The following is a 57,409-nucleotide window of genomic DNA, read 5'->3' on the forward strand; positions in this document are numbered from 1 at the left end:
TGGCTCCGGGGCATCCGTCACCCCGCACACTCCGCCTCAGTGACAAGGGGCTCATCCTTCCCGCCACGCGCTACGCGCGGGCGGAAGGGTCTGCAAGGGAAACCTGGTGGACTGCCAGACGATGAGCCCTTTTCTCTCCAGGCAGTAGCGCCGTCCAGTCCAACCATGGCAAGCAGGGAACAGGCATGGTTCGACTCCGTTCTTCGTCACAGGCAAGCGCCGAGTCTCTCTCTATTGCTCCCGCTGCTTCACGTACATCGAATGGCGCGGATGGGCGAACACGCGCCTGACCATGGGTTCGAAGAATGACAGTGGCAATGCGTCGTAGTCCTCTATGAACGCCGGTGCGTCGTATTTTTCGCAGAATTCAGCGGTGCGCTGGAAGAGTTCCGGCTGATCGCCGAACCGGTCGCGAAGATTGCGATCCAGGCCAAGATGATGGAAAAAGTAGTAGCCCTGGAATACGCCGTGATTCTGTACCATCCACAGGTTTTCCGGACTGACGAAGGGCTTGAGTATGGCCGCGGCAACATCCGAGTGATTGTAGCTCCCAAGCGTGTCGCCAATGTCGTGCAGCGGCGTGTCGGCAAGATCGCGAAGATCGAAACGCCATGCCGACGAACAGGGAGTTCCTTCAGAAAACGTGGCGAATGCCCAGATTCGCACCGACTGTCGTGCCGGTGACGCCGTTCAGCGCGCCATTGATCGAGAGTCCGGTGTCCATGGCACCGTGGTTGTTCACGACACCCACCTGTCCATACAAGGTGGTCCTGCGCGAGAGGAAATACTGGGCGCCCACCGCACCCATGACCGAATGATTGGTGGTCCGGTTGCGATCGCTCGTGAACCAGACGCCGCCGTTCAGATCGAGATCCGGCAGCACCAGATAATCGACGCCGCCGCCATAAACGTTGTTATTGAACGAGCCGGCCACCTTGTAGCTGGTGAACGAAGCCTTGACCGTAACCGTGCCGAACTTGTATGAGGCGCCGAGCATGCGGCCAAGAAATGCCTGTGTGGTCGGAACAGGCGTCTGAGCCGTGCCGCCGGCATTGCCGTTATAGACCGACGCATCGACCATCAAGCTGCCGTTGTCGTATTTGAGGCTGGCGGAATACTGCCGCCCGGCCGGGAAATTGCCCGCCTCGCCGCCAAGCGCGAACATCACGCTGCCCTGCAACCCTGCGATCACGGGGCTCGTCCAGGACAGCGCATTCGCGTTGAAAATCCCGGTGCCCACCACGTTATCGACATAGTTGACGACGCTGCTGCCGAACAGCGGCAAGCCGCGCGGATCCAGTTCATACAGCGAGAGAAAGAAGGGGGAGAACTGCAGACCGGCTTTGAACTCGCCCAAGCCACTCGTCAGTCCGACCCACGCCTGGCGGCCGAACATGTTGCCGTTCGAATCGTTGAATGCGCCATTGGCCATGCTGATGCCGCTTTCGAGCTTGAATTCGGCTTTCATCCCCGCGCCGAGATCTTCCACGCCAGAGAGCCCGAACTCCGAAGGCGAATCCCCGCTATCGATCAGCGAAAATTGCTTGCCGGCGTTCTGCCCTGTCGACGCATTCGGCGACTTGTTGGTGAACAGCAAGCCGGCGTCGACGAGGCCATAGAGCGTAACACTGCCCTGTGCCTGCGCCGCACCCGCGAGCGTCAACCCGAACACCGCAGTGACTACGCGTTTTGTTGCGAACCACCGTTGTTGCCCCATCGTTTGTCTCCTCTTTAGATGCAATTTCGCGCTGATCGTGGTCTTTCCGGCCCGTGAGCGGCCTCAACCATGATTCGGATACCTTAGTAATAAATATGTAAATATATTTACGCTAAATCCCAAGTCTGGAATATTGCGGCAAGCTGGTGACATGGCAGAATTTATGCGCTATTCGACGCGAATTCTCCAAGGCTCGCCGCACAGCCACCTTCCGCGGCTGGGCGCAAATATATGTAAATATATTGACGTATGCTAAGGATGCAATTGAAGTCGTTCAACACCGGCATCACCAGGACATTCCCTGTGTGAACGGTTGCTTAAAACGCGTTTCGCGGGCATTGGCACGCGAGCTTTCGGTGGCTTTCAGATCGAGGTGCGGCGTCAATGGCGGGGATGTGGATCCGACGTCCATAAAGCGGACGTCGGCATAGCGGGCGCGTCACCGTTGCGTGTACGGTTGAGGCCGGTCGAAACGCGTGGACGCCGAGTTCGAACGTGACCTGCTGATCGATCTCGCGCATGCTGGCGTCGCCAGCGCGCAAGGCGAGTATCGGCTTACCCGGCGACACCATCCAGCGCGGCGGCACGAATGAGCCGTGTCTCCTGTGCCGTGATCAGATGGCCCGATGCCTTCAGATAGGCCGGGAAACCCGGATGCGTATCGCGTGCAAGGCACCGTCGCTCGTAGTCTGCCAGATCGTCATACCCCCACAGGTGGGTGAACTGGTTCTGCGGCCCGACCAGACTTGTCCAGAAGCCGAGCGGATGTCCAAGCGTCTCGAGCAGGATCGGCATGGCGAGCCTGTCAAACACCTCGAGAAACTCGGGCATCTTGCGCAGCGCGATCGTGTAGACCCGGAAATCCACGAGGGGCTTTGCCAGATACATTGGGTGGTTGCTCATGCGCACACCTTCTCTTTGCGGGTCATGGCTTTGGTGGCGATGGTGTTACCGGTGACATAGCCGAACGTCATATTGGGCCCGTGGGTGATACCGGCGCCAGGATAGTTGCCGCCCATCACGCTGCGCCGGTCGTTGCCGACCGCGTACAGGCCCTCGATCTGGCTGCCGTCGGCCCGCAGCACCTCGCCAGTGACGCTAGTCCTGAGGCCGTCGAACGTGCCCAGATCGCCCATCACCACCTTCACCGCATAGAAGGGGCCGGTCGCGATCGGCGCAACGCAAGGATTGGGCTTGTTGTCCGGATCGGCGAGATAACGGTTGAACGATGTGCGACCGCGATGGAACGCCGGGTCTTCTCCGCGCCCGGCATCGAGATTGTAGGCGTGGACCGTCTTTTCGAGCGCAGCAGGAACAATCCCGCAATTGCGCGCCAACTCGCCAATCGTCTCGCCCTTGATGAGGTAGCCTTGGCGCACCAAGGGCCCCACCGGCATCGGCGCGGGCTTGGCATAGCCCAGTCCATACTTGCCCAGCGCCACCTTATCGCAGATCAGCCACATCGCCGTCTCCCGCTCGCCCTCGCAGGCGCGGATCAGCGCCGCGCCAACATCGTGGTAAGAGTTCGATTCATTGGTGAAGCGCTGGCCGCTGCGCAGCACGCCGATCACGCCGGGCTTGTAACGGTCGAGCAGATGCGGGAATACGCCTGTGCGGCCGCGGCCGATGGGCACCCTGGAGACAGGCATCCAGGCCGACGCGTCGGCGAAGCCGAGCGCCACGGCGCCACCCACTTTCTCCGCCATGCTCAGCCCGTCGCCCGTATTGCCAACGGGCGTGGGCGAGAGATGCTCGCCCCCACGCTTCACATGCGCATAGACCTGCGCGATGCGCTTGAGATCGTGCGGGAAGCCGCCGCAAGCCAGCACGACACCGTGCCGGGCGGTGATGCGCAGGTCACCGTCCGCTGCGCTCGCGCGCACGCCGGCCACCTTGCCGTCCTCGCTCAGCAGTTCCTTCACGGGCGTCGAAGTGAGGATCGGAATGTCGATCGCCAGCGCCGACTTCGCGAGCCTCGCGGCAAGCGCGTTGCCGCTCGTTACGTTGATCCCCCGCCGGTAGAGCACCAGCTCCTTGATGTGCGTAGCCAGACGCCGGGCCACGTAGCAGAACGAAACAATGGACCTGGTCGCACGGAAGAAGTGCTTGAGGTCCGCGTTCGAGGAATTGAACATCATGCCCATGAAGGTGATCGTCTCGAGCGGCGGTTTGAGGCGGCGCATGTCCTTGCCCAGAGCGCGAATGTCATAGGGCGCGGCGAGGATCGAGCGGCCGATGTCGACGCCGCCGGGCGCATCCGGGTGATAGTCCGGATAGAGCGTGGGCACGAACTTCATCTCGGTCTCGCGCTCGAAGAACTCGACCATTCGCGGACCGTTCTGGATAAAACACTGGACCGCGTCGGCATCGTAGTTGCTGCCCGTCTCGCTCATCATGTATTCGCGTACGCGCTCGACGGTGTCAGCCGGGTTCTGCTGTCGACCATATTGGCTCAGCGGAATCCACAAGACCCCGCCCGAGAGCGCGGTGGTACCACCGAACACAGGCTCCTTTTCGAGCACGATGACATCGAGGCCGCGCTTGCGTGCGGTGATCGCGGTAGCGAGGCCCGCGGCACCCGATCCGACCACGACCAGATCGCAAGTGATCTCCTTGGCCATATCTACTCTCCTTGTCGTTATGGTGTGGTGCCGCTCAGGCGGCCGGGGTGGCGTTGAAGCCGGGGCGCGGGACCATGTCCATCAGCATGCAATCGAGCCCGCCGTCGACGAGCACTTGCGCGCCATTGACGTAGGCAGCCAGGTCAGAGGCGAGGAACAGGGCCGGGCCGGCGAGGTCCTCCGGCTCGCCGATGCGGCGGCTCGCGGTGGCGGCAGCGCGGCGAGCCTCGAAGCCGGGCTCCTCGTAGAACTTCGCAGACAGCGCCGTGCGGATCATGCCGGGCAGCACGCAGTTGCTGCGCACGCCACGTGGCCCCCACTCCGCCGCCAACTGCCGCGAGAGCAGCAGCACGCCTGCCTTGCTCGGGCTATAGGAGCCGCTATTGGTCTGCGGATTGAGCGCCGCAATCGAGGCAACGTGCACGATGCTGCCCTTGCCCGCCGCCAGCATGTCGCGCCCGAACGCTCGAGCACACAGCAGATAGCCGGTGAGGTTCACGGCGATGGCCCGGTTCCAGTCCTCGATCGAGACCGTCTCGAGCGGTCCGGCGCGCAGAAGCCCCGCATTGTTGACGAGCACGCTGGCCGGCCCGAGCGCAGCTCGAACCTCGCCAGCCGCTGCGGCAACCGAAGCTTCGTCCGACACGTCGCAGCCGATCGCCCGCGCCACCGCACCGGCCTTCCGAAGTTCGGCGGCGACCGCTTCAGCGCCATCGAGATTCCGATCCACAAGCGCCACCTGTGCTCCGACACCGGCGAAGGCGCGCGCGATGCCGGCACCAATGCCACTGCCCGCACCCGTGACCACGCAGACCTTACCGCCCAGATTCAGCCCGTATGGCGTCGATGCAGCTGCGCGATTTTCAAGTTCCTGTCCCATGTAGTTGTCCTTCCTGAAATTGGTATCGCCATTGAACGCCTCAAGCGCCTGTGGAACAATGGACAGAGACCACATAGAGCAGGACATAACGTGCATCATGGCCCATGACCAACAGCGCCGCCGGACCGTTCTGCATTTCGCGCTCTATGGCGCGCAAGCCGACCAACCCTGGGTCGACATGGTCCATTACGAACGCATTCCGCTGCGTGCCGGCCGTTTCGACTTCGACATCAAGCCGCACGTCCACGATGCGCTGATCCAGGTGCTCTACGTCACCGGCGGGGGCGGCGAGACCTTCATCGACGGCAAGACCTGGGCGGTCGTTGCGCCATGCCTGATCGTGGTGCCGGCGCGCTCGGTCCACGGCTTTCACTTCCGCAACGACATCGACGGTCACGTCATCACCGCCGCGCAGTCCGCGCTGGAATCGCTGGCGATGACGGCCGCGCCCGAGCTGCTGGAATTCATCCGCACGCCGACGGTGCTGTCGATCGACCCGGACGTCGAGCGCGGCACATCTTTGGACACCTTATTTCAGTCGATCGGGCACGAGGCGGAGAGCCACGAGCGCTGGCAGTTCACCGCAGGCGCGGCACTGACGATCGCCCTGTTCGTCAAGATCGGGCGACTCAGCGAGAGCGCCCGGCTTTCAGCCAGTTCCGAGCGGCGGACAATGGCCGCGCGCATCGAGCGGTTCCGCGCCCTGCTCGACCGCTATTGCCGTGAGCGGCGGCCAGTCGCCAGCTATGCCGACGAGATGGGCGTGAGCACCGGCCAGCTCTCCCGCATCTGCCGGGCCACCTTCGGGGTCTCGGCCATCGAGGCGATCGATGCACGCTCGATTCATGAGGCCAAGCGTCTGCTCGGCTATTCGACGCTCAGCGTGAAGCAGATCGCCAGCGAACTGGGCTTTCAGGACGAGGCCTATTTCGGCCGTTTCTTCCGCAAGCAGACGGGACTGCGGCCAACCGAATACCGCTCGGCGGCCCACGATCGATCCTTGCCGCCTGAGAAGGGGGAAGCGGGCTGACTCGACCTCGCTCCCCATCCGGTTCAGTCCGATAAGCCGCCGAGCTTCACGAACAGGTGCTCCGGCCCGGAGTTGGTCAGGTTGTTGCCCCGCACATACTGGATCGGCCTTGCCGGATCGAGCGCAATATTGCCAACCTTGCGGGCCAGAGCCTTCGTCGCGATCAGCGTCTCCAGCTTGGCGAGCGGCGCGCCAAGGCATTTGTGCATGCCGTTGCCAAAACCCAGGTGGCCGCTGGAATCGCGGTCGATGTCGAACGTCTCGCCATCGGCAAACTTGCGGCTGTCGCGGTTCGCAGCCGACAGCAGCAATCGCACCACCGCACCCTTGGGCAGGTCGACGCCCGCGACCGTGGTCGCCTCGGTGGTGATGCGGCTCACGCGCTGGACGGTGCCACGATAGCGCGCCACCTCCTCGACGAAGCGCTCAGCATCGGCGGGGTTTGCGCGGATGCGTCCCAGCAGATCCGGCTGTTCGGCGAACATGCGAAAAGCGTTGGCGACAAGGATAGTCGTCGTGTCGTGCCCGGCGATGAAGACGAAGGCGCACAGCTCCTTCGCTTCCTTTTCCGAAAGCAGCCCGTCCTTCCACATGCGCGCGATATGCCCGCCGATCGACTGGCTGTCGGTCAAAGCAAGCCGCTCCATCGCTTCCTTCAGGTATGCGAAGAAAGCCTGCGCGCTCTGCTCGTCGGTGCCGGTCCCCGGCGCATTGCGGGCAAGCCGCCCGAAGTAGCTGAAGGTCTCGTCCGACCAGAACTTCATCTTCTCCTCATCCTCGTTCGGCACGTCGATCATCGTGGAGATGGTCGAGATGCTGAGCGGGATGGCGAAATCGTTGACGACATCGCCGCCGCCTCTGGCAATCATCGCGTCGAGCAGGTCCTCCGCCCTCTGCGCGATCTGCTCGATAAAAGGATCGAGCGCCAGCGGCAGGAACGACGGCTGGACGACCTTGCGCAAGCGTGAATGATCGGGTGCATCGAACAGCGTCAGGAACGTCAGCGGGGGCGGGCTGACGACCTCGGAGGAAAACAGCTTCGGGTTGCGGATCGCCTGGTAGACATCGTCATAGCGCGAGAGGAACCACACGTCCGATGTCGCCGACTGGCAACGCAGCACCGGCGCGTGCTCCCGCATCCAGCGGTAGTGCTCGTAGGGGTCGCCTTGCGAGCCGTCATCGACCACCTTGAAGGGCTCCAACCCCTCGGGCCAGTCCAGTTCGTGTGAATAGGCCGGAAGGGCCCTGGCCGTGAATGGGCAGACCTGCGGCGCGCTCTGCGGCACAACAGACGGCGGAACGACGGGCGCTGCGGCCGTGGGTACCGTCTTGCGAGCGACGGGCGCTGCGGCCGCGGGTGCCGTCTTGCCCATCGCCATGCGCTCCAGCGCCCGGCTCATCGTGGCCTTGGAGTGAAGCGCATGCAGCGCAATCACGTCCCGCGCCGCGTTCAGGTCGCCCAGTTCGAAGGCGGCGACAATGTCCCGGTGCTGCTGGACGATGTCGCCAACGATCTCGATCTGATCGGTCAGCGCGCGAGCGATATAGTCCTGCACGGCCAGTTGCCGGTACAGCGCGATCAACTGGGCGTTCCCGGACGCTTCGATCGTGAACATGTGAAAGGCGTGGTTTGCCTCGATGTAGCGCGCAACGTCGGCAAAGCGCCGCCCGGACACGAACGGCGCCGTCGCCTCGGCAAGCTGGCGGAAGGTAATTAATTGCTCGCTCGACAGCCGGCCCATGGTCAGCTGAGCCGCCCCCAGTTCGAGCGCCATGCGCAAGTCGAACGCTTCATCGACATCAACAGGCGCAATGCGCTCCTCGCCGGTCTGGACCACCAGGCCGGTGCCGGAGAACTTCTCATAGTAGAAGTTGCGCGGCGCCAGCCCTTCGGACGCGAGAAAGCTGCGCACCGCATCGACCATCGGCGGCGGGCCGCAGAGGTAGACATCCGCATCGCCATCGTTGAGCTGGGAGGCGACGATGTGGTGGGTGACATAGCCCTTGTTGGGATGGGCACTGTCGGGGCTGGCGACGGTGCAGGCATAGGTGAAGTTCGGCAAGCGCTGCGCATAGGCTTCGAGCCGGTCGATGCTGACCAGATCCTCATCGCTGTTCACACCCAGGATCATATGGATCGGATACGGGCTGCCGCCGTCTTCGACGATCTTGTCCAGCATCGAGAGGAACGGCGCGAGGCCCGTGCCACCCGCGAGGAACAGCACCGGCCGCTCGATGGCGCGCAGGTAGAAGCTGCCCATCGGGCCGCGAAATTCGATCAGGTCTCCTGCTTTTGCGGTCTCGCACAGCCAGGTCGACATCGCCCCTTGACGCACATTGCGCACAAGGAAGGACACGTGTGGCTCGGACGGCCCGGAGCTGAAGGAGTAGGACCGCGTCTGATCGGTGCCGGGCACACGGACGTTGACATACTGCCCAGGAAGGAAGCTGAGATCCGCGCGGTTCTCGAGTTCGACCGAGAAGGCGATCGTGGTATCCGACGCTCGTTGGCAGGCGGCGATCCGCCCCTTGTGGGAGGACGGGCCGGTGCCCGAGACATCGGAGTTCGTGGCGATCTGGATCACGCAGTCCGAACGTGGGCTCATCTGGCAGGTGAGAACCTTGCGGGCGCTCGCCTCCTGCGGGCTGAGCGCATCTTCCACGCAGTCGCCCAGAACGTACTCGCCGGACTCGCATGCCGCCTTGCAGGTGCCGCACACACCATCACGGCAATCGAGTGGGATATGGATCCTGGCGCGAATGGCGGCGTCGGTGACGCGCTCGCCCTCCTCGCACTCGATGAAGCGGGTCACTCCGTCCTCAAAACGCAGGGTAATCTGATGGGTCATGGTGGCGTCTCCTCTAGAGCCGCCCGAACATGCCGCTGCGCTGGCGGTATGTTCGGGCGCAATGGCGCGCGAGGTCACTTCGTTTCTCGCAAGCGCCCGGTGGGTTTAATGACGCCAATTTAGAGCCTGAGCCGTGTTCCCCTCAACGGACAAAGACGCTGTTCACCCGGACAAAACGTGCATGGCGATGGGCCGGTTCACAGCGTGAGGTATTTCGAAGGCGCACCCCGAGATCCATCTTCATGGACGACGAGCACGAATCAAGCGAATATCACTGTCGCTATCACTCGACAGGTTCGTACGGCAAACCAACATAGTTTTCCGCGATCGTCTTGAGCCCGGCTTCGGAAGTCGTGTAGTAGTCGTAGTCGGTACGCTGCATGCGCTTGTCGAAGGCGTCGCGTTCCGAGAACTCGTGCAGGAGGTTCGTCATGAACCACGAGAAACGCTCTGCCTTCCACACGCGACGCAGTGCGATCTGCGAATACTTTTCCAGTAGATCGGTGCGGCCATCGCGGTAGACGCGATTCAGAATCCGGTACAGCGTGCTCACGTCGCTCGCGGCCAGATTCAGGCCCTTCGCGCCGGTCGGCGGCACGATATGCGCCGCGTCGCCAACGAGAAACAGCTTGCCGTACTGCATCGGCTCGACAACATAGCTGCGCAGCGGCGCGATGCTCTTCTCGAGCGAGCGACCTGTGACCACCTTCCCGGCCACGTCATCGGGCAAGCGCGCCTTCAACTCGTCCCAGAAGCGCTCGTCGGACCAGTCCTCGGCCTTTTCGGTCAACGGCACTTGCAGGTAGTAACGGCTGCGCGTCGCCGAACGTTGGCTGCAGAGCACAAAGCCCCGTTCGTGGTGCGCATAAATCAGCTCGTGATTGACAGGCGGCGTGTCGGCGAGCAGGCCGAGCCAGCCAAACGGATAAACGCGCTCGTAGTGCGTGAGCACCTCAGCCGGAATCGTCTTGCGCGAAACGCCATGAAAGCCATCGCAGCCTGCGATGTAATCGCAATCCAGACGGTATGTCTCGCCGTTCTTTTCGAATGTGACGTATGGCGCTTCGCCTTTCACGTCGTGCAACTGAACGTTGGCCGCCTCGTAAATCGTGGTCGCGCCGCTGGCCTCACGCGCCGCCATCAAATCGCGCGTCACTTCGGTCTGGCCATAGACCAAAACCGACGAGCCACCTGTGAGCGCTTTCAGGTCGATCCGGTCGCGTCGCCCACCGAAAACGAGTTCGATGCCGTCGTGAACCAGGCCTTCCGCATCCATGCGCTCGCTCACGCCCGCTTCGCGCATCAGGTCGACCATGCCCTGTTCGAGCACGCCCGCGCGGATTCGGCCGAGCACGTATTCGCCGCTCTGACGCTCAATAATGACGTTGTCGATGCCCGCTTTGTGCAGCAACTGTCCCAAGAGCAGGCCGGACGGGCCGGCGCCGATGATCGCTACTTTGGTCTTCATGATCGATGTCTCCTGTATCCCTCTATGCCGTGACCTTTCTGCCTTGCTCTTCGAGCCCCAATAATTGGCGCCACGGTTGAATTGCATTTTTCTAGAAATATGCAGGGCTGATAAGGCAATTTTTTCGATTAAAATTGGACTTTTAGAAAGTCCCATGTGGCCGAGATACCGGTGACGAAGCCATGAAGCAACCGGCACAGCACGACATCCCCGTCTTCAAGTTATACGGAGAAGGACCTGACTGGAGCACGCTCGACTTGCTGCACTGCGAGTCGATACCTGAGCGAAGCAGCTTGCACGACTGGGAGATCCGGCGACACACGCACGCGGACCTCGCACAGCTCCTGTACGTGCAGAAAGGCGTCGCCCTGCTCGAAATCGAGGGCGAGCAGACCCGGATCGACACGCCATCAGTTCAGGTCGTTCCCCCGATGTGCGTACACGGGTTCCAGTTTTCCCCGGAGGTCGACGGTTACGTGATCACGATCGCCGCGCCCCTGATGAACTGGCTTCAGCAGCAAATCGACGCGCCTCGCCGCGTGCTGGAGCATCCAGGCTGCTATTCGGTTGGCGACGATCTGCCTTACCTGAACACCCTGTGCGGCCAGCTGAACCAGGAATACAGCCTTCCTGCGCCGTCAAGAGATCTGCTGCTTCGCTCGCTTGTGAGCGCGCTCGTCGTATGGGTCAGTCGTCAGGATCAACAAGGCGAGGAAAGGGGCGAGTCTCAGGATCGCGGCCATGCCCACCTGAAAGCGTTCTCCGGTTTGATTGAAAAACATTACCGCGAGCATTTTCCAATCAGCCGCTACGCCGAGCGCCTCGGCGTGACACCGGTGTATTTGAATATGGTTTGCCAGCGCATTGCAGGCAAGAGCGCGCTCGCCCTCGTCCATCAGCGATTGCTGCTCGAGGCGAAGCGCAGTCTCACCTACACCTCGCTCAATATCAATCAGGTATCCGATTTTTTAGGCTTCACAGAGCCGGCTTATTTCACCCGGTTCTTCAAGAGATTTACCGGCGCTACGCCAAACGCCTTTCGCAAGCGAAAATGATTCCCTACCGCAGCGTGTTGATTCTCTTTCGACGTTAATATGCGGTAGCTGCCCTAGCCATCGAGGGCGAACCTTAAAGGGTGACCACAGCAGAAGGACGGTATTGAGTATGGGCAAGAAGCTTAGCCAGTTCCAAGGGCGTCTCACGCTGGAGCAGATTGCCGAGGGCATGAATGCGGCCAGCAGGAATGCGATTCGGCTAGTGGAGGACGCGCAAGTTTTGCTCGCGGCAGAACGCTATCCTTCTGCGTTGGCTCTAGCCATCCTGGCTATCGAAGAAGCCGGGAAACTGTATATCCTGCCTGGCATGGTCACGGTAAAAGATGACCAGCAACTTGCGAAGCTGTGGAAGGATTGCAGATCCCATACCAAGAAGAACGTCGCCTGGATACTCTTGGACCTGATCAACCGCGCAGGGACGACCAAGCTTGACGATTTACGCCGGCTGTTCGACTCCGACGCAGAGCACCCCTATATGCTTGATAAGCTCAAGCAAATTGCCTTTTACACAGACTGTCTGGGAATTGCACATTGGTCGATTCCAACTGATGCGGTCGAACGCGACCTTGCGGGGAGCATTATTACCATCGCGAAGGCGCTATGCTTATCCAAGACCGAGCCCGTGACGCGGCGTGAACTCCAACTCTGGAAGCAACACATGAGCCCTAGAGCGGACGGCTTAGTAAATCACTCTGGTTTGTCAGAGTGGTATGCCGCGATGCAAGCCGAGGGGTTGCGTCCGCCTGGTCCGAACGCCATGCAGACGTTTCTAACTACGGGTATGAATGTCTGGCAAAACGAGGGGCGCTAGAGTGGGGTTTTGGTCCGCAACCGTGGCCCAACTGTGTCCACATGGCTGGGCTGTAAGGAGGGCTTGGGGAAATGCAAAAAGCCCGGCCTGTTTCCAGTACGGGGCTCTTAGGGTGCTGAAGGCGCTTAGGGGATGGACTCGATTTTAGCCACGGTCATCTTCTTGTGAATCTCCCTGCCCTTCCGCGTTGTTGTCGCCAAGCGCTTGATTTAAAGAGGAAGAATGGTGGGCCGGGTCGGGTTCGAACCGACGACGGGATTTCTCCGGTGGATTATGAGTCCACTGCCTGCAACCAACACGGCGTCCGGCCCACGAAGCTACAACGAGGGGAAGTCAACGAAAAAGCCCGGTCTACACAGAGGCCGGGCTTTTCGACGGCAGGCCGACATACTACACGAACCGCTGCAGCCTGCCTATCCGACGCACGCAACTGAGCGCAAATTAAGCGCCATAGATGCGTCTCGGTCTTGGCTCAAACAAACATCAATTCCCTTCGAGGAACGACTTGAGCTTGTCCGAGCGGCTCGGGTGACGCAGCTTGCGCAGCGCCTTCGCTTCGATCTGGCGAATCCGCTCGCGCGTGACGTCGAACTGCTTGCCGACTTCCTCGAGCGTGTGATCCGTGCTCATCTCGATACCGAAGCGCATGCGCAGCACCTTCGCCTCGCGCGGCGTGAGCGAGTCGAGCACGTCCTTCACCACGTCGCGCATCGAGGCATGCAGCGCGGCATCGGCAGGCGCAACGGTGTTGTTGTCCTCGATGAAGTCGCCCAGATGCGAATCGTCGTCGTCGCCGATCGGCGTTTCCATGGAGATCGGCTCCTTCGCGATCTTCATGATCTTGCGGATCTTGTCCTCCGGCATTTCCATCTTCTCGGCAAGCGTAGCCGGATCCGGCTCGAGGCCAGTCTCCTGCAGAATCTGCCGCGAGATACGGTTCATCTTGTTGATCGTCTCGATCATGTGAACCGGAATGCGGATCGTGCGCGCCTGGTCCGCGATCGAGCGCGTGATGGCCTGGCGGATCCACCACGTCGCGTAGGTCGAGAACTTGTAGCCGCGGCGATATTCGAACTTGTCCACCGCCTTCATCAGGCCGATGTTGCCTTCCTGAATGAGGTCGAGGAACTGCAGACCGCGATTCGTGTACTTCTTCGCAATCGAGATCACGAGACGCAGGTTCGCCTCGGTCATCTCGCGCTTGGCCTGGCGCGCCTTCAGTTCGCCCGCCGCCATCTGGCGGTTGGTTTCCTTCAGGTCCTTCAGCGGCAGTACCACGCGCGCCTGCAGGTCCAGCAGGCGCTGCTGCTGCTCGCGGATCGCCGGGATGTTGCGCGAGAGAATCGCGCTATACGCGTGATTCTCGGCAACGATCTTCTCGGACCATTCGAGGTCGGTTTCGTTGCCCGGGAAGCGCGCGATGAACTCCGAGCGCGGCATGCCGCACTTGTCCACGACCGTGTGCAGGATCTGGCGTTCGACCTGGCGCACTTCGTCCACTTGCGCGCGCAACGTGTCGCACAGGCGCTCGACGGTACGCGCCGTGAAGCGGATCGACATCAGCTCGTTCTGGATCGTTTCCTGCGCCTTGAGGTAGGACTTCGACTTGTAGCCCTCCTTCTCGAACGCGCGGCGCATCTTGTCGAACCACTCGCTGATGAGCGCGAATTTTTCGAGCGAGGCGCGCTTGAGGGCTTCGAGCTGCGCCGCGTTGGCCGTCGCCTGGGCCGCGCCGTCGTCCTCTTCCTCCTCCTCTTCTTCCTCTGCCTCTTCTTCCTCTTCCACCTCGTTTTCGATCTCTTCGGCTTCCTTCGCATTGAAGCCGTCGGTGTCTTCGGCGTTCGGATCGATCAGGCCGTCGACGAGCTCGTCCACGCGGCTCTCGTCGTTCGCCACGCGCTCGGCCATGGAGAGGATGTCGGCGATGGTGGTCGGGCAAGCGGAGATCGCCATGACCATGTGCATGAGGCCGTCTTCGATACGCTTGGCGATTTCGATTTCGCCTTCGCGCGTGAGGAGCTCGACCGTGCCCATTTCACGCATGTACATGCGCACCGGGTCGGTCGTGCGGCCGAATTCGGAGTCGACGGTGGAGAGCGCGACTTCCGCTTCCTCTTCTACTTCGTCGTCCGAAGAAGCGTTGGGCGCGTTGTCGTTCAGGAGCAGCGTTTCGGCATCGGGCGCCTGCTCGTAGACGGCCACGCCCATGTCGTTGAACGTGCCGATGATGCCTTCGATCGCCTCGGTCTCGGTGAAGTTGTCCGGCAGGTGATCGTTGATTTCGGCGTACGTAAGGTAACCGCGCTCCTTGCCAAGCTTGATGAGCGCGCGCAGCTTGTTGCGGCGCTCTTCGAGTTCCTCGACGGTCCCGGGCTGCGATGACGCGAATGCGTCTTTCAGCAGCGCCTTTTCCTTCGCTCGCCGGTCGCGCGCACGGGTGGTCTTCTCACCCTTGCCCGCGGTGGGCGTGCTCTCTTCGCTCTGGTTTGCGTCGTCATCGACGGACACTTCATTCAGCTTTTTCGTCATGGAGTTCGCCGTACCGGCTGTAGTCTCGACTCGCGGCTGCTGGACATCAGCCTCTTGAACCGTGGATACTGGAGCCTCGCGCTCTGCCGCATCGTCCGCAACGGCAGGCACTTGCCTTGCACTACTCGGACCACCGGACCGCTTCGTTGCCGGGTGAGTCGCGGCTTTCGCCGCACGTGTTGGCGCCGCTCGCGCGGCCGAAGCAGCCATGGCTTTCTTCCGGACTGCGGGGACTTCATGACTGGCGGTTGCCGCCTCGCGGCGGGAACTGGCGGGTGGGGCGTCCTGGGCCTTCGTGACCTTGCTGGCCGGCTCCGTCGAGCCTTTGCCTGTCGCCTTTTTTCCGCCTGTAGTCTTTGCCATTGCCATTCCGCCCTTGCTGGAAACTGGACACCTTTCGGGTACCGCCCGGAATATGGCCTCCGAGTGATACTTGAGCTGTCCGCCCGGAAAAAACAAAAACAAACAACAAAAACAAACCGCTGAAAACCTTTTATTATAGCACGCACGGTAATAATCGCCCGCGCACGCTCCTCCCCTACAGCCCGAGCTGGCGTTTCATGTCAGCTCGCGTCTGATTCAGTTTCACATATTCGGCCAGCTCCTCGGGCGTATGACGCGACTGCCGCGAAAGCACGTCCAACCGCTCGCTGCAGGCGTCGAAGCGCATCTTCAGGATTGCCGCCGCCAATTCCTCGCCCACGAGCCGCTCCTGCTCGCGGCGCTCCTCCAGCACAGCGCCATCTTCTGGATTTTTCATCAGCAAATCCCGAACGTTTTCATCATAGTCCAGAATTTCGCGAAAAATCTCCTCGAAGGTGGGGGCGTTCGCACCGTTTCGCAACAGGTCCGAAAGGAGCTGAAACTCGGCTGCGTCGCCCAGCGCACGTGCATGCGTGGTCACTTCCTCGAACAGTTCGCCGTGCCGCGTGAGCGTGATGAGCGCCCGTTCGGCCTCCTCGTCGAGCTGTGCCACGATGCGCGGGTGCATCACCAGGTTGCGCAGCGCCTTGCGCTCGATCCCGGTCACGAGGTGCCGGTCCTTGCGCGCGGGCGCCTGGCGCGCGGCCTGGGCAATGCGGGCGTCGACCTCGCAGAGCGCCGCGACCTCCTCGAACGGCACGTCGAGGCGGTCGGCGAACATGTGCATAATCTGCGCGCGCAGCGCGTTCGCCGGCAGCGCCTGCAACAGCGGCTTTGCATCGAACAGCGCGCGGGCGCGCCCTTCCGGCTGGTCCAGCTCCTTGCCCACCAGGACTTCGTTCAACATGAACTGCGAAAGCGGCATGGCCCGGTCGACCTGCTCCTTGAACGCCTCGGTGCCGTACTCGCGCACGTAGCTGTCCGGGTCGTGCTCCGAGGGCAGGAACAGGAAGCGGATCGTCCGATTATCCGCCGCGTGCGGCAGGCATGCGTCCAGCGCGCGCCGCGCGGCGCGGCGGCCCGCCGAATCGCCGTCGAAGCTGAAGATCACCGTATCGGTCTGACGCATCAGCTTCTGCACGTGGATGGCCGTGCACGCGGTGCCCAGCGTTGCCACCGCGTTCTGGAATCCGAGTTGCGCGAGCGCGACCACGTCCATATACCCTTCGACCACCAGCACGTAGTGCTGCTCGCGGATCGCCAGACGCGCCTCGAACAGCCCGTACAGTTCGCTACCCTTGTTAAATAGCGGCGTTTCCGGGGAATTCAAATACTTGGGCTCGCCGCCGTCGAGCACGCGCCCGCCAAAGCCGATCACCTGGCCCTTCACGTTGCGGATGGGGAACATCACGCGGTCGCGGAAGCGGTCGTAACGGCGTGCCTGGCCCTGCGCGTCCTGCTTTTCGCTGACGATTACGAGGCCGGCTTCGACCAGCGCGTCGTCGCGATAATCGGTAAACGCGGATTCGAGGTTCTGCCATCCATCGGGCGCGTAACCGAGGCCGAATCGGGCCGCGACTTCACCCGTGAGACCGCGTTTTTTCAGATACTGGATCGCATTCGGCGCGCTGCGCAACTGCTTGCGGTAGTAGTCGCAAGCAGTCTGCATGAGGTCCGAAAGCGCGTTGGAGGCGGCCTTCGAGACGCCTGGCGCGTAGCCGCCGGACCCGCTGCCCGCGCCGCCGCCACTGCCGCCATAGGCGCCGCCGCGCATCGGCGACGGCTCCTGGGGCACGGTGAGGCCGACCGACTGCGCGAGCTCGTTGACGGCCTCGGGAAACGTGAGGCCCGCGTGCTCCATGAGGAAGCCGATGGCGGTGCCATGCGCGCCGCAGCCGAAGCAGTGATAGAACTGTTTCGTTGGACTAACGGTAAAGGAAGGGCTCTTTTCGTTGTGAAACGGGCAAAGGCCCATGAAATTCGCGCCGCCCTTTTTGAGCTGCACGTAGCGCCCCACCACGTCGACGATATCGACGCGGTTGAGCAGATCCTGCAGGAACGAATGCGGAATCATCAGGGCTCGGTCGCTCGGGTAACGGAGGCCGGGCACGCGCATACGCACGGCCCGTGACGGGCCTCGCGGCGGCGCACGGCGCAATGGCCGGCAGCGCGCGAGGCTTGGCTCTTACTTCGCGAGCGCAGCCTTGACGAGCCCGGAGACCGCGGTCATGTCGGCGCGGCCCGCCAGCCTGGGTTTGAGCACGCCCATGACCTTGCCCATGTCCTGCGGCCCGCTCGCGCCCACCTGGGCGACCGCCGCCTGTACTTCGGCAGCGATTTGCGCGTCCGAAAGCTGCTCGGGCATATAGGCGGCCAGGACCTGGAGCTCGGCGTTTTCCTTCTCGACGAGATCCGTCCGACCCGCCGCTTCGAACTGGCTAATCGAGTCCTTGCGCTGCTTGATCATCTTGTCGATGACCGCCGTAATGCCGGCGTCGTCGAGCGTCACACGCTCGTCGACTTCACGTTGCTTGATGGCGGCGAGCAGCAGACGAATCGTGGCGAGGCGCTCGCTTTCGCGCGCGCGCATCGCGGCCTTCATGTCGTCGTTGATCTGGTCTTTGAGACTCATCACTCACCTGAAATGCGTTGGGGTTGCACAATCCCCGGGGAAACCCGGGCAGTGCGGCCACCGAGCCAAACCATCACACCGAAACATCACAAGAATGCAAAAACCCGCCTGGAAGCGTTTCCAGGCGGGTCGGTGCGGATTCGACACAGCTGCGGCCACACCATTATAGACAACGCAGGCCTTGTTGCCGGTCCAGCCCGGGTTTCCCGGGCCGGCCGGCGGCATTGCCGGCTGCTTGCGGCGCCATGGAATTCCCCAAAAAACGGAAGCCATGGCGCCGCCGGAATCAGTACAGCTTCTTCGGCAGCATCTGGCTGCGCAGACGCTTGAAATGGCGCTTCACCGCCGCGGACTTCTTGCGCTTGCGTTCAGCCGTAGGCTTTTCGTAGAACTCTCGCGCACGAAGCTCGGTCAAGAGTCCGTTCTTCTCGATCGTGCGCTTGAAGCGCCGCATGGCAACTTCAAAGGGTTCGTTTTCTTTTACGCGGATGGTCGTCATTTTCCAATAACGGATCAAGGGGGTAAAGAGAGTCAAGTATAGCAGTTCCGTGCCCGCGCATCGCTTGGCCACTTGAGGGGGAAACCCCACCCCAGGCGGCCCGCACGCCCACATTCGCCGCTTCGTTTGTCGTCCGTCAAACGGTCCTTGCAACCGACATCCCAGTGTGCCCCAAGAACCGGTCTCGGGCCGCCAGAGTGGCCAAACCAGGCCCGCCAGCCGCGCAGATCATGCGAATCTGTGACCTGCGCGGACAGCCCGGCCGGCTTGCAAGCAGCGATATGGCTTGCGCGGCAAATCAGCCTTCGCCGGGGCCGACTAGCAATAGCGGCACATGCGTGATCTCAACGGCACGCTGGGCGACGCTGCCGAGCAGCCAGCGCGCGACGCCCCGCCGGCCGTGCGTGCCCAGCACGACGAGATCGGCTTTCCAGTGTTCCGCGTCGCGCAGCACGGTGTGGGCGATGTCGTCGCGTATGAGGCCGGTCGCCACGAGCGCCGTTTCGCAGGCATCGCCAGCCGGCCCGAGTTGCTCGCGCGCCGCGGCGAGTGCCTGGCGCCCAAGCCCGCTGAACGATTCCTCCAGGCCGGGAGCGGCCACCGGACCGGCAGCCACGCTGCTGCGGTCGACGACATAGATCGCGCGCAACGCGATTTGCGGCGCGATGAGCCGCATGGCCGCCTCGATCGCCTGAGCGGATGCCGCGCTGCCGTCCGTCGCCAGCAGCATGCGGCCGAAGCGCGCCTCTGCGCGCGCCTCGTACTCGGCCGGCACGACCAGCAGCGGGCACGGCGCACTCACGGCGAGCGCGCCCGAGACCGAGCCGTCGACCCAGCGCTTCATGCGCCCGCGATGACGCGCCCCGACAATCAGCACGTCGGCCCGCCATTCGCTGGCTGCCGCGCTCAGGGCGTTGACGACGGCGCCGGACTCGCCGGAGAGATTGAGCACGTGCCCCGACACCGACGCAACGTGCCCGTCGAATGCGGACATGGCCCGCTCGAGCGTGCGCTCGGCCTCTTGACGCAATTCCTGGCGCGCGGCGGCGAGCGTGTCCTTCATCCAGGCGTCGCCCGCCGTGTAGGCGCCACCGGCCTGCCACGAGCGCGGCTGCTCTGCGGCACAGACGATGCGCACGTCGGCGTCGCGCGGCGCCACTCGCCCGGCAAAGCGCAGCGCCTGCATCGACGCATTCGAATCGTCCACCGCTAGCATGATTCGCCGTAGCGGCACGCCGTACTGCACCTGTCCTTCTTGTTGATTCACCTTTCACACCTCTCCACATTGGATCAGTGTTCCAGCGTGAACCTCCACGGCCTGGCCAACAATGACGGACGTCAAGTCCTTGAGACTCGATGCGTCGCATCTGTCAGAAATCGTAGTCTTGCGATGCTGCCGCGAGCGAGCGTCAGGCCGTGCCCGCAGCGAGCGTGAATTCCGCGGCAGCCTCGCCGGCGGCAACGCCGGAAGCCCACGCCCACTGGAAGTTGTAGCCACCGAGCCAGCCCGTCACGTCCACCGCCTCGCCCACGAAGTACAGACCCGGCACGCGCTGACTCATCAGCGTCGCGGAGGAGAGCTCGCGCGTATCCACGCCGCCGCGCGTCACTTCGGCCTTCTTGTAGCCTTCGGTGCCGGTCGGGGTCAGCGTCCATTGCGCGAGCCCCTCGCCGATACGGCGCAGTGTCTTGTCGGGCAGATCGGCGAGACGCGCTTCCAGCGACACCTGATGCGCCTCGAGCCAGGCGTGCGCGAGGCGGGACGGCACCCACTCGGCGAGCAGATTGCCGATCTGGCGCTTTGTCGCGCTCTTCGCTTCGACGAGAGCCTCGCCGGCGGGCCGCTCGGGCAGCAGATTCACGCGAATCGGCTGCCCCGGCTGCCAGTAGCTCGAGATTTGCAGCACGCCGGGCCCGGAAAGGCCGCGGTGCGTGAACAGCAGGTCCTCGTCGAAGGCTCCACCAGTCTTGCGCTCGCCGGTCGCCACATGCACTTCGAGCGAGACGCCGGCCAACGGCACATAGGGCGCCCAGTCCTGCGGCGCGAACGTGAGCGGGACCAGCGCGGGGCGCGTGTCGACGAGCTTGTGGCCGAACTGCTTCGCGATGCGATAGGCGAAATCGGTCGCGCCAATCTTCGGAATCGAGAGACCGCCCGTGGCGATCACCAGCGCTTTCGAGCGAATCTGCCCTTGCGGCGTGCCGAGCGTGAAGCCCGCGCCGTCGGCGTGGCTCACCGCCTCGACTGGCAGGGGCCGCCGCCACGCCACGCCCCCTGCGTCGCATTCGGCGCGCAGCACGTCGATGATCGCCTCGCTCGACTGGTCGCAAAAGAGCTGCCCCTTGTGCTTCTCATGCCAGGTCACGCGATGCTGGCGCAGCAGTGCGAGGAAGTCGCGCGCCGTGTAGCGGGCGAGCGCGGAGCGGCAGAAATGCGGGTTGTTCGAGAGATAGTTGGCGGGGCTCGCGTGCAGATTCGTGAAGTTGCAGCGTCCGCCGCCCGAGATGCGGATTTTTTCCGCGAGACGCGGCGCGTGATCGATCAGCGCCACGCGGCGACCCTGCTGACCGGCCACCGCCGCGCACATCATGCCGGCCGCCCCTGCGCCGATCACGGCGATATCGAAGGATTCCATGGCGCGCATTCTACCTGCGCATTCCGCCGGGGTGGCGCCGTGGCGGCTCCGCGTTGGTTCCGCGCTGACGCCCGGTTCGCGCCGCGGCGCCCCCTGATCGGCGATCGCGCACACCGGGCGCCCCCAGCCGGGTTTCGCCCGCGCTGCTATACTTTCAGATTCGCCTTTCACTTTGATTTTGCGGCGGTTTTCGCCTGGCTTCCCTTTCAGGCAGGACGCCGCCGCACGCCCCACCATGCTCGTTCTCGGCATCGAAAGCTCCTGCGACGAAACCGGCCTCGCGCTCTACGACAGCGAGCGCGGCCTGCTCGCACACGCACTGCACTCGCAGATCGCCATGCACCGCGAGTACGGCGGCGTCGTGCCCGAGCTCGCCTCGCGCGACCACATCCGCCGCGCGCTGCCGCTGCTCGAGGAAGTGCTCGCGAAGAGCGGCGCCGCGCGCAGCGACATCGACGCCATTGCCTTCACGCAAGGCCCCGGGCTCGCCGGCGCGCTGCTGGTGGGCGCGAGCGTCGCCAACGCGCTCGCCATGGCGTGGAACCGCCCGACCGTCGGCATTCACCATCTCGAAGGGCATCTGCTCTCGCCGCTGCTCGTCGACGCGCCGCCGCCCTTTCCCTTCGTCGCGCTGCTCGTCTCGGGCGGCCACACGCAGTTGATGCGCGTGACCGACGTGGGCGTCTACGAGACGCTCGGCGAAACGCTCGACGACGCCGCGGGCGAAGCCTTCGACAAGACCGCCAAGCTGCTCGGCCTCGGCTATCCGGGCGGCCCGGAAGTCTCGCGCCTCGCCGAATTCGGCACGCCCGGCGCCATCGAGCTGCCGCGCCCGATGCTGCATTCGGGTGACCTCGACTTCAGCTTCAGCGGCCTCAAGACGGCCGTGCTCACGCAGGTGAAGAAGCTCGGCACGAACATCTGCGAGCAGGGCAAGGCCGATATCGCGCGCGGCTTCGTCGACGCCGCCGTCGAAGTGCTCGCCGCCAAGTCGATCGCCGCGCTCAAGCGCACGAAGATGAAGCGCCTCGTGGTAGCCGGCGGCGTGGGTGCGAACAAGCAGTTGCGCGAGACGCTTTCGGCAGCCGCGCAAAAGCGCGGCTTCGAAGTCCACTACCCCGATCTCTCGCTGTGCACCGACAACGGCGCAATGATCGCGCTCGCGGGCGCGCTGCGCCTCGCGCGCTGGCCCGAGCAGGCCACGCGCGACTACGCGTTCACGGTGAAGCCGCGCTGGGATCTGGCGTCGCTCGCGCAGAGCACGCGATAGCGGGCTCGCCAGCCGCTCTCGCGCCGTGCCCGGCTGGGACTCGCCAGCGGCACAAGCAAGACCCATCGAGACGAGACTCGCCCGCCGCGGCCTTGCGGCGAGTCGCAGATCGTCGAAAGCATCAGAAACGCTGCGTCACACCAACGACCGCGAGCGTTTGCCTGGTGCCCGGGGCCGTAACGCCGACACCGGACCAACTCATCGTCGACGAGCCATTGTTCTTCATATAGCCCGCGCGCGCATAGACAGCCGTCCGTTTCGAAAGACTGTGGTCGATGCCCAGTTGCACGGCCCACATGTTGTCATGCACACCACGCACGGCGCGTTGCAGAGCGGCGATCTCGATCGTGTCAGCCGTGGTGGCTTGAATCGTGGCACCGGCTTGCATCACGCTATAGGGATGCACGGCCATGAGCTTCGTCGCGAGCGGACTCGACTCGTCGTGCTTCGGGCGGTGATATCCGTAGAGGAACTGCAGATTGACGATCCCGATCTGGTAAGCGAGCGAACTATTGAAATGCTCGGTTCCAACCGTATTGAGGACGGAAGGCAAGCTGGCCAGGGTCTTCGTGCCCGGATGCTGATACTGGTACGCAATCCCCGCGTAGAGACCGTAGCCCGACCACGTTGCGGCGACATCGACGATATTGCCGTTCGTTTGCGGCGCGGGCTGCGTCACACTGGACTGGAACGCATACATGGCCAACAGCTGGAGCCCATTGAGCTTCGGGGACTTGTACACGACCGAATTGCTCGACCGGCCGCCGCTGGTCTGCATGCCGATCGTATTGCGATCGACAACGTTGCCCGCTGCGGCCAGCAGCGAGATCACTTCATTGGCGGAAAACGGGTCGCCCGGGTAGAGCACCCAGAATGTCGGCTGGTACTGGCGGCCGAACGTGAGCGTGCCGTATTTCTCGTGTGTGAGACCCACCCACGACTGGCGATAGAACATGGCACCAGTATCGGCAAAGCCAGCGCCATTGTTGATGTTGAAACCATTCTCGAGCGTAAATACGGCCTTCAGGCCGCCGCCCAATTCCTCCGTGCCTTTTATGCCGAAACGTGACGGCGAACTCCCACCGCTGCGCTGCGACCAGGATTGCTTCCCGCCATTGTTGAGGAACTGGACAAACGCGTCCGCGATGCCATACAGCGTGACGCTCGATTGCGCATTCGCGCCACCCGCCGCCAGCACCAACGCCATACCGCAAATGCTCTTTCTGCAAAAGCGCATTCTGTCTCCTTCGTCATCTTCTTGTAGATGGATCGGCCATCGTTCGCGAGAAACGTGTGCCGACTCGTTATGAAGTCGCGTTGCAGTGGAGTTATAGCGGCGAAGGTAGACCTCGGTATTGCCACACCTCAACCAATCGCCGCATATTCACGAAACATTTTTGCTGCGCTGGCGATAGAGCGATCTGCCTGATGAGAAACAGAAGGAAATAATGTCAGGATAACCAGGCAAATCGGGTATACCCCGGCCTGGTTGGATATTTGAAGCAGGCCTGATACGAAGCGAGGGTATACACGCACCGGACGCTTGAGCGAAATTTGTGCAGACGTCCGCAGCCGCCATTTTCGGCTCAGGCAACACGCTGAAACTGAGTCAATCCCGCCTGAGCGTCATTCACAAATACAAACGGCAGCTTGACCAGACAAGCTGCCGTCGACACCTTCCCGCTTCAGACATTCAGACGAAAAAGAACGCTTAGTAAGCGGTTGCAATCCCCAACGACCTGCGCCGCGCAATTGAACCACTAACGCGTGCTGGCGTGTCGATCACCCCGCCACGCGCTTGTCGTGCTCGATCACGGCATAGGCACTGTGGTTGTGGATCGACTCGAAGTTCTCGGCTTCGAGCGTATAGGCAATCACGCGCGCATCGGCGTTCAGGCGCACGGCCACATCGCGCACCAGATCCTCGACAAACTTCGGATTCTCGTACGCGCGCTCCGTCACGAACTTCTCGTCCGGACGCTTGAGCAGGCCCCACAGTTCGCACGACGCCTCTTCTTCAGCGATGCGAATGAGGTCTTCCACGGGCAAGTCGCCCACGAGTTCGGCATCGATCGTCACGTGCGAGCGCTGGTTGTGCGCGCCATACTGCGAGATCTTCTTCGAGCACGGGCACAGGCTCGTCACCGGGACGAGCACCTTCAGGGAGAGACGCGTCTCACCATTGCGCACATCGCCCGTGAGCGTCACTTCGTAGTCCAACAGACTTTCCACGCCCGACACCGGCGCGACCTTCTTCACGAAGTACGGGAACGAGACCTCGATGCGGCCCGCCTGCGATTCGAGCTTCTCGAGCATCGCGGCCAGCATCGTGCGGAACGTCGCCGGTTCGAGCGGCGCACGGTTTTCTTCGAGCAGCGCCACGAAGCGCGACATGTGCGTGCCCTTCTGGTCCGCCGGCAAATGAACGTCGAGGTTCCACGTGCCGACGCTCGGCTGAACGTCGCCCGCACCTGTCCTGACCGTGAGCGGATGGCGCACGCCCTTCACGCCCACGCGCTGGATCGGGATCTGACGGGTATCGACGGAGCTCTGGACGTCCGGCATCACGAAGGCCGGGTTCATCTGATTCATGTTCTTATCCTCAGGCCGCGCCAAACTTGCGGCGCGCAAATGGCAAGCGCCGGCGAGAGCCGGCGCTTGCTGGCGAAGCCGGGTACGCAACCCGGTCGCCGGTTCAATTGTGAAGTGGACTGCCGCGGCTCGCGAGCTGGCCTGCTCATGCGAGGCCAGCCGCGCCGCGAGGCGCTATCCCACTCAGGCGACGCGCATCACCGACTTGCCGGACGCGTTCGCCGCGTGGTCGAGGAAACGCTCGCGAATCGACTTCGCGATCCCTGCCGCGTCGAGGCCAACGCCTGCCAGCAGCTTGGCCGGGTCGCCGTGGTCGATGAAGCGGTCGGGGAGGCCCAATTGTAGTACGGGCTTGATAACCCCACTTTCAAGGAGGGCTTCCACGCAGGCCGAGCCCGCGCCGCCCATGATGCAGCCTTCCTCGACGGTCACGAGGTAATCGTGCGTCTCCGCAAGCTGGCGCACGAGTTCCGCATCGAGCGGCTTCACGAAGCGCATGTTCGCCACGGTGGCGTCCAGCTCCTGTGCAGCGGTCAGTGCCGGCGCAACCATCGTGCCGAACGCAAGGATCGCCACGCGCTTGCCTGCCGGCGCATTGCTCTCGCGACGAACTTCGCCCTTGCCCACCGGCAGCGCGGCCATCTGCTTGACGGTCGCGACGCCCGTGCCCGCGCCACGCGGGTAGCGCACGGCCGTCGGGCAGTTCTGCTGGAGCGCCGTGTAGAGCATCTGGCGGCATTCGTTTTCGTCCGACGCCGCCATGACCATCATGTTCGGGATGCAGCGCATGAACGCGAGATCGTAGGCGCCCGCATGCGTCGCGCCATCCGCGCCGACGAGACCCGCGCGGTCGATCGCGAACACGACCGGCAGGTTCTGCAGCGCCACGTCGTGGATCAGCTGGTCGTAGGCGCGCTGCAGGAAGGTCGAGTAGATCGCGACCACGGGCTTCAAGCCCTCGGCCGCGAGACCGCCCGCGAACGTCACCGCGTGCTGCTCGGCAATGCCGACGTCGTAGTAGCGGTCCGGGAAACGCTTCTCGAACTCGACCATGCCCGAGCCTTCGCGCATGGCCGGCGTGATGCCGATCACGCGCGAGTCGAGCTCGGCCGCGTCGCACAGCCATTCGCCGAAGACCTGCGTGTAGGTCTTCTTCGCGGGCGTTGCCGACGGCTTGATGCCTTCGGCCGGATTGAACTTGCCGGGGCCGTGGTACAGGACCGGGTCGGCTTCGGCGAGCTTGTAGCCCTGGCCTTTCTTCGTCACGACGTGCAGGAATTGCGGGCCGCGCAGTTCCTTGATGTTCTGCAGCGTGGGGATCAGCGAGTCGAGGTCGTGGCCGTCGATCGGCCCGATGTAGTTGAAGCCGAATTCCTCGAACAGCGTGGCCGGGACGATCATGCCCTTGGCGTGCTCTTCGAGCTTGCGCGCGAGGTCGAGCACCGGCGGCGCATGGCGCAGCACGCGCTCCACGCCCGCGCGCGCGGCGGCGTAGAAGCGGCCCGACATGAGACGCGCGAGATGGCGATTGAGCGCGCCCACCGGCGGCGAGATCGACATGTCGTTGTCGTTGAGGATGACGAGCAGCGGCACGTCGTCTTCCACACCCGCGTTGTTCATCGCCTCGAAGGCCATGCCGGCGGTCATTGCGCCGTCACCGATCACGGCGATGCCCATGGCGTTCTCGCCCTTGAGCTTGCTCGCGACGGCCATCCCGAGCGCCGCCGAGATCGAGGTGCTCGAATGGGCGGTGCCGAACGTGTCGTATTCGGACTCGTCGCGCTTCGGAAAGCCGGAGATGCCGCCGAGCTGGCGCAGCGTGGACATCTGGTCGCGGCGGCCCGTCAGGATCTTGTGCGGATAGGTCTGATGGCCCACGTCCCAGACGATGCGGTCGCGCGGCGTGTCGAACACGTAGTGCAGCGCGATCGTCAACTCGACCGTACCGAGGTTGGACGACAAGTGGCCGCCCGTTTGCGAGACGCTGTCGAGGACGAAGGCACGCAGTTCGTCGGCGAGCGGTTGCAACTGGCGGCGATCGAGGCGGCGCAAATCCGCCGGGTCGTCAATGGTTTTCAGCAAGTCGTACATCGTCGTTCCATTGTAGGAAATCGAGCGCTCCCGCACTTCTATCGCGCATTACTTCCCGTTCATGCGCGCCGGCGGGTTGCGCAATCAGCTCACCCGGTTCACAACCAGATCAGCGAGTTCGGCGAGGCGCTGCGCGCGCGCGCCGAACGGTTCAAGCGCCTCATGTGCGTTCTCGCGCAACTGCTGCGCGAGCACACGCGAAGCATCAAGGCCGATGATCGACACGTAGGTCGGCTTGCCGTCCTTCGCGTCCTTGCCAGCGGTCTTGCCCAGCGTGGCCGAGTCGGCAGTGACGTCGAGAATGTCGTCCACCACCTGGAAGGCGAGGCCCACGGCCGCAGCGTACTTGTCGAGCGCGGCGAGCGTGTCGGCGGAGGGCGTGTCGCCCGCCAGCGCGCCCATGCGCACCGCGGCGCGCAGCAGCGCGCCGGTCTTCAGACGATGCATCGTTTCGAGCTGCTCGCGCGTGAGCGAGTGGCCCACGCTCGCGAGATCGATCGCCTGGCCGCCGGCCATGCCGATCGAGCCACTCGCGAGCGCGAGTTCGCGCACGAGCGAGGCCTGGCGCGGGGCCGAGTCACCCAACCCCGGCACATCCGACGTCAGCGTGACGAAAGCTTGCGACTGCAGCGCGTCGCCGACCAGCAGCGCCGTCGGTTCGTCATATTTGACATGTACGGTGGGCTTGCCGCGACGCATGTCGTCGTCGTCCATGCAGGGCATGTCGTCATGCACGAGCGAGTAGACGTGAATCATCTCCAGCGCGCACGCCGCCGCGTCGAGCGCCTCGGGCGCCGCGTTCGTCAGTTCGCCCGCGGCATGGCACAGCAGCGGGCGCACGCGCTTGCCGCCGCCGAGCACGGCATAGCGCATGGCGTCGTGCAGCGGGGCAGGCTGCACGTCGGCTGCCGGCAAATAGTGATCGAGCGCGCTTTCGACCCGGTCAAGCACCTGCCGGGTCCATTGGTCAAATGTCATAGATCATCGTCTCCGCCAGCGGCGGAACTGCCTGTTGTATTGAGGGGCACGGGCCGCAGCGTTTCGCCGTCGAGCACGCGCACCTGTTGTTCAACCTTTTCGAGCTGCTGCTGGCAGAACTTCACCAGCACGGCGCCGCGGCGGTAGGCGGCCAGCGACTCCTCGAGACTCAAGCTGCCGCCTTCCATGCGCGCCACCAGCGCGTCGAGCTCGGCGAGGCCCGCCTCGTAGCTCTGCGGAAGGCCGGCTAGCGCCGCCTCGTCCGCGCCAGCCTCGGCGCCTTTGTCCGCGCCGTTGTCCGTTCCAGCGCGGTCTTTCGATGCGGATTTCGCCATGGGTGGTCGCCAAAATGAAACAAGGCGGACATTCTACGGCAAAAGCCCCCCAACCGCCCCGCTTGCCGGCTCGTGTGCCCCGCCGGCCACACGCAAGGGTTTGCCCGAATCGGTGCCGGAAGGCCGCAATTTGCGCTTTATTGTCGCGGTTTATACCGCATTCCTGGTGCTTTGTTGACGCAATTCCTGCAAAAATCAGCAACTTAGCTACCCCGCCGGGGGCAATCAGGATATAATGCCCGGCTCCCTAAATCGAATCTTCGATGGTTGGGTTGTTCACTGCTTTCACGTCTTCATCGGGAGTGGGAATGTCCAATCTGAGCAATGCATTGCAGCTGAAGTCCATTCATAGCCAGCTGCCAGTCACGGCTTACTTTGACAAAGCGCTTCTCAAGCGCGAGATCGAAACGCTTTTCCAGAAAGGTCCTCGCTACGTCGGCCACGAATTGATGGTGCCCGAGGCGAGGGATTATTTTGCGCTGCCCAGCGAGAAAGAGGGTCGCGTGCTCGTTCGCAACAAAAGCAACGAGATCGAGCTGCTCTCGAACGTCTGCCGCCACCGTCAGGCCATCATGCTAAACGGTCGCGGCACGGCAGACAACATTGTATGTCCGCTGCATCGCTGGACCTATGACCTCAAGGGCGAACTGCTCGGCGCACCGCATTTCGCGGACAAGCCCTGCCTGAACCTGAGCAGCACGCCGCTGCAAAAGTGGAACGGCCTGCTCTTCGAGTCGGCCGGGCGCGACGTCGCGCGCGACCTTGCCCGCCTTGGGCCGGCCAAACATCTCGACTTTGCGGACTACATGTTCGATCACGTCGAGATCCACGAGTGCAACTACAACTGGAAGACCTTCATCGAGGTCTATCTGGAGGACTATCACGTCGTGCCGTTCCACCCGGGCCTCGGCAACTTCGTGTCGTGCGACGACCTGCAGTGGGAGTTCGGCGAGTGGTACAGCGTCCAGACGGTGGGCGTGCACAACCATCTCGGCAAGCCGGGCAGCCCCACTTACCGCAAGTGGCACGACGAGGTCCTGCGCTTCCGCAACGGCGTGCCCCCGGAGTTCGGCGCGATCTGGATGGTGTACTACCCGGGTCTGATGATCGAGTGGTATCCGCACGTGCTCGTCTGCTCCTGGCTCATTCCGCAGGGCACGCAGAAGACGACGAACATCGTCGAGTTCTATTACCCCGAGGAAATCGTGCTGTTCGAGCGCGAGTTCGTCGAGGCCGAGCGTGCCGCCTATATGGAAACGGCCGTCGAAGACGACGAGATCGCCGAGCGCATGGACGCCGGCCGCCGCGCGCTCCTCGAGCGCGGCGTCTCGGAAGTCGGCCCGTACCAGAGCCCGATGGAAGACGGCATGCAGCACTTCCACGAGTTCCTGCGGCGCGAGCTCGGCACGATCTGAGCGCGACGTTCGCGGGCAGGTCGACGCATCACGGAAAGACGGGCTTCGGCCCGTCTTTTTGTTTAGACTGACGGCATCGGGCCGGCACGGCAAAGACCACCGCGAAGCGCCGGCCACGCACGATTCAAGGAGCCGTCATGCCCCATACGCACTACACCACGCTGATCTCGGCCGCCAACCTGCACGAGCGCCTCACAACGGCGCCTGGCAGCGTGCTCGTCTTCGACTGCCGCTTCGATCTCGCGAAACCCGCCGCGGGCGAAACCGCCTACGCCGCCGGCCATCTGCCGGGCGCGCGCTATCTCCATCTCGACCGCGACCTCTCGGGTCCGAAGACCGGCAAGAACGGCCGCCATCCGCTGCCGGATCGCGCGTCGCTCGTCGCCACGCTCATGAGCTGGGGGCTCAACGCGGGTCAGCAAGTGGTCGCCTACGACGAACAGGACGGCAGGTATGCGGCGCGCCTGTGGTGGCTGCTCCGCTGGCTCGGACACGATTCGGTCGCCGTGCTCGACGGCGGCCTGCTCGCCTGGCAAACGGCCGGCTTTGCGCTCTCGAAGGATGTCCCGACAGCCACACAAGGCACCTTCAAGGCCGGCGCGCCGCTGCAAGTGACGGTGGACGCACAGGCCGTCGAGCGCAATCTCACGACACACGAACACACGGTGGTCGATGCACGCGCCGCCGACCGCTATCGCGGCGAGAACGAAACGATCGATCCGGTGGGCGGCCATATCCCCGGCGCGATCAACCGCTACTTCGTAGACAATCTCACGCCCGATGGCCGCTTCAAGTCCGCTCACACGCTGCGCGACGAATTCAGCGCGCTGCTGCCAGGCAAGACGCCCGAGCATGTGGTGCTGCAATGCGGCTCGGGCGTGACGGCCTGCCATAACGCGCTGGCGATGGAGATCGCCGGCATGCATGGCGCGGCGCTCTATGCGGGATCGTGGAGCGAGTGGTGCTCGGATCCCAAGCGGCCCGTGGCGACCGGCCCGAACCCCTGAGCCATATGAGGCATGGCGCCGGCCTCAGCCGACGCCGTGCTCCTTGAACCACGCGATCGCGCGCTTCCAGCCATCCTCCGCATCGGCCTTGCGATAGCTCGGCCGGTAGTCCGCGAAGAACGCATGGCCTGCGTCGTCATACACGACGAACTGCGAGCCGCGGCCGCCCTGCGGCCCTTGCGCGATGGCGGCCTTCATCTGCTCGAGCGTGTCCTGCGGGATGCTTTTGTCCTCGCGGCCGTAGAGCCCGAGCACCGGCACCTGCAGATTGCCCGCGAGATCGAGCGGATTCTGCGGCGAGTTCGCGGTGTGAGCGCCGGCCACGCGCCCGTACCACGACACGACGGCCTTCACGCGTGGATTGCGCTCGGCATAGAGCCACGCGTAGATGCCGCCCCAGCAGAACCCGTTGATCCCCACGCGCTTTAGGTCGCCGCCATTTTGGCCCGCCCAGGCGAGCGCAGCGTCGATGTCGCCGAGCACCTGTGCGTCGGGCACCTTGCTCAGGATGTTCTGGTCGATCTGCTGAATCGTCTGATACGCGGACGCATCGCCTTCGCGTTCGAAAAAGTCCGGGGCGATGGCCAGATAGCCGAGCTTCGCGAAGCGCCGGCACACATCGGCGATATGCTCGTGCACGCCAAAGACCTCGTGAATCACGATGATCACCGGCAGATGGGTCTTGCCGCGCGGCTGCGCACGGTACGCCGGAATCAGCGTGCCGCTGGACTCGAACGCGATCTCGCCGGCGTCGAGGCCCACGCTGTCCGTGTGGATGGTCTGCGCGGAGACCGGCAGCACGGCGGCGGCAAAACCGCTGCCGAGCGCCGCCTTGATGAAGGTACGCCGGTCGAACGGCACGTGCGGGATGAGACTGTCGACTTCAGGTTTGAGCATGCGCCGCTCCTTTCGAAAGTACGACACAAAAAGAACCGCACAAACCGGCGCCGCGCCAGCTCTGTTCAACCCCGGCGCATTGTCCGTGTCAGTGCAGCTTCACGCGCGGCAGCGTCGTGCGCCGCAGCCAGTGTGCAAAGGTATCGAGGACCATGCGCGCATAGCCGTGCAGCGCCGCGATATGCAGCCGGTACAACGACATGTACATGAAGCGGGCAAAGAGCCCCTCGATCAGCATGCTCCCGCCGATCAGCCCGCCCATCAGGTTGCCGACCGCGCTGAAGTGGCCGAGCGAGACGAGCGAGCCGAAGTCGCGATACGTGAACTCGGGCAGCGGCTTCCCCGCGAGCAAGTCGCCCATCGAACGAAACAGGAACGAGGCCTGCTGGTGCGCGGACTGCGCGCGCGGCGGCACGCCACGCTCGTGGCCGGGCCACTCGCAGGCGGCACAGTCGCCGAGCGCGAAGACGTTGTCGTCGATTTCGGTTTGCAGCGTGCGCCGCACGATCAATTGACCGAGCCGGTTGACGGGCAGGCCGTCGAGCTGCGAGAGGACCGCCGGTGCCTTGATGCCCGCCGCCCACACGGTGAGGTCCGCGCGCACGGTCTTGCCGCTCGCCGTGCGCACGACGCCCGGCGCCACGTCGATCACGCGCTCACCGGTCATGATTCGCACGCCTAGCTTGCGCAGCAGCTCCGTAGTGGCCGACGAAACGCGCTCGGCCAAAGCGGGCAGAATGCGCGGCCCCGATTCGATCAGCACGATGCCCACGTCACGACTCGGATCGAGTTTGTGCAGGCCGTAGGCCGAGAGCACCTGCGCGGTGTTGCGCAGCTCGGCGGAAAGCTCGACGCCCGTTGCACCCGCGCCCACGATCGCGATCTGCACGCGCGGCACTTCGTTGCCTTCGTGATCGTGCTGACCGTGAACCCAGGGCTCCGGCTCCTGATGCTCCGCGCGCATGCACGCCGCGATGAGGCGCTTGCGAAAGCGCTCGGCCTGCTCGACGGTGTCGAGCGCGATGGAGTTTTCCGCCGCGCCCTGCACGCCAAAGAAGTGCGTCGTGCTGCCGATCGCGAGCACGAGCGTGTCGTATTCGAGCACGCGCTCGGGCAGCATCTCGCCACCGTCTTCGTCCTGCACCGTGCCGAGCGTGATGCGCCTCGCCGTGCGGTCGAGCGCGGTCAGTTCGCCCTGCTGGAATTCGAAGCCGTGCCAGCGCGCCTGCGCCGCGTACTCGAGCTCCTGCGTGAACGGGTCCATGCTGCCCGCCGCGACTTCGTGCAGGAGCGGTTTCCAGATATGCGTCGGATTGCGGTCGACCAGCGTGACCGAGGCGCGCAGCCTGCCACGCTTCGCGCGCGTTTCGCCGTAACGATCGCCTAGCCGTGTTGCCAGCTCGAGGCCTCCGGCGCCTCCTCCCACAACGATAAAGCGGTGCATAGACTCTCCGTGCATGTCGACAGGCGATAGAACGTCCGACGCTGATCCGATATTCAATATCGGCGCGCACGAGCAGCGCGGCGTCGGTCTCCGGCTCATTGTCGGCTGACGCGGCGTACCGCGGCAAGACGCGCGGTGCGCATTAACGACATCTGCGCTGGCCGCTTGCGTAACGGCGCGGCTACGGTTACGGCCTGGCTACGACGCTCTCGCCGACTGACTCGCTACGGTGGCGAGCACGATCGTTCGGCGCGCATTTCGGTGCATATGCATACAGAAGGCGCGTGGCCCCTGCGCCCCCGGCATCCCCCGAGCGCCCCTCAGTGTGCTTCTTCCCAGTTCGCACCCACACCCACTTCGGCCACGAGCGGCACCCTCAGCTTCGCCACCGAGCACATCAGCTCCGGCAAGCACTTGCGCACTTCGGCGAGCTCGTCGTCGGGCACTTCGAGCACCAGTTCGTCGTGGACCTGCATGATCATCTTCGTGCCGATGTTGCGCTTGTCGAGCCACTGCTGCACGGCGATCATCGAAAGCTTGATGAGATCGGCCGCCGTGCCCTGCATCGGCGCGTTGATGGCAGCGCGCTCCGCAGCCTGGCGGCGTGGACCGTTGCCGCCATTGATCTCGGGCAGCCACAGGCGGCGGCCAAACACCGTCTCGACATAGCCGCGCGATTTCGCGTCCATGCGTGTCTCGTCCATATAGCGCGCCACGCCCGGATAACGCGCGAAATAGCGGTCGATATAGAGCTTGGCCGCATCGCGCGTGATGCCCAGATTCGACGCCAGCCCGAACGCGCTCATGCCATAGATCAGCCCGAAGTTGATGACCTTGGCGATGCGCCGCTGGTCGTTGCTCACTTCGAGCGGCGTCACGCCGAACACTTCCGCCGCCGTGGCGCGGTGAATGTCGTCGCCGCGCTTGAACGCCTCGAGCAGCGACTCGTCGCCCGAGATATGCGCCATGATGCGCAGTTCGATCTGCGAATAGTCGGCAGACACGATCTTGCAGCCCGGCGGCGCGATGAACGCCTCGCGGATGCGCCGGCCTTCGCCCGTGCGCACGGGAATGTTCTGCAGATTCGGGTCGTTCGAGGCGAGACGGCCCGTGACAGCCACGGCCTGCGCGTAGTTCGTGTGGACCCGGCCCGTTTGCGCGTTGACCATGCGCGGCAGCTTGTCGGTGTACGTGGACTTGAGCTTGGCGAGACCCCGATGCTCGAGCAGCAGCTTGGGCAGCGGATAGTCCTCGGCGAGCTTCTGCAGCACTTCTTCGTCGGTGGACGGCGCTCCGCTCGGCGTCTTCTTTACGACCGGCAGTTGCAGCTTCTCAAAGAAGATCTGGCCGATCTGCTTGGGCGAGCCGAGATTGAACTCGCCGCCCGCGAGCGCGTAGGCCTGCTGTTCGAGCTCGACGAGCCGCACCGCGATCTCGGCGCTCTGCTTATCGAGCCGTTCCGTGTCGATCAGGACGCCATTGCGCTCCACCTTGCGCAGCACGCGCGCGGTGGGCATCTCGATCTCGCGATACACGTAGTCGAGGCCCTTCTCGGGCGCGATCTGCGGATAGAGCGCGAGGTGCAGTTGCAGCGTGACATCGGCGTCTTCGGCTGCGTATTCGGCGGCCTGCTCGAGCGGCACTTCGTCGAAGCCGATCTGCTGCGCGCCCTTGCCCGCCACCTCCTCGTACTTGATCGTCTTGATGCCGAGATGGCGCAGCGCGAGGCTGTCCATGTCGTGAGTACGATGCGATTCGAGCACGTACGATTCGAGCAGCGTGTCGAATTCGACGCCGTTCAGCTCGATGCCGTAATTCGCGAGCACCTGCTCGTCGTACTTCATGTGCTGACCGACTTTCTTGTGCTTCTCGCTTTCGAGCCACGGTTTCAGGCGCGCAAGCACTTCGTCGAGCGGTAGTTGATCGGGTGCGTCGGGCCCGCGATGCGCGAGCGGCAGATAAGCGGCGCTGCCAGGCTCAGTGGAGAACGACATGCCCACGAGCTTCGCGACCATCGGATCGAGCGCCGTGGTTTCCGTGTCGAACGCGGTGAGCCCGGCGGCTTCGATCTTTCTGAGCCACGCGTCGAACTGGTCCCACGTCTGGATCGTTTCATAGTGACGCGGCGCATCGACGAACAATGCGGGCTGCACGTTCGCGTCCTTCTCGGGCGCCTTGTCTGCCGTGGCCGTGGCTGTGGCCACAGCCACAGTCCCGTTCTGAATGGCTTCGTTCGCTTCACGCAGCCAGGTCTTGAAGCCGTGACGCGCGAAGATATCGCGCAAGTCTTCGAGCGCTTCGGGGCGCGTGGCGAGCGACGCCTCGATCGATTCGAGGTGCGGCGCGAGATTGCAAGCCGTCTCTACCGTGACGAGCTTCTTCGCCATCGGCAGGAAGCCGAGCGCATCGCGCAGATAGCCACCGACGGCGCCCTTGATTTCATCCACATGCTCGACGATGCCGTCGAGCGTGCCGTATTGCGTGAGCCACTTCACCGCCGTCTTCGGGCCGCACTTGCTCACGCCCGGCACGTTGTCCACCGTGTCGCCGATCAGCGAGAGATAGTCGACGATGCGCTCCGGCGGTACGCCGAACTTCGCGATCACGCCTTCGCGGTCGAGCAACTCGTTAGTCATCGTGTTGATGAGCGTGACGTGATCGGTCACGAGCTGCGCGAGGTCCTTGTCCCCGGTGGAAACGACCACCTTCATGCCGAGCTTTTCCGCCTGGCGCGCGAGCGTGCCGATCACGTCGTCGGCCTCGACGCCTTCGATCATCAGGAGCGGCCAGCCGAGCGCGCGCACGGCCTCGTGGATAGGCTCGATTTGCGCCGCGAGCGGCTCGGGCATGGATGGCCGGTTCGCCTTGTACTCCGGATACCAGTCGTCACGAAACGTCTTGCCCTTTGCATCGAACACGCACGCGCTATACTCTGCCGTAACGTCCTTGCGCATGCGACGCAGCATGTTGATGATGCCGTATAGCGCACCCGTCGGTTCGCCGTCAGGACCGCGCAAATCAGGCATCGCATGGAAGGCACGATAGAGATAGCTAGAACCGTCGACCAGCAGCAGGGTCTTACCTTCTAGCTGAGTTTGTAGCTTCGTTTCCACGCGTAGTTCTTCAGGCATTATGGACAAGAGAAAAGTGATTCCGAGTCTGCGTTCACTCGCAGATCAAGAGCGCGCGACGGCCAAGAAGGCGCGCGCATCGTGGCAGATGTTCACGATTATGGCAGAGTTTATCGAGGCGACCGAATACCTGTCCGAGATCCGGCCAGCGGTCAGCATCTACGGTTCTGCCCGCCTGAAACCGGACTCGCCGTACTACCAGCTCGCCAAAACGATCGCGCGCAAAGTCTCGGACGCGGGCTTCGCCGTGATCTCCGGCGGCGGCCCCGGCATCATGGAAGCCGCCAACCAGGGCGCGCACGCGGGCAAGTCGCCTTCCGTGGGCCTGAACATCGAGTTGCCACACGAGCAATCGGGCAACCAGTGGCAGGACATCTCGCTGCGCTTTCGCCATTTCTTCACGCGCAAGGTCACCTTCGTCAAGAACTCCGACGCGGTGATCGTGATGCCGGGCGGCTTCGGCACGCTCGACGAACTGGCCGAGGTGCTCACGCTCATCCAGACCAAGAAGTCGCGCCACGTGCCCATCATTCTGGTGGGCGCCGAGTTCTGGAAGGGCCTGCTCGAATGGTTCCGCGCGGCACTCGTGCCGATGGGTCTGATCAATCCGGAAGACATGGACCTGATGCAGGTGATCGACGACCCCGACCAGGTGCTCGAAGCGGTGCTCAAGTTCTACGAGGACAGCGGCGAGGAGCCGGAGAAGGAACACCCGAGCCGCCCCGAGCCCGACGAAGACCGCATGTTCTATCTTTGATGTTCGGCGTCGCTCGCGTGCCGGCGCCTGGCGCCCGCGCGCGAGTGCGCTGCACAACAAGCCTGACGCGCTGTCTTCGCCGCGTTTGCAGGTGCCGCGCCGCGCAGGCCCGGCACCTGCGCAAGCCTTTCTTCGCGCTTTCAGGCGCGCGGCTTGCATGCCCTCAACTGACCCCACCACGTTCGTGCTGCCCGGCAGCGCGCTGGCACAGGCCGCGCCTGGGCCGAACATGATGATCGTGACGCTCGTGGGTTGGCACGTGGCCGGCTGGGCGGGCATGCTCGTGACGTCGGTGGCGAAGTTCGGGCCGGCCGTGCTTGCCCGCGCAATTCGCCAAACGGCCAATTGAGGCCTTTTCGCAGGACTATCTGATAGAACGTTACGCCGGAGCAGGACAGGCCAACGCGATCGCTTGCCTGCCCACGCAATGCAGGCGAAGCACAAAGCAAACCCTATAGACTCGAATGCCCGAGATTCGACCAGGCAGGGGTTTGCAAATTGACTGAGGCAGAACATGAGATCGCAACCGGGCATTCGGCGCACGCGTGGACACAGGGCTGGAACTGGCTCGTCATCGCCATCGTGGTCGTTGCGCCGCTGGTGCTTATCCTCGTCGAATACAAACTTCGCGACGAACTGTGTGCGCTGCGCGCGCGTCACGCGTACCACCCGCTGGACTTCTTCTCGCCGACCATGATGGCGGCAGCGCTCACCATGGCGCTGCCTTGCATGAGCATGCCAGGCAGTTTGCCGAGGCTGATCGCACTGCCCCGGCCGCCTTCGATATTTTATTTTTCTTATCGCAGGCGATGGGCCTGCGCCCATCGTGCCGGCATCCGGCACAACAGGACGGCGCGATACCTTTGGCATGCCAATGTTGGCGTGGCCGTCTTCGCGCTTTTCTTGTCCTGCGGCATCTTTGTACTCTGGCTGTTACGTCTTCACCCTGAGGGCAGTGCTAGCATCGCCGATACATGGGGAACGCCACAGAAGGAAAGCTGCACCGCATACGGCATTGCAGCCAGCCTGACCTTGTTAAAAGCCACTCTCGAGCGGTTGGAAAAATGACATACTCACCTGTATCCGAAATCATCGGCATTCCTGCCACCGGGATTTTCGTTGGGATTGTGTTGTCCTGGTTCGTACGCCGCCTGCAGCGCTCGGTCGCGCGCTATGAAGCGCAAGAGGCCCGGTCCAGACGGGCCTCGCCTACGCCGAACGTTGTCTATGCCCAGCCTACTTCACTGCCGGTCGATGCCGCCACGCGTATTGCCATGGCCATGAAGACGAAGAACATTGCACTGAGGCTCGACGGCGGCAGGTATGCGCATGCACCGCTCGCATCCGGTCACGTGCCTGTGAGCTGAACAGCTCTCCGTCTGTCCGCCCCAAGCACTTGTGCTGAAAGTCCGGCCCGCAAGAACCACCCACAGGCGCCGGACAATCTCGTCTACCTCACTGAAACGCCACCTCGGCAAAGCTGCGCAGCTTGCGACTATGCAGCTTGTGCAAGCCGTTGGTGCGCAAGATCTCCATCGCCGTCACGCCTATCTGCAAGTGCTGATCCACCTGCGCGCGATAGAACGAATCGGCCATGCCGGGCAACTTGAGCTCGCCGTGCAACGGCTTGTCGGAGACGCATAGCAAAGTGCCGTACGGCACGCGAAAGCGGAAGCCGTTCGCGGCAATCGTCGCGCTCTCCATATCGAGCGCAATTGCGCGGCTCTGCGAAAGGCGCTGCACCGGCTCGCGGTGCTCGCGCAGCTCCCAGTTGCGATTGTCGACGCTCGCCACCGTGCCTGTGCGCATCACGCGCTTGAGCTCCACGCCGTCGAGCTGCGTGACCTGCGCGACCGCGCGCTCGAGCGCCACCTGCACTTCGGCCAGCGCCGGAATCGGCACCCACAGCGGCAAGTCTGCGTCGAGCACGTGATCCTCGCGCACATAGCCGTGCGCGAGCACGTAGTCGCCGAGGCGCTGTGTGTTGCGCAGCCCCGCGCAGTGGCCGAGCATGATCCACGCGTGCGGGCGCAGGACCGCGATGTGATCCGTGATCGTCTTCGCATTGGACGGCCCCACGCCGATGTTGATCATCGTGATGCCGCTGCCGTCCGCGCGCTTGAGGTGATACGCGGGCATCTGCGGCAGACGCGCGGGCGGCGTGCCCTCGTCGTCCTGCTCGCCAAGATTCGCGTTGTAGGTGACCACATCGCCCGGCTCCACGAACGACGTGTATTCGCTGCGGTAATTGCGCAAGTCGGCGTCGTCGGTGCGCGCCATCATCGCCCGGCCGAGCTTCACGAATTCATCGATATAGAACTGATAGTTCGTGTAGAGCACGTAGTTCTGGACGTGCGTGGGCGCGGTCGCGGTGTAGTGCTTGAGGCGATGCAGCGAGAAGTCCACGCGCGGCGCCGTGAAAAGCGCGAGCGGCTGCGGCTCTCCGTGAGCCGGTTCGTACGTGCCGTTGACGATGCGGTCGTCGAGCTCGGCGAGGTCCGGCGTATCGAACACGTCGCGCATCGCAAAGAGCCGCTCGCGGTCCAGATCGCCTTCGAGGTGGATGCCTTCGGCGAACGCGAAGTGAATCGGAATGGGCTGCTCCGACACCCCGACTTCGATCGACACATGATGGTTCTTCGAGAGAAGCCGCAATTGCTCGCGATAATAATTGCCGAACAGGTCGGGGCGCGTGACGGTGGTCTCGAACACGCCGGGGCCCGCGACGAAGCCATATGAACGCCGCGAGTCGATGTGCGTGTTGATCTCCGTGTGAATGCGCACGAACGGATAGCATGCGCGCACGCGACGGTCGAACGCCTCGCCGCGCCGATAGCGCGCGAACGCATCGCGCAGGAACGAGGTGTTCGCCTCGTAGATGGCGGACAGGCGCGTGACGGCGTCGGCAGCGTCTTCGAAGGCTTCGACCGGAAAGTCGTGTGGGGGCGTCATGAAGGCGCGCCGGTGGATCTCGTTGTTCATGTTCGTTCGCCTCGGTTCATATGGAACGACATTAGCACGGAAGAAGGTCATTCTGACAACGCCATTCGCACGCTCGAGAGATTCGGATGCTGCGCGCCGTCCCGCCGCGATCGGCACCAGGACTGCACCGAAGCGCTCGCCCCACCAGTCCCGCCGACGCGGCACGCCGGCCCCGCCCACCCCAGGGTCGGACACGGGGCGCGGGACGCGGATTTGCTAGAATCAAGATTCTCAGCTTTGCATGGGACCAGAGTAAGGCACTGAAGCGCCAACTCTGGTCGACAGGAGAATCACCATGAAGTCGTACCTTCTTGCCGCCTTCGCAGCGACGCTCGCGTTCAGCGGTCTCGCCATGGCCGCGCCAGCCGACGACGCGAAGACCGCCGTCGAGGCACAGTCCGCCAATGAGCGGGCCGGCCTGCCCGATCTGGCCGCGATCAACAACCGTCCCGCGGCGCGCGTCACCTCGAAGGTCAACATCAACGACGTGCCGCGCACGCCGAGCTTCCATGAAGTGAGCCCGACCGGCACAGAGGTCACCGAATACCGCGACAAGGGCAAGCCCGTCGAGATCAACGTGCATTCGAACTTCGGCACGCGTTACTCGATGAGCGCGAATCCCGACACCTCGCCGCAAGTCCGTCCGAACGGCCAGGCCAGCACGCGCCTGCCGTCGATCAATCTGCATTACTGATACGCCGCCCTTGCGCGCGGACGGCGTGCGCTGTCCCGCGCCGCCTCCCGCCCGAACGCACGAAGCCGCGCCGAAACGGCGACCGCGCCCGTGAGCAGGGCCTCCCATTACGATAACCACACGACCTCTGGCATGGCCGTCTTCACCGCTGTCACCGAAACCCAGCTTGCCCAATGGATGCGCGACTACGATCTTGGCGACGTAGTCGATTTTCGCGGTATCCAGTCAGGCATTGAAAACAGCAACTTCTTCCTGACGACGACGCGCGGCGAATACGTTCTGACGATCTTCGAGAAGCTCACTGCCGAACAGCTGCCGTTCTATCTCGAGCTGATGCGCCATCTGGCCTCGCACCGCGTGCCGGTGCCCGACCCGATGCCACGTGCCGACGGCACCCTGTTCGGCCTGCTGCACGGCAAGCCGGCGGCCATCGTCACGAAGCTCGACGGCGCGCCGGAACTCGCCCCGGGCGTGGAGCACTGCATGGAAGTGGGGCAGATGCTCGCGCGCATGCACCTGGCGGGCCGCGATTTCGCGTTCGACCAGCCGAATCTGCGCAGCCTGCCGTGGTGGGAAGCGACCGTGCCCACGGTCCTGCCGTTCCTCGCCGACGCCCAGCGCGAGCTGCTCACGAGCGAGCTCGCGCACCAGCAGGCCTTGTTCGCCAGCGACGATTACGCCTCGCTGCCCGGCGGCCCGTGCCATTGCGACCTCTTCCGAGACAACGCGCTGTTCGCGCACGTCAGCCCGGAAACGGGCCATACGGTGCGCCTCGGCGGATTCTTCGACTTCTATTTCGCCGGCTGCGACAAATGGGTGTTCGACGTGGCGGTGACGGTGAACGACTGGTGCGTCGACCTCGCGACAGGCAAGCTCGACGCACCTCGCGTCGAAGCGTTGTTGCGCGCCTACCAGACGGTACGCCCGTTCACGCCCGCCGAGAGCCGGCATTGGGTCGACATGCTGCGCGCCGGCGCGTACCGCTTCTGGGTATCGCGCCTGTACGATTTTTATCTGCCGCGCTCGGCAGAGTTGCTCAAGCCCCACGATCCCGGCCATTTCGAGCGCATCCTGCGCGAGCGCCGCGCCGGCAGCGCCGCCGGCACGCCGGGCGCCTTCCACGCACTCTCTGACCTGCCCCGCTCATGCAACTGATCGAAGTCCCCGCGAAGCAGGGCTACGTCTGGTTCCGCCAGGGCATCTGGCTGTTCCGGCGTAATCCGCTCGCGTTCCTCACGCTGTTTTTCTCATATCTGCTGGCCATGACGCTGATCTCCGCCGTGCCGGTGATCGGCGGCGTGCTGCCGCTCATTTTCGTGCCGGGCGTGGCGGTGGGCTTCATGGCCGCGTGCCGCGACACCGTTGCGGGCAAGCCGGTGTTTCCGACCATCCTCGTCGACGGTTTCCGCTCATACGGGCAGACGGTCACCAAGCATCTGTTCGTGCTTGGCGGGATTTACGTGGTGGCGATGACGCTGGTGCTCGCGGCCTCGGCGCTCGTGGACGGCGGCACGCTCCTGCGTCTGATGACGCTGGGCGGCTCGCTCGATACAGATGCAGTCGCGAACGGCAATGTGCCGCTTGCCGTGCTCGCGTCGCTCGCGTGCTACGTGCCGGTTTCGATGATGTTCTGGTTCGCGCCGGTGCTGACGGCCTGGCACGAGGTGCCGCCGATCAAGGCGATGTTCTTCAGCATCGTGAGCTGCTGGCGCAACAAGGGCGCGTTCGTGGTGTATGGCGCGCTGTGGTTTGCGGTGTCGATCGGCGTGTCGCTGGGGCTTTCGACGCTGCTGCGCGCGCTCGGCGCCGGCGACTACGCGCTGGCGATCCTGATGCCGGCGCTCATTCTCGTAACGACGATGCTCTATTGCTCGTTCTACGCGACCTATCGCGGCTGCTACGGCGTGCAGGAAAAGACTGCCGCCGAAATACCGGGTTCGGGACGCTGAGCACAAGGCATCGCGTGCAAGCCGCCTCGGGCGGCAAGTTCCAGCTACACAAACACCAATGGGGCGCCACTGTGCGCCCCATTGCGTTTCTGAAACTTCAGGCCGGCGTGAATGCCTGGCCGCTTAGCCGTAGTGATTCATCCACGACGGGTTGCGGCCCGCCTTCTCGCGGTCGAGCTTGCGCATGCGGAATTCGAGGTCGTAGATGTCCGCCGATTCGGCCAGATAGGCTTCCTCGCGCTCCTTTTGAGCGGTTTCGTACGACTTCGTGAGGAACAGGAAAAGGCGGCTGAGCAGGTACATGGTCTGGCTCCGGTAATCGGGCACATGCCCTCGGAATGAACAGAACCATTATAGGGTAAACCCTTATCATGGTAAACCCTTGAATTGGTGCGGATTGTCGCAGCCCCTGCCGGCGCGCACGACACGCCGCACGGTGCGCTCAACCCGCGCCAGCGGCCAGCTCTCCGTCGAAAGCGTCGTCGAGCGCATCGCGCCGCCGCGTCTCGAAAAAGTCCCAGATCATCGCGCTTGCGTCCGGTCCGGTCGCCGAATGGAACGGCACCGTATCGTCGCCGCCGCTCCAGGCGTGATCCAGCGCGCTCACCCGGCACAGGCGCACCACGCTCGCACCGTCGCGCCGGTAGTCCTGGACCGTGTAGCCCTCGCCGTCGTGCTCGTGCGAGACCACGCCCTGGCGCACGCCGTGAGCATCCGCGAGATCGTTCAGGCGCAGGAACTGGGTGGCAAGTTGCTCCGCATTGACCGGCGCGACAACCGGGTCGGCGGCGCCGTGCACGATGAGCGCCGGCATGCCGGGATGCCGGCGGCCAGCCAGCTGACCGTCGACGAGCGCCACCGGGTCGTGGTGCAGCCCGCGCCGCATGACGTCGAGCGCCGAAACGCCCGAGCGCGCCTCGCCGAACGCCGGCCCCGAATGGAGCGCGACCGCCGCGAAATGGCCCGGCGCGCTCACGGCCAGCAGGGCGGCCAGGCCCGCGCCCGCCGAGAGGCCCGCCAGATAAACGCGCGAACGGTCGAAACCGTGCTCCTGCACGAGCGTGTCGACGAGCGAAACGATCGCCGCGGCTTCACCGCCGCCCGCCGGCTGGCGTGCGTCGTACCAGTGCCAGCACTGGTGCGGATGCCCCTGGACCGATTGCTCCGGATAGACCACAGCAAAGCCGTGCTTGTCCGCGAGCAGGTTCATGCGGGTGCCCTCCGCGAACGAATCCATCGTTTGCTGACAGCCGTGCAGCATCACGACGAGCGGCATGTCCGCCGTGGGCAAGCCCGGCGGCAAATAGAGCCCGTAAGCGAGCGCGCGCGACGCGCCTGGCGCCAGATGCTCCGTGCGTAGCCATTCGCCGGCCGCCCACGCGGCGGCCCGCGGCCCCACGCGCGACTCGCGCAGCGGCGCGCCGCTGCGCGATGCGGGCGCGGGGCGTACTTGCGCTTCGCTTGCGGCAGGCGCTGCTGCCGCAGCGGCGGCGGCAGCCTGCGCCACGGCGGTCTGGGCGGTCCGCCACATGGCCTGCGCGTCGGGCGCGCGCCGGCCGGCTTCGTGCAGCACTTCTCGAGCAGCACGGTTCTGGATGGCGAGCAGACGTCGCATGCCACCTGCCCACAGCTTCGTCAGATTTTTCGTCATCAGTGGCCTTCGTGAAAGGGGGTCGAATACGCCGAGGCAATAAGCCACGGCTCTTCATTGTGCAACGCACAATAACACCATTCATCGAAGACTGCTGTAACGAGTTCTGGCTGCTGTAACGAGTTCTAAATCGGACCGCCATGTACGGCGCATCGCAATAATCGGCCCCGAACATCGCTATACTGGAAGTTCCGACGTTGTTCGTGTCGACCTGACCGGGTGCTCGAGCGTTAGTCAAATATGCCCTTTGGAGCGCGCCGCTGCGGCGCCAAGTCATGCCTGATTTACCCCTCCACCTCTGGTATTCGATCACCAACCTGGGCGGCGCCGGCCTCACGCTCCCGCTCGCGCTGGCCATCGCGCTGTGGCTCGTGATGGGCTACTCGTGGCGCATGGCGGCGAGCTGGCTGTTGCTCCTTGGTGCGGCAATTGGTCTCGTCACGCTCACGAAGATCGCGTTCCTGGGCTGGGGTGTCGGCGTGCGTTCGTACGATTTCACTGGCCTGAGCGGCCACGCCATGCTGTCCACGGCGGTCTATCCCGTGGCGTTTTTCCTGATGCTGCAAGGTGTGCGGCCCATGCTGCGCATGGCGGGCGTTGTCGTCGGGCTCGCCATTGGCATCGCGGTCGGTTTTTCGCGCGTCGTGCTCGAGGCGCATTCGCCGTCGGAAGCGGTCACCGGCTGCATCGTCGGCGCACTCACGGCGCTCTTGTTCGTGCGCTACTGGTGGGAAGCGCAATCGGGCCGGCTCTCCGCGGCCGTGGTTACGTTGAGCCTCGCGGCGCTCACATTCGGGTTGCACGACGTGCGCCTGCCCACCCATCGCTGGGTGACGAATATCGCGCTCACCGTCTCGGGACACGATCGGCCCTATATTCGCGCCAAGTGGAAAGCCAACCAGCCGGTGCGCAAGCCCGGCACGCTCAACGCGCCGGTCTCGCAGACCCGCAACACGCTGACTCCGCCCCCCCAGCAGCACGCCTGAGACAACCCGCGGCGCAGACCGCCGCCATGCGCCTGAGTGTGCCGGCCACGCCACTCAACCGCCAACCCCAAGCAGCACGCTCGACGCCTTGAACACCGCCGTAGCGCTCGCGCCCGCTTCGAGGCCGAGCGCGTCGACGCTCGCGTCCGTCACGACCGCGGCAATCACCATGCCGCCTGGCAATTCGAGCGTCACCTCCGCGCTGACCTCGCCGCGGCGCACGCCGCTCACCACGCCGCTCAAGCGGTTGCGCACCGAAAGCCGCGCGGCGTGGTCCGCCGAAAGCGCTCCACCCGCCACCAGCACGACCGACGACGCCTTGACGAGCGCCACCACCGCCCCGCCAACGGCGAGACCCAGCGCCTCGGCGCTCTCGCGCGTGACGACTGCGACGAGCTGCTGACCGCCCGGCAGCGTGATCGACACTTCGTCGTTGACGGCGCCGCGCACGAGTGCCGCGACCGTGCCGTAGAGCTGATTGCGCGCGCTGGTGCGCAGAGCGAAGCGGCCGAGCACGGCGAGATCCGTGCCGATACTGCCTGCAGTGCCTGCGTCGGCGTCCGGGCACGCCTCGCCGCCGAGCGCGCGCACCGCTGCGGCGGCGCGCTCGAGAAAGTGCCGATGCTCGCGCTCGATCGCGCCGAACGTGGCGATCAGGCGTTGCGCGCGCGGCGTGAGCGTGGTCCCGCCGCCGCCTTTGCCGCCCGTCGCGCGCACGACGAGCGGTTCGCCGGCGAGATTGTTCATGGCGTCGATGGCATCCCAGGCACCCTTGTAGCTCATGCCGACAGCCTTCGCGGCGCCGGTGATCGAACCGGTTTCGCCGATCGCCGCAAGCAGCGCGATGCGAGCCGCGCCACCGAGCGTCTGCGGGCCGGCCTGGAACCAGACCGAACCGCCCACGCCCAACTCGGGCGATTCCGCGCGCGGCGGCTCGCCGGTTTCGGCGCCTGCGCTTGCGCCGCCAGCAGCCGGCCCGCACGGGGAGGGAGTCGAAGAGGAGGAAGTCGTCATCGCGCGGGGCTGTTGTCGTGGGCAAGCGTTGACGTCGATTATAGAGACGGGGCGCGCGAGATTTGCCCCGCGCTCGCGGTCATGCACGGATCAGGCGCCGCGCTTGACCTTCGGCTGGCGCAATTCGCGCAGGAGCCGCTCGCCCTCTTTCGCCGTATAGCGCTTCATGGCCTCGCACCACCCGCGCGCGAAGCCAAGCTGATACGGCTCCGCATCCATGCGCTCGAGATAGCGCAAGGCCACCGCGGCGTCATTGCCGTCGCCCAGCACGCCCTGCAGGCGCGCGAGCGAGCGCGTCGTGTCCGCGCGTGTGCGGCGCGTGGTGATCGGTGCGAAAAACTCGAGCGTATAGCGCAGATACTTCGCGCTGATGCGCACGCGATGGCGGCCTGTGTCGTCGATGGCCGTGAGCTTTTGCGCCTGCGCCAGTTGCTGGTAATAGCGACGCACGCGTTTCTTCGCGTGCCGGTGCAGCGAGCGCGTGTCGGCGGCGTCGGCTCGCACGCGGCGCGCGAGGGCCTCCAGCCACTGCAACCACGCAAGCGCGGCATGCGCGTAGCGCGGCGACGCCAACGCCTCGCGCAACCGCGCGCGTGCCACGAGCCGCTGCGCCTGGGCCTCGTCGAGCACGGCGCGCCAGCGCGCGGGGTCGTCGTCGGCCGCGGCGAGCGCGGGCAAGGTGCCTTCGACGAACACGTCGCGGTCGCGCGCCTCGCCGAGCAGCTCGCCCAGCCAGCTGAGCTCGGGCTTGATGCGCGCACGCCAGGTCTCGTCCCGCCGATGCGAAAAAATCCGCATCGCGGTGCGCAGACGCCGCTGTGCCACGCGCATCTGGTGAACGAATTCGGTGTTCGCGGAATCGCGCACGCCCCAGTCGTTGCCGAGCCAGTGCGCGCTGATGTTGGCGCCGATCGCGACCAGCGCGGCCTCGGCGGTGCACGCAGCGCCCAGATCGACCGGCTCCGCACGCACCGCGCACGCGTCGCCGGCGAGGCTGCCGGCCGCCGCGCGCTCGAGCGCGTCGCTCAGGCGCACGAACGCGGGCAGCGCGTCGGCCAGTTCATGCGCGCAGGCGAACAGCGCATCGACGAGCGGCGCATGGTCCTCGCCTTCGGCCCACGGCACGCTCACGCGCAACTCATGCAGGCTCGCGCCTTCGTCCTGCGGGGCGCGCACGTCGGCATCGAGCACGAGATCCGCGCTGATGCCGTCGCGCTCCCAGCGCCAGTGGCTGCGCACCGCCGACAGCGTCGCCGACGGTTCGAGCGGCCCGCTTGCCGCCAGCGCCTCGCGAAACAGCTCGGGCGCGGCATCGAAGAGTGCGGTTTCAAGGCCATCCGCTTCGAGATGCGCGTCGAAAATCGGTTCGACGACGACGATGCCCGGCACCCATGCACGCCGGCTGGAAACGACGACGCAATGCGTCGTGCCGCGCGTTTGAACGCCGATCCGCCAGCCGGCCCTGGCGAGTGCGCCAGCACTGTCGAACATGGCGGTCGTGACCGGCTCGCCCGAATCGGCCTGGGGTTCGAGCTGCGGCAAAGCGGCGCATATGGCCGCGGCGAAATCGGATGGCATCTGCCCAGGCGTGACGGCAGTCCCGGACGAGGCCTGTGGCGTGGCACTCACGACATCCAGCACGATTTCCAGAACGCGGTTCATGGACGCTCAGAGGGTCGTTGGGACGGCAGAAAGCGGTGAAAACGGCAAATACAAACGGCTGAGATTAATCTGACAACGACGCCGTCGTCGCACCTGATGGTACACGCGCAACCACAGCGGTGCTCTCGGTAGCGGCCCCAACCCGCTTGCGCAGAATGACGATGATCAAGACCCCAGCCTTACGAAAGTGGAAAAATACTTACACATCGACCTGATGTGTTGCACTTCTGTAAGGAGTATTGAGTGTTCCCAGAATACAGAGACCTGATCTCGCGGCTCAAAACCCATGATGAGCATTTCGCGCGGCTGTTCCATCGTCATAACGAGCTGGATCAACAGATCAAAAACATGGAAGCGGGCATCGTTCCCGCGTACGGCATGGCCATCGAGCAGCTCAAGAAAGAAAAGCTGCAGCTCAAGGATTCGCTCTACCAGATCCTGCGCAAGGCCGAAAACGTGTAAGCACCGGCGCTTACACCGCAGCATGCCGCCTCACGCGGGCCGCGCGATGCGGCGCCGGCCCGCGTCGCCCTGGCCATGATCCTGGTGCCGCCCGCATCGCCGGCACCCCTCGCTCGCCCCTGCCGCAGGCCACCCGGTTCAACCCGAGTCCGGCCATTGTCGTAGCGAAAACAATTCCTATCCCCAAGATGGCCACTCATCCTGCCTCCCCGAAACCCGTCCCCCCCGCCCAAAGCCCGCTTCAAGACCCGCCTCGCCACAGCGACGCGCCTGCACGCCGGACCGAGCTCACGCCCCATAGCGCCGAGCTGCACGCCGTCGACTCCGCCGTCGAAGCGGCCAGCGAAGTCATTGCCGGCGCGATGCACGATCTTGTCGGAGCCAATGGCGCGGCGCACGGCGAATCGCCCGACTCGCTGCTCGAATCGATCGCCGCGCTCATGCGTGGCTTGTCCCCCGACGAGGCCGCCCAACTGCGCGGCCTGATCCTGGAAGGCAACCCGGCGGACTGGCGCAACACGCGAGCGCGCCACCCCGACGAAGAGCTTGCCGCTGGTTGGCGCGACGGCGCCTATCCCTACCGCAATCTGATGTCGCGGCGCGCCTACGAGCGGCAGAAATATCGCCTGCAGGTCGAATTGCTGAAGCTTCAGGCGTGGGTGCGCGAGACCGGGCAGCGCGTGGTCATCCTCTTCGAGGGGCGCGACGCGGCTGGCAAAGGCGGCACAATCAAACGCTTCATGGAGCATCTGAATCCGCGCGGCGCGCGTGTCGTGGCGCTCGAAAAGCCCACCGAGGTCGAGCGCGGACAGTGGTACTTTCAGCGCTACGTCCAGCACCTGCCTTCGGCGGGCGAGATCGTGCTGTTCGACCGTTCCTGGTACAACCGTGCGGGCGTCGAGCGCGTCATGGGCTTTTGCTCGCCCGAGGAATACTCGGACTTCATGCAGCAAGTGCCGGAATTCGAGCATCAGTTGATCCGCAGCGGCATACACCTCATCAAGTTCTGGTTCTCGGTGAGCCGCGCGGAGCAGCGCCGCCGCTTCAAGGAGCGCAGCGTGCATCCGCTCAAGCAGTGGAAGCTCAGCCCCGTCGATCTCGCCTCGCTCGATAAATGGGACGAATACACGCTGGCCAAGGAAGCGATGTTCTCCCAGACCGATACGGCCGATGCCCCCTGGACCGTGGTGCGCTCGGACTGCAAGAAGCGCGCGCGGCTGAACGCCATGCGCTACATCCTGCACAAGCTGCCTTATTCGAACCGCGAAATCACTGCGATCGGGCCCATCGACCCGCTGCTGGTGAGCCGCGCGCTTTAAGCGCCGGGCAACCGGCCACGCCAGTACGCCTGCAATGTCCCGCGTCGCAATCCGCTTGCGGCAAGGGTACGGCGCGTGCAGCGCTGTGCGGCAAGATCACGTCGCGTACTGCGCGATCCCATTGCCGAACGACCAGTTCTCGCGCGCGACGTCCACGAGGTTGACGAACACATCCTCGCGCCGCACGCCGGGATCGCGCGCAAGGTTTTCGGCGATCTGCGCAAACAGCGCCTTCTTCTGATCCTGTCCGCGCGTATTGCTCACCGCGATCTGAATCATCACGAGATCGTCGCTGCGTTCGATGCCAAGGTAGTGGCGGCCAAAGACGAAATTGTCGGCATCGTGTTCGGTGACGATCATGAACTGGTCGTCCTCCGGCGCCTTGAAGACTTCCATGAGTGCAAGATGCACGCCCTGCGTGAGCGCCTTTCTATAGGCGGGGGGCTTGCCTGCGCGGACGGCAATACGGGTGAATGGCATGTCGGGCTCCTTCAGCGTTGCATGGGGTGATGAGTGAACGACCACAACAACAGCTTAGGCACGCGCTATCATAATTAACAGATATTGCTCGATATTTCATTTATTGCCATTTGAAATGAAACCACTCGATCTCGATGCTGTGCGCGCGTTCGTCCTGGTCGCCGAACTGCACAGCTTCACGCGCGCCGCCGACGCGCTCGATACCACGCAATCCGCCGTCAGCCTCAAGCTGAAGCGGCTCGAAGCCCATCTCGGCCGGCAGTTGCTCGAACGCACGCCGCGTGTCGTGCGGCTCTCGCTGGACGGGCGCGCATTTCTTGGCGCCGCGCGCGAATTGCTGGGGGCGCATGAGCGCGCGCTCGGCACGCTGACGGGCGAAGCGCGCCGGCTCACGCTGGGATTGAGCGAGCACGTAGCCGATGCGCAACTCGCCCGCCAGCTTGCGCTCTTGCGCGCTCACGATCCGGGACTCGTGATCGCGCTGCATCTTGGGCTTTCGGCGCAGTTGCTCGCGCAATTCGACGAGCGGCGGCTCGACGCGGTCATCGTCCGTCAAGAAGCCGATGAGGCGCCGCGCGGCGACGCACGGCTGCTCTTCGACGAGCCGTTGGTCTGGCTCGCCTCCTCCGAATGGCAGTGGGAACCCGGCACCCCGCTGCCGCTCGCCCTGCTCGAGGGGCCTTGCGCGGTGCGTGCAGCGGCGATCGCTGCGCTCGACGCAGCGGGCATCGCGTGGCAGGAGGTGTTCGTGGGCGGCGGCGTGGCCGCGGTCGGGGCGGCGCTGGAGGCGGGGCTCGCCGTGTCGGCGCTGGCGCGGCGCGTGGCACCGAGAGCGCTCGTCGATGTTGGGGCGAAGCACGCTCTGCCGCCATTGCCGGTCTCGCGGGTGACGTTGCATTCGCGCGTGCGCGACCCGCGTTCGGCGGCGACGCTGCAGCTGCTTGCGTCGAGCCTGGGCACGGTGTGAGGGACTGACCGCGTGAGCAGATGGCTGCGCGGCCGGGAAGTCAATGGTCTCCGGGCGGGGCGGCCGTGCGTGAGGCGTGGGCATGCCGACGCCTCACGCACGGCCCAGCCCGGCCCAGCCCGGCCCAGCCCGGCCCAGCCCGGATCAGCCCGGCCCAGCCCGGATCAGCCCGGCCCAGCCCGGATCAGCCCGGATCAGCCCGGATCAGCCCGGATCAGCCCGGGTCAGTATGGGTCAGCCCAGCATCGGCGGGAGTTGGTGCGGCTGCGGGATTGCGCGCTGCGCCTGTGCCGCAGGCGCCTCGACCACGAGCTTGTGATGCGGTGCCGGGTGAAGCGCCGTGGGCCTGGCCGGCGCGTGTTTCGGTACGGCCGGTCCAGGTGCGGCCGGCTTAGGTACGGCCGGTCTGGATGCGGTCTGTCTGGGTGCGGTCTGTCTGGGTGCGGCCGGCTTGGGTGCGGCTGACTTTAGCGAATGCGGGTGGGCGCTCGCTTGACGTAAGGTCCGCGGTGCATCGTGTGCAGCCGACTGAGTCGGGGCTTTGGCTCGATGCTGGGCGTGGGTTTGCACGTGTCCGGCTTTCTCAGACTTCACCGATTTCGATGCTCGCGAAGTTCGTGCCGTATGCGGCACGGCCGCGGCTGCCTTCGCGTGCCTCACGCCATGTTGCACCTCGCCTCTGGCGGGCTTCCCCTCCTTGCCACCCTTGCGCGGGCCCGCCTGTGCGTTCCCGTCATGGGCACTATGCGCGCCATGCGCCCCACCTCCATGCGCGGTGGCGCTGCCTCCCGTTCCATGCACCGCCGCACCGCCATGGCCGTCATATCCGCCACGCTGCGCCGCGGCCGCCGGCGCGACCGCCCACGCCATCGTCGTCGACATCCACCATGCTGCGATCATCACTGCTACTGCCCGCACGCCGCTCCTCCCTCGAATAGCTGTTCTTGTCCCGATTCGATCGGCCGGCGATTATACCCAACCAAAATTTGCAAAAATCCATATATGGACTAGCATCATAAAAAAGTTCATATAAAGACTAGACCATGCCACATGCGCCCACCTCCCCGTCCGCCGCGTCAACGCGGCGTCCTGGCGCCGAGCCCTCACCCGCCGAGATGTCGGCGGCCGGACTGCGCGCCTTTTTCAACATCGCGCGCGACTGGGATCTCTCCGTGGAAGAGCAGATCGTCCTGCTCGGCTCGCCCGGCCGCTCGACGTTCTTCAAGTGGAAGCAGGCGCCGCAGTCCGCGCGGCTCGGCCGCGACACGCTCGAGCGCCTTTCGCTGCTGCTCGGCATCTACAAGTCGCTGCAGATCCTCCTGCCGCCCCCCGCCGCCGCCGATGCCTGGGTCAAGCGCCCCAACAGCGCGCCGCCGTTCGGCGGCCGGCGCGCGCTCGACCGCCTGCTCGCAGGCAATATCAGCGACCTCGTGGCGGTGCGTCAGTACCTCGACGCGATGCGGGGCGGCTGGGCGTGAAAAAAAGCACGACACGAGACACGCCACAAGCGTCGGCCCAAGGTGCCAGGCCCGCCGCTGGCCCGGCGGACGCGTCCTGGCAGGCACACTGGCGCAGCGCGCCGCTCGACTGGTCGCCCGCGTTCCGCGTGACCCCCACGCGCTTTCCCGCCGTGAATCTGTTCGACCGGGTGGCCAGGCCTGAGGACTTCGAGGCGCTCTATGCGCTCGAAGCGCTGACCAACGACCGCCTGCGCACGGAGACCGGCGACCTCGATCTCGTGCCGCGCGAAGAGCGCCGCTTCGGCCCCGGCTACGGTCCGATCATGGCCGCATTCACGCATCTGAACCCACAGGGCAGCCGGCTTTCCGATGGCACCTATGGCGTGTTCTACTGCGCACGCACGCGCGCGACGGCCATCGCCGAGACGCGCTATCACGCGGGCCGCTTTCTCGCCGCGACGCGCGAGCCGCCGCTGCGTCAGCAGATGCGGCTCTATACGGTGATCGCGCAAGGCACGGTCGCCGATCTGCGCGGCCCCCTGGCGGCGCATGCAGCTGCTCATGCACCCGCTGATCCGGCTGATCCGGCCGTGCTCGCGCCGGACGACTACACCGCGGGTCAGGCGTTGGGCCGCGCGCTGCGGGCTGCAGGCGCGCCCGGCATCGTTTACCCATCGGTGCGCGAAACGGGCGGCGAATGCCTCGCCGCGTTGCGCACGACGTTGCTGCACGCATGCCATCACGCCGCCTACCTCGAATACAACTGGAACGGCGAAGCCATCGACATGGTGTTCGAATTGACCGCCGCCTACGGCCAGGAGGGCATTTAAGGCCCGCAAGCTGGCAAGGGCCAGCGCCGGGGCAAGCGGTGGAGGCGCACGCAACGAGCCATGCGCCCGCAAGAGCCAGGCAAGCGCGCAGTTGGTGCCCAGGACGTTCGCGGGTGGCGCGCGGGAGAAACGCAGGAAGCGCGTTTAAGGCAGCGCCATCTCGGCCGCGCCCATCGCACGCGCCGCCTGCACGGAGATCGACCACTGCCGGGACGTGAGCGCCTCCACCATCGTCAGGCGTCCTTCAGGAATGAACGCGCCGGTATCGATGAACGTCTGCGAGCCGATCTGGCGCAGCTCGCGCACAGGGGTGTGCCCGCAGTAGGTGGGCGAAAGCGCGTAATGCGGCAGCCTGGCCGCGTTGAAGGCCAGCTCGCGCCCCCACATCATGCGCTCGCGCACTTCGGCATCGAACCGGCCAGCGTCGAGATCGGCATCGTCGCCGAAGAATTCCGCGTGCAGCACATTGAAGCGCGCCGCGCCCTCGCCCACCACGCGCACGAGCGGCAGCTCCCGCAGCCGCTTCGCATGCACGGCCAGCGCGTGGTCGGACAGCCCCTGCGCCCAGCCCCCGCCAATGGCATACCAGCGATGCCGCGCGAGGCGCCCTTCCGCGACCGCGCATAGCGCGTCTTCGTGATTGCCGAGCACAGCGTAGAACCAGGGCTTGTCGAGCAGCGCGAGCGCCTCCTCGCACTGGTCGCCGCGGTCGACGAGATCGCCCACCGAAAACAGCCGGTCGCGCGCGGCGTCGAATCCCACTTTGTGAAGCAGATAGCGCAAGGCGTCCACGCAGCCGTGCAGGTCGCCGATCACGAAGTCGCGACCGGCCGCATTGGCCGCATGATGCTGGACGACAGGAGCGAGAGTAGGCGTCATCGCTTCATGATAGCGCCGGGCGCAACGCCACGTATGCGCGCCAATCCTCTTTTCGCGAGCGGATTTCGCGCAGCAGCCCGCGCGCAGCGCGAGCGAACCGTGCTGCGGCAGCGGCCACCAACGCCGGAACACGCGCGCAGCCGATGCGGCGCCCGGGCTGCATCGACCGCGTCCCGCTTCGGCAGCGGCAGCGGCAGCGGCAGCGGCAGCGGCAGCGGCAGCGGCGCGTTATTGTGCCTGCGCGCGCAGCGCCGCAACCTGGTCCGGCGTGATGCTCGCCTGCGGATTGCCGAACTGCTTCGTCACGTAGTTCGCAATGGCCGCCACCTGGTCGTTGCTGAGCTCGTCGCCGAACGCCGGCATCAGCACGTCGGCGTCTTTGGTCTGGCGCCTCACGCCGTGCAGGATCGCCATCGTCAGGTTGTCCGGGCTCGCCGCGCCCGCCACGCTGTTGTGAATGAGCGACGGATACGCGCCTGGCGCGCTCGCGCCCACTCCCGCGCCGGTCCAGTTATGGCAGCTCGCGCAGTTGGCCACGAACAGCTGCGCGCCATTCACGCTCGTGATAACGGCGCCGCGCAGCGCGGTGATGTCGTCGTTGGCGGGCTGGCCGTACGAATCGCGCGAGCGCGTCACGCCGCCCGCAACCGGCGGTTGCCCGCGCAAATAGGCGGTGATCGAGCGCAGGTCCTCGGCGCTCAGGTACTGCGTGGAGTTTTGCACGACCTCGGCCATCGGCCCGGCGGCGTTCGCGTGGCCGGCCGCCACGCCGGTGGCGAGATAGCTCATGAGCGCGTCGTCGCTCCAGCCGCCGATCCCGCCCGCGCGGTCCGGCGTGATGTTGTACGCCTGCCAGCCCGCCTGCGTCGCGCCCGAGAAGCGCCCGCTCGACTTCAGGCCCTGCATGAAGTTGCGCGGCGTGTGGCACTCCTCGCAGTGCGCGAGCCCTTCGACCAGATACGCGCCGCGGTTGTACTCGGCGCTCTTTTGCGGATCGGGCACGAAGCGCCCTTCGTCGAAATTGAAGAGGTTCCAGAAAATCATCAGCCAGCGCTGATTGAACGGGAACTTCAGCTCGTTTGCGGGCGGCTTGTAATGGATCGGCGCGACCGTGTTCAGGTAGGCGCGGATCGCGAGCACGTCCTGCTCCGTCACGCGCGTGAACTCCACGTACGGAAACGCGGGATAGAGCCGCTCGCCGCTCTTGCCCACGCCCTCGTGCATCGCGCGCATGAAGTCGGACTCGGTCCACTGGCCGATGCCCGTGTCGGGGTCGGGCGTGATGTTGGGCGTGTAGATCTTGCCGAACGGCGTGTTGATCGCGAGGCCGCCCGCGAACGGCCGGCTCTTGTCGGCGGTGTGGCACGCGGCGCAGTCGCCCATGCGCGCGAGGTATTCGCCGCGCTTGACGATCTCCGGTTGCGCGGCGGCGTCGCCGGGCGCAGCCGGGCCTTCGCCGTGCGCGGCGGGCAACGGCACTTCGTCGACGGGGCGCGTCTCGCCGTCGTGCGCGGTGTGCCACGCCGCGTAGAGCGCGAAGGTGCAGAACAGCAGCGTGGCGAACGTGGTGCGGGTGCGATGGGTGCGATGGGTACGATGCGCGGGGGACGGTCTTGTGTTCATCGTCGGTCTCGGGCTCATGGCGTCAAAGCTCGCGACGCAGCTTGTCGGCCAGCTTGAGCGCCAGCGCGGCAATGGTCAGCGTGCAGTTCACGGAGGCAGCCGTCGGCATCACCGCGCTGCTGGCGACGAACAGGTTCGAATGGTCGTGCGTGCGGCAGTCGGCATCGACGACCGAATCGGCCGGGTTCGCGCCCATGATCGTCGTGCCCATGATGTGGTTGTTGGGCGCGAAGGTATCGTCGAAGGCGACCTCCGTGCCGCCAAAGAGCGCCGCGATCTGCGCGTAGAGCTCGTGCGTGTTGGCGGCGCTCTTCTTCACGTAGTCGTTGATCGAGTAGTAGATCTCGGGCTGCGGGATGCCGAGCGCGTCCTTGTGCTCGCCCGACGGCAGCACGCGGTTCTGCGGCTCGGGCAGATGCTCGTGGAAGCTGTTGATGTTGAGCGTGCGCGAGGCGCGGTCGCGGATCTCGCGGTCGAGCTCGGCGCCCGTCACGCCGTTCTTGATGAGCGCGGCGGTCACGGCCATCGTGCCCACGCCGTTCGAGAGATGCAGCTTCTTCGCGGCGTAGTCGGAACGGAATGCGCCGTCGCGGAAATTCACCACCGAGGTCATCTCCATCGGCCCGCGCCCCGGCCACAGCGGCTCGTTGGCGAGGAACGTGACGCCCGTGCCCGGGTGATCCATGAGATTGCGGCCCACCTGGTCGGAGCTGTTGCCGATGCCATGCGGAAAATGATCGCTCGTGGACATCAGCATGAGCTTGGGTGTTTCGATGCCGTTGGCGGCCAGCACGAAGAGCTTGCCCGTCACGCGCGTGCTGTTGCCGTGCGGGTCCTTGTAGTGCACCGCGGTGATGAGGCCTTTGTTGTCGGCCTCGATGCGGTACACCACCGCCTCGGGCACGAGCTGGGCGCCGGCGCGCTCGGCCTTGTCGGCGTGCACGACGCCGTTGTACATCGCGGCGATCGGGCAGATGGGCATGCAATTGTTGTTTCCGCAGCACGTCGGGCGCGCATCGTAAGGGCGGCTGTTGCGCGCGACGGGCTCGGGCACTACGCGAAAGCCGTTGCCATTGAGCACGTCGCTAAAGCGCTGATCCATGTACGAGAGCGGCAGCATGCTCATCGGATAGGGCTTCGAGCGCGGCGAGCCCAGGTCGTGCTGCGCCGGATCCGGTCCCGAGACGCCCAGCTCGGCTTCGGCGGCCAGGTACCACGGCTCGAGCGTCTCGTACGGATACGGCCAGTCGCGGCCCACGCCGTACTGCGTCCTCAGGCGAAAATCGGCGGGCAGGAGGCGCCAGGCCGCCGCTGCCCAGTGCCACGTGGTGCCGCCCACGAGCCGCAGGTACTGCGAGTTGTACGGATAGTCGCCCTTCTGCACGAGGTAATCGTTGGGCGGCGAATATTCGGGATGCGGAGCAAAGGGCGCGGAAGGATACGG

The 57,409-nt window shown here is 64.8% G+C and carries 47 protein-coding genes, 1 tRNA gene and 2 pseudogenes (1 of these 50 cut by a window edge); 19 read left to right on the forward strand and 31 right to left on the reverse strand.

All coding sequences use genetic code 11. From position 1 onward, the window contains the following. Positions 1-231: 231 nt before the first annotated feature. The 5 genes and pseudogenes from EYW47_RS02365 to EYW47_RS02385 form a co-directional block, all read right to left on the reverse strand. Positions 232-576: pseudogene (locus tag EYW47_RS02365) on the reverse strand (phosphohydrolase); the annotation flags it as partial. Positions 577-634: 58 nt separating this feature from the next. Further along, the gene (locus EYW47_RS02370; protein WP_133193267.1) at positions 635-1,717 is read right to left on the reverse strand and encodes a porin; all 1,083 of its coding nucleotides are present in this window, start codon (positions 1,715-1,717) and stop codon (positions 635-637) included. Positions 1,718-2,272: 555 nt separating this feature from the next. Beyond that, positions 2,273-2,620, reverse strand: coding sequence for an NIPSNAP family protein (locus EYW47_RS02375; protein WP_133193268.1), 348 nt, complete (start codon positions 2,618-2,620; stop codon positions 2,273-2,275). Then, on the reverse strand, positions 2,617-4,338 hold the full coding sequence (locus EYW47_RS02380; protein WP_133193269.1) for an FAD-dependent oxidoreductase: 1,722 nt from the start codon (positions 4,336-4,338) through the stop codon (positions 2,617-2,619). The genes EYW47_RS02375 and EYW47_RS02380 overlap by 4 nt, the downstream gene beginning before the upstream one ends. Before the next feature lie 34 nt (positions 4,339-4,372). Then, the gene (locus EYW47_RS02385) at positions 4,373-5,218 is read right to left on the reverse strand and encodes an SDR family NAD(P)-dependent oxidoreductase (protein ID WP_133193270.1); all 846 of its coding nucleotides are present in this window, start codon (positions 5,216-5,218) and stop codon (positions 4,373-4,375) included. A gap of 97 nt (positions 5,219-5,315) precedes the next feature. Between EYW47_RS02385 and EYW47_RS02390 the strand changes: the two genes are divergently transcribed. After that, positions 5,316-6,248, forward strand: a complete 933-nt coding sequence (locus EYW47_RS02390) for a helix-turn-helix domain-containing protein (protein ID WP_133193271.1) — start codon at positions 5,316-5,318, stop codon at positions 6,246-6,248. A gap of 23 nt (positions 6,249-6,271) precedes the next feature. On the opposite strand, the gene benC is transcribed toward EYW47_RS02390, so the two are convergent. Then, positions 6,272-9,097 carry a benzoate 1,2-dioxygenase electron transfer component BenC gene (gene benC, locus EYW47_RS02395; RefSeq protein ID WP_133193272.1) on the reverse strand — a complete coding sequence of 942 codons (2,826 nt, stop codon included), beginning with the start codon at positions 9,095-9,097 and terminating at the stop codon, positions 6,272-6,274. Positions 9,098-9,380: 283 nt separating this feature from the next. After that, a complete protein-coding gene (pobA, locus tag EYW47_RS02400; RefSeq protein WP_133193273.1) occupies positions 9,381-10,565 on the reverse strand; it encodes a 4-hydroxybenzoate 3-monooxygenase in 1,185 nt (394 codons plus the stop codon). Positions 10,566-10,747: 182 nt separating this feature from the next. On the opposite strand from pobA, the gene EYW47_RS02405 reads away from it, so the two are divergent. Continuing rightward, the gene (locus tag EYW47_RS02405) at positions 10,748-11,620 is read left to right on the forward strand and encodes a helix-turn-helix domain-containing protein (protein ID WP_133193274.1); all 873 of its coding nucleotides are present in this window, start codon (positions 10,748-10,750) and stop codon (positions 11,618-11,620) included. Positions 11,621-11,729: 109 nt separating this feature from the next. Further along, on the forward strand, positions 11,730-12,431 hold the full coding sequence (locus tag EYW47_RS02410) for an AbiV family abortive infection protein (RefSeq protein ID WP_133193275.1): 702 nt from the start codon (positions 11,730-11,732) through the stop codon (positions 12,429-12,431). Positions 12,432-12,654: 223 nt separating this feature from the next. Here EYW47_RS02410 and EYW47_RS02415 read toward each other — a convergent pair. The 7 genes from EYW47_RS02415 to EYW47_RS02445 form a co-directional block, all read right to left on the reverse strand. Further along, positions 12,655-12,742: transfer RNA gene (locus EYW47_RS02415), tRNA-Ile, on the reverse strand. Between the two features lie 172 nt (positions 12,743-12,914). Beyond that, positions 12,915-15,323 carry an RNA polymerase sigma factor RpoD gene (gene rpoD / locus EYW47_RS02420; RefSeq protein ID WP_133193276.1) on the reverse strand — a complete coding sequence of 803 codons (2,409 nt, stop codon included), beginning with the start codon at positions 15,321-15,323 and terminating at the stop codon, positions 12,915-12,917. A gap of 175 nt (positions 15,324-15,498) precedes the next feature. Beyond that, positions 15,499-17,397: a DNA primase gene (dnaG, locus tag EYW47_RS02425; RefSeq protein ID WP_133193277.1), complete on the reverse strand. Its 1,899-nt coding sequence runs from the start codon at positions 17,395-17,397 to the stop codon at positions 15,499-15,501. Positions 17,398-17,508: 111 nt separating this feature from the next. Next, positions 17,509-17,955: a GatB/YqeY domain-containing protein gene (locus EYW47_RS02430; RefSeq protein WP_043286001.1), complete on the reverse strand. Its 447-nt coding sequence runs from the start codon at positions 17,953-17,955 to the stop codon at positions 17,509-17,511. A 286-nt stretch (positions 17,956-18,241) separates the two neighbouring features. Then, on the reverse strand, positions 18,242-18,454 hold the full coding sequence (gene rpsU, locus EYW47_RS02435) for a 30S ribosomal protein S21 (protein WP_133193608.1): 213 nt from the start codon (positions 18,452-18,454) through the stop codon (positions 18,242-18,244). Positions 18,455-18,752: 298 nt separating this feature from the next. Then, complete coding sequence (locus EYW47_RS02440; protein ID WP_133193278.1) at positions 18,753-19,721, reverse strand: universal stress protein; 969 nt, start codon at positions 19,719-19,721, stop codon at positions 18,753-18,755. 142 nt (positions 19,722-19,863) lie between these two features. Beyond that, positions 19,864-21,090, reverse strand: a complete 1,227-nt coding sequence (locus EYW47_RS02445) for a BaiN/RdsA family NAD(P)/FAD-dependent oxidoreductase (protein ID WP_133193279.1) — start codon at positions 21,088-21,090, stop codon at positions 19,864-19,866. 235 nt (positions 21,091-21,325) lie between these two features. Here EYW47_RS02445 and tsaD point away from each other — a divergent pair, with 235 nt between their 5' ends. Next, positions 21,326-22,360 (forward strand): tRNA (adenosine(37)-N6)-threonylcarbamoyltransferase complex transferase subunit TsaD, encoded by a 1,035-nt coding sequence (gene tsaD / locus EYW47_RS02450; protein WP_133193280.1) that lies wholly within the window; start codon positions 21,326-21,328, stop codon positions 22,358-22,360. A gap of 121 nt (positions 22,361-22,481) precedes the next feature. On the opposite strand, the gene EYW47_RS02455 is transcribed toward tsaD, so the two are convergent. The 5 genes from EYW47_RS02455 to EYW47_RS02475 form a co-directional block, all read right to left on the reverse strand. After that, complete coding sequence (locus EYW47_RS02455; RefSeq protein ID WP_133193281.1) at positions 22,482-23,597, reverse strand: porin; 1,116 nt, start codon at positions 23,595-23,597, stop codon at positions 22,482-22,484. A gap of 545 nt (positions 23,598-24,142) precedes the next feature. Continuing rightward, positions 24,143-24,952, reverse strand: a complete 810-nt coding sequence (gene folE2 / locus EYW47_RS02460; protein ID WP_133193282.1) for a GTP cyclohydrolase FolE2 — start codon at positions 24,950-24,952, stop codon at positions 24,143-24,145. A 183-nt stretch (positions 24,953-25,135) separates the two neighbouring features. Beyond that, on the reverse strand, positions 25,136-27,043 hold the full coding sequence (dxs, locus tag EYW47_RS02465) for a 1-deoxy-D-xylulose-5-phosphate synthase (protein ID WP_133193283.1): 1,908 nt from the start codon (positions 27,041-27,043) through the stop codon (positions 25,136-25,138). 84 nt (positions 27,044-27,127) lie between these two features. After that, positions 27,128-28,021: a polyprenyl synthetase family protein gene (locus EYW47_RS02470; protein ID WP_133193284.1), complete on the reverse strand. Its 894-nt coding sequence runs from the start codon at positions 28,019-28,021 to the stop codon at positions 27,128-27,130. Further along, a complete protein-coding gene (locus tag EYW47_RS02475; RefSeq protein ID WP_133193285.1) occupies positions 28,018-28,356 on the reverse strand; it encodes an exodeoxyribonuclease VII small subunit in 339 nt (112 codons plus the stop codon). Before EYW47_RS02475 ends, EYW47_RS02470 begins: the two co-directional genes overlap by 4 nt. Positions 28,357-28,664: 308 nt before the next feature. Here EYW47_RS02475 and EYW47_RS02480 point away from each other — a divergent pair, with 308 nt between their 5' ends. Further along, a complete protein-coding gene (locus tag EYW47_RS02480; RefSeq protein WP_133193286.1) occupies positions 28,665-29,771 on the forward strand; it encodes an aromatic ring-hydroxylating oxygenase subunit alpha in 1,107 nt (368 codons plus the stop codon). A 137-nt stretch (positions 29,772-29,908) separates the two neighbouring features. After that, positions 29,909-30,778 (forward strand): sulfurtransferase, encoded by an 870-nt coding sequence (locus EYW47_RS02485; RefSeq protein ID WP_133193287.1) that lies wholly within the window; start codon positions 29,909-29,911, stop codon positions 30,776-30,778. A gap of 24 nt (positions 30,779-30,802) precedes the next feature. On the opposite strand, the gene EYW47_RS02490 is transcribed toward EYW47_RS02485, so the two are convergent. The 3 genes from EYW47_RS02490 to polA form a co-directional block, all read right to left on the reverse strand. After that, entirely contained in the window at positions 30,803-31,675 is an 873-nt protein-coding gene (locus EYW47_RS02490; protein WP_133193288.1) for a dienelactone hydrolase family protein, read from the reverse strand. A gap of 88 nt (positions 31,676-31,763) precedes the next feature. Further along, positions 31,764-33,119, reverse strand: a complete 1,356-nt coding sequence (locus EYW47_RS02495; protein ID WP_133193289.1) for an NAD(P)/FAD-dependent oxidoreductase — start codon at positions 33,117-33,119, stop codon at positions 31,764-31,766. Positions 33,120-33,439: 320 nt separating this feature from the next. Beyond that, on the reverse strand, positions 33,440-36,250 hold the full coding sequence (gene polA, locus EYW47_RS02500) for a DNA polymerase I (protein ID WP_133193609.1): 2,811 nt from the start codon (positions 36,248-36,250) through the stop codon (positions 33,440-33,442). Between the two features lies 1 nt (position 36,251). Here polA and EYW47_RS02505 point away from each other — a divergent pair, with 1 nt between their 5' ends. The 4 genes and pseudogenes from EYW47_RS02505 to EYW47_RS02520 all read left to right on the forward strand — a co-directional run bounded on the left by EYW47_RS02505 (position 36,252) and on the right by EYW47_RS02520 (position 38,374). Continuing rightward, the gene (locus EYW47_RS02505; RefSeq protein WP_133193290.1) at positions 36,252-37,007 is read left to right on the forward strand and encodes an LOG family protein; all 756 of its coding nucleotides are present in this window, start codon (positions 36,252-36,254) and stop codon (positions 37,005-37,007) included. Between the two features lie 199 nt (positions 37,008-37,206). Further along, positions 37,207-37,320, forward strand: a pseudogene (locus EYW47_RS02510) (chromate transporter); the annotation flags it as partial. 185 nt (positions 37,321-37,505) lie between these two features. Next, positions 37,506-38,075 (forward strand): hypothetical protein, encoded by a 570-nt coding sequence (locus EYW47_RS02515; protein ID WP_133193291.1) that lies wholly within the window; start codon positions 37,506-37,508, stop codon positions 38,073-38,075. Next, positions 38,072-38,374, forward strand: coding sequence for a hypothetical protein (locus tag EYW47_RS02520; protein WP_133193292.1), 303 nt, complete (start codon positions 38,072-38,074; stop codon positions 38,372-38,374). Before EYW47_RS02515 ends, EYW47_RS02520 begins: the two co-directional genes overlap by 4 nt. Positions 38,375-38,462: 88 nt before the next feature. On the opposite strand, the gene EYW47_RS02525 is transcribed toward EYW47_RS02520, so the two are convergent. After that, positions 38,463-39,989 carry an AMP nucleosidase gene (locus EYW47_RS02525; protein ID WP_133193293.1) on the reverse strand — a complete coding sequence of 509 codons (1,527 nt, stop codon included), beginning with the start codon at positions 39,987-39,989 and terminating at the stop codon, positions 38,463-38,465. Positions 39,990-40,284: 295 nt separating this feature from the next. On the opposite strand from EYW47_RS02525, the gene EYW47_RS02530 reads away from it, so the two are divergent. The 3 genes from EYW47_RS02530 (at position 40,285) to EYW47_RS02540 (ending at position 42,632) form a co-directional block, all read left to right on the forward strand. Then, positions 40,285-40,683, forward strand: coding sequence for a hypothetical protein (locus EYW47_RS02530; RefSeq protein WP_133193294.1), 399 nt, complete (start codon positions 40,285-40,287; stop codon positions 40,681-40,683). A 132-nt stretch (positions 40,684-40,815) separates the two neighbouring features. Further along, positions 40,816-41,838, forward strand: a complete 1,023-nt coding sequence (locus EYW47_RS02535) for a homoserine kinase (RefSeq protein WP_133193295.1) — start codon at positions 40,816-40,818, stop codon at positions 41,836-41,838. Further along, positions 41,829-42,632: a BPSS1780 family membrane protein gene (locus tag EYW47_RS02540; protein ID WP_133193296.1), complete on the forward strand. Its 804-nt coding sequence runs from the start codon at positions 41,829-41,831 to the stop codon at positions 42,630-42,632. Before EYW47_RS02535 ends, EYW47_RS02540 begins: the two co-directional genes overlap by 10 nt. 123 nt (positions 42,633-42,755) lie before the next feature. Here EYW47_RS02540 and EYW47_RS02545 read toward each other — a convergent pair whose 3' ends face one another. Further along, positions 42,756-42,935, reverse strand: a complete 180-nt coding sequence (locus EYW47_RS02545) for a DUF3563 family protein (protein ID WP_028219562.1) — start codon at positions 42,933-42,935, stop codon at positions 42,756-42,758. Positions 42,936-43,074: 139 nt separating this feature from the next. Further along, positions 43,075-44,283, reverse strand: coding sequence for an extracellular catalytic domain type 1 short-chain-length polyhydroxyalkanoate depolymerase (locus EYW47_RS02550; protein WP_133193297.1), 1,209 nt, complete (start codon positions 44,281-44,283; stop codon positions 43,075-43,077). 275 nt (positions 44,284-44,558) lie between these two features. Here EYW47_RS02550 and EYW47_RS02555 point away from each other — a divergent pair, with 275 nt between their 5' ends. Then, positions 44,559-45,269, forward strand: coding sequence for a phosphatase PAP2 family protein (locus EYW47_RS02555; protein ID WP_133193298.1), 711 nt, complete (start codon positions 44,559-44,561; stop codon positions 45,267-45,269). A 54-nt stretch (positions 45,270-45,323) separates the two neighbouring features. On the opposite strand, the gene EYW47_RS02560 is transcribed toward EYW47_RS02555, so the two are convergent. After that, positions 45,324-46,283 (reverse strand): TOBE domain-containing protein, encoded by a 960-nt coding sequence (locus tag EYW47_RS02560; RefSeq protein WP_133193299.1) that lies wholly within the window; start codon positions 46,281-46,283, stop codon positions 45,324-45,326. A gap of 90 nt (positions 46,284-46,373) precedes the next feature. After that, the gene (locus EYW47_RS02565; RefSeq protein ID WP_133193300.1) at positions 46,374-47,945 is read right to left on the reverse strand and encodes a CHAD domain-containing protein; all 1,572 of its coding nucleotides are present in this window, start codon (positions 47,943-47,945) and stop codon (positions 46,374-46,376) included. Between the two features lie 243 nt (positions 47,946-48,188). On the opposite strand from EYW47_RS02565, the gene EYW47_RS02570 reads away from it, so the two are divergent. Continuing rightward, positions 48,189-48,407 (forward strand): HP1242/YdcH family protein, encoded by a 219-nt coding sequence (locus EYW47_RS02570; RefSeq protein ID WP_133193301.1) that lies wholly within the window; start codon positions 48,189-48,191, stop codon positions 48,405-48,407. A gap of 188 nt (positions 48,408-48,595) precedes the next feature. Beyond that, entirely contained in the window at positions 48,596-49,726 is a 1,131-nt protein-coding gene (gene ppk2, locus EYW47_RS02575) for a polyphosphate kinase 2 (RefSeq protein ID WP_133193302.1), read from the forward strand. Between the two features lie 96 nt (positions 49,727-49,822). On the opposite strand, the gene EYW47_RS02580 is transcribed toward ppk2, so the two are convergent. Further along, the gene (locus EYW47_RS02580) at positions 49,823-50,206 is read right to left on the reverse strand and encodes a tautomerase family protein (protein ID WP_133193303.1); all 384 of its coding nucleotides are present in this window, start codon (positions 50,204-50,206) and stop codon (positions 49,823-49,825) included. Positions 50,207-50,321: 115 nt separating this feature from the next. Between EYW47_RS02580 and EYW47_RS02585 the strand changes: the two genes are divergently transcribed. The 3 genes from EYW47_RS02585 to EYW47_RS02595 all read left to right on the forward strand — a co-directional run bounded on the left by EYW47_RS02585 (position 50,322) and on the right by EYW47_RS02595 (position 53,463). Continuing rightward, entirely contained in the window at positions 50,322-51,173 is an 852-nt protein-coding gene (locus tag EYW47_RS02585) for a LysR family transcriptional regulator (RefSeq protein ID WP_133193304.1), read from the forward strand. Between the two features lie 1,043 nt (positions 51,174-52,216). Beyond that, positions 52,217-52,651 (forward strand): MbcA/ParS/Xre antitoxin family protein, encoded by a 435-nt coding sequence (locus EYW47_RS02590; RefSeq protein ID WP_165976475.1) that lies wholly within the window; start codon positions 52,217-52,219, stop codon positions 52,649-52,651. After that, positions 52,648-53,463, forward strand: a complete 816-nt coding sequence (locus EYW47_RS02595; protein WP_133193305.1) for an RES family NAD+ phosphorylase — start codon at positions 52,648-52,650, stop codon at positions 53,461-53,463. Before EYW47_RS02590 ends, EYW47_RS02595 begins: the two co-directional genes overlap by 4 nt. 144 nt (positions 53,464-53,607) lie before the next feature. Here EYW47_RS02595 and EYW47_RS02600 read toward each other — a convergent pair whose 3' ends face one another. From EYW47_RS02600 to EYW47_RS02615, 3 genes are all read right to left on the reverse strand, one after another. Further along, positions 53,608-54,342 (reverse strand): metallophosphoesterase, encoded by a 735-nt coding sequence (locus EYW47_RS02600; protein ID WP_133193306.1) that lies wholly within the window; start codon positions 54,340-54,342, stop codon positions 53,608-53,610. Positions 54,343-54,570: 228 nt separating this feature from the next. Then, positions 54,571-55,965: a cytochrome c gene (locus EYW47_RS02610; RefSeq protein WP_240763503.1), complete on the reverse strand. Its 1,395-nt coding sequence runs from the start codon at positions 55,963-55,965 to the stop codon at positions 54,571-54,573. Positions 55,966-55,987: 22 nt separating this feature from the next. Next, positions 55,988-57,409: the 3' portion of a GMC family oxidoreductase gene (locus EYW47_RS02615; protein ID WP_133193309.1), read on the reverse strand. It continues 183 nt past the right edge of the window; the window shows 1,422 of its 1,605 coding nt (coding positions 184-1,605); its start codon lies beyond the right edge, outside the window; its stop codon occupies positions 55,988-55,990.

Source organism: Paraburkholderia silviterrae, from assembly GCF_004353915.1.
Classification (GTDB): Bacteria; Pseudomonadota; Gammaproteobacteria; order Burkholderiales; family Burkholderiaceae; genus Paraburkholderia; species Paraburkholderia silviterrae.

Excerpts from the sequence above, each read along its gene's own strand:
- EYW47_RS02470 (WP_133193284.1), bottom strand. The coding sequence starts at position 28,021 with ATGACATTTGACCAATGGACCCGGCAGGTGCTTGACCGGGTCGAAAGC.
- EYW47_RS02455 (WP_133193281.1), bottom strand. The coding sequence starts at position 23,597 with ATGCGCTTTTGCAGAAAGAGCATTTGCGGTATGGCGTTGGTGCTGGCG.
- EYW47_RS02505 (WP_133193290.1), top strand. The coding sequence starts at position 36,252 with ATGGACAAGAGAAAAGTGATTCCGAGTCTGCGTTCACTCGCAGATCAA.
- EYW47_RS02375 (WP_133193268.1), bottom strand. The coding sequence starts at position 2,620 with ATGAGCAACCACCCAATGTATCTGGCAAAGCCCCTCGTGGATTTCCGG.
- ppk2 (WP_133193302.1), top strand. The coding sequence starts at position 48,596 with ATGGCCACTCATCCTGCCTCCCCGAAACCCGTCCCCCCCGCCCAAAGC.
- EYW47_RS02475 (WP_133193285.1), bottom strand. The coding sequence starts at position 28,356 with ATGGCGAAATCCGCATCGAAAGACCGCGCTGGAACGGACAACGGCGCG.
- EYW47_RS02495 (WP_133193289.1), bottom strand. The coding sequence starts at position 33,119 with ATGCACCGCTTTATCGTTGTGGGAGGAGGCGCCGGAGGCCTCGAGCTG.
- EYW47_RS02530 (WP_133193294.1), top strand. The coding sequence starts at position 40,285 with ATGAAGTCGTACCTTCTTGCCGCCTTCGCAGCGACGCTCGCGTTCAGC.
- EYW47_RS02560 (WP_133193299.1), bottom strand. The coding sequence starts at position 46,283 with ATGACGACTTCCTCCTCTTCGACTCCCTCCCCGTGCGGGCCGGCTGCT.
- folE2 (WP_133193282.1), bottom strand. The coding sequence starts at position 24,952 with ATGAATCAGATGAACCCGGCCTTCGTGATGCCGGACGTCCAGAGCTCC.
- EYW47_RS02545 (WP_028219562.1), bottom strand. The coding sequence starts at position 42,935 with ATGTACCTGCTCAGCCGCCTTTTCCTGTTCCTCACGAAGTCGTACGAA.
- EYW47_RS02555 (WP_133193298.1), top strand. The coding sequence starts at position 44,559 with ATGCCTGATTTACCCCTCCACCTCTGGTATTCGATCACCAACCTGGGC.
- EYW47_RS02410 (WP_133193275.1), top strand. The coding sequence starts at position 11,730 with ATGGGCAAGAAGCTTAGCCAGTTCCAAGGGCGTCTCACGCTGGAGCAG.
- EYW47_RS02370 (WP_133193267.1), bottom strand. The coding sequence starts at position 1,717 with ATGGGGCAACAACGGTGGTTCGCAACAAAACGCGTAGTCACTGCGGTG.
- EYW47_RS02385 (WP_133193270.1), bottom strand. The coding sequence starts at position 5,218 with ATGGGACAGGAACTTGAAAATCGCGCAGCTGCATCGACGCCATACGGG.
- EYW47_RS02490 (WP_133193288.1), bottom strand. The coding sequence starts at position 31,675 with ATGCTCAAACCTGAAGTCGACAGTCTCATCCCGCACGTGCCGTTCGAC.
- EYW47_RS02480 (WP_133193286.1), top strand. The coding sequence starts at position 28,665 with ATGTCCAATCTGAGCAATGCATTGCAGCTGAAGTCCATTCATAGCCAG.
- EYW47_RS02430 (WP_043286001.1), bottom strand. The coding sequence starts at position 17,955 with ATGAGTCTCAAAGACCAGATCAACGACGACATGAAGGCCGCGATGCGC.
- EYW47_RS02380 (WP_133193269.1), bottom strand. The coding sequence starts at position 4,338 with ATGGCCAAGGAGATCACTTGCGATCTGGTCGTGGTCGGATCGGGTGCC.
- polA (WP_133193609.1), bottom strand. The coding sequence starts at position 36,250 with ATGCCTGAAGAACTACGCGTGGAAACGAAGCTACAAACTCAGCTAGAA.
- EYW47_RS02580 (WP_133193303.1), bottom strand. The coding sequence starts at position 50,206 with ATGCCATTCACCCGTATTGCCGTCCGCGCAGGCAAGCCCCCCGCCTAT.
- tsaD (WP_133193280.1), top strand. The coding sequence starts at position 21,326 with ATGCTCGTTCTCGGCATCGAAAGCTCCTGCGACGAAACCGGCCTCGCG.
- EYW47_RS02535 (WP_133193295.1), top strand. The coding sequence starts at position 40,816 with ATGGCCGTCTTCACCGCTGTCACCGAAACCCAGCTTGCCCAATGGATG.
- EYW47_RS02485 (WP_133193287.1), top strand. The coding sequence starts at position 29,909 with ATGCCCCATACGCACTACACCACGCTGATCTCGGCCGCCAACCTGCAC.
- EYW47_RS02585 (WP_133193304.1), top strand. The coding sequence starts at position 50,322 with ATGAAACCACTCGATCTCGATGCTGTGCGCGCGTTCGTCCTGGTCGCC.
- rpoD (WP_133193276.1), bottom strand. The coding sequence starts at position 15,323 with ATGGCAAAGACTACAGGCGGAAAAAAGGCGACAGGCAAAGGCTCGACG.
- EYW47_RS02550 (WP_133193297.1), bottom strand. The coding sequence starts at position 44,283 with ATGACGAAAAATCTGACGAAGCTGTGGGCAGGTGGCATGCGACGTCTG.
- EYW47_RS02525 (WP_133193293.1), bottom strand. The coding sequence starts at position 39,989 with ATGAACAACGAGATCCACCGGCGCGCCTTCATGACGCCCCCACACGAC.
- EYW47_RS02520 (WP_133193292.1), top strand. The coding sequence starts at position 38,072 with ATGACATACTCACCTGTATCCGAAATCATCGGCATTCCTGCCACCGGG.
- EYW47_RS02445 (WP_133193279.1), bottom strand. The coding sequence starts at position 21,090 with ATGGAATCCTTCGATATCGCCGTGATCGGCGCAGGGGCGGCCGGCATG.
- EYW47_RS02600 (WP_133193306.1), bottom strand. The coding sequence starts at position 54,342 with ATGACGCCTACTCTCGCTCCTGTCGTCCAGCATCATGCGGCCAATGCG.
- EYW47_RS02390 (WP_133193271.1), top strand. The coding sequence starts at position 5,316 with ATGGCCCATGACCAACAGCGCCGCCGGACCGTTCTGCATTTCGCGCTC.
- EYW47_RS02540 (WP_133193296.1), top strand. The coding sequence starts at position 41,829 with ATGCAACTGATCGAAGTCCCCGCGAAGCAGGGCTACGTCTGGTTCCGC.
- dnaG (WP_133193277.1), bottom strand. The coding sequence starts at position 17,397 with ATGATTCCGCATTCGTTCCTGCAGGATCTGCTCAACCGCGTCGATATC.
- benC (WP_133193272.1), bottom strand. The coding sequence starts at position 9,097 with ATGACCCATCAGATTACCCTGCGTTTTGAGGACGGAGTGACCCGCTTC.
- EYW47_RS02565 (WP_133193300.1), bottom strand. The coding sequence starts at position 47,945 with ATGAACCGCGTTCTGGAAATCGTGCTGGATGTCGTGAGTGCCACGCCA.
- pobA (WP_133193273.1), bottom strand. The coding sequence starts at position 10,565 with ATGAAGACCAAAGTAGCGATCATCGGCGCCGGCCCGTCCGGCCTGCTC.
- rpsU (WP_133193608.1), bottom strand. The coding sequence starts at position 18,454 with ATGACGACCATCCGCGTAAAAGAAAACGAACCCTTTGAAGTTGCCATG.
- EYW47_RS02590 (WP_165976475.1), top strand. The coding sequence starts at position 52,217 with ATGCCACATGCGCCCACCTCCCCGTCCGCCGCGTCAACGCGGCGTCCT.
- EYW47_RS02405 (WP_133193274.1), top strand. The coding sequence starts at position 10,748 with ATGAAGCAACCGGCACAGCACGACATCCCCGTCTTCAAGTTATACGGA.
- dxs (WP_133193283.1), bottom strand. The coding sequence starts at position 27,043 with ATGTACGACTTGCTGAAAACCATTGACGACCCGGCGGATTTGCGCCGC.
- EYW47_RS02610 (WP_240763503.1), bottom strand. The coding sequence starts at position 55,965 with ATGAACACAAGACCGTCCCCCGCGCATCGTACCCATCGCACCCATCGC.